This is a genomic window from Massilimicrobiota sp. mt181 (assembly GCF_055420065.1).
Genome location: NZ_JBVAYN010000005.1, coordinates 1 through 57,671 on the forward strand (window position 1 = coordinate 1; position 57,671 = coordinate 57,671).

Annotated in this window: 66 protein-coding genes and 1 tRNA gene (1 of these 67 running past the window's edge); 8 read left to right on the forward strand and 59 right to left on the reverse strand. The window is 32.1% G+C overall.

The window, feature by feature from the left end; genetic code table 11:
* The 14 genes from ACZYT4_RS04280 to ACZYT4_RS04345 form a co-directional block, all read right to left on the reverse strand.
* Positions 1–1,176, reverse strand: a 1,176-nt coding sequence (locus ACZYT4_RS04280; protein WP_463782725.1) for an acetate/propionate family kinase, incomplete at its 3' end; no start/stop codon positions are given.
* Between the two features lie 154 nt (positions 1,177–1,330).
* Positions 1,331–1,546 (reverse strand): alpha/beta-type small acid-soluble spore protein, encoded by a 216-nt coding sequence (locus ACZYT4_RS04285; protein WP_463782727.1) that lies wholly within the window; start codon positions 1,544–1,546, stop codon positions 1,331–1,333.
* A gap of 80 nt (positions 1,547–1,626) precedes the next feature.
* The gene (gene thiI / locus ACZYT4_RS04290) at positions 1,627–2,823 is read right to left on the reverse strand and encodes a tRNA uracil 4-sulfurtransferase ThiI (protein WP_463782729.1); all 1,197 of its coding nucleotides are present in this window, start codon (positions 2,821–2,823) and stop codon (positions 1,627–1,629) included.
* A 6-nt stretch (positions 2,824–2,829) separates the two neighbouring features.
* On the reverse strand, positions 2,830–3,969 hold the full coding sequence (locus tag ACZYT4_RS04295) for a cysteine desulfurase family protein (RefSeq protein ID WP_463782732.1): 1,140 nt from the start codon (positions 3,967–3,969) through the stop codon (positions 2,830–2,832).
* Between the two features lie 73 nt (positions 3,970–4,042).
* On the reverse strand, positions 4,043–5,782 hold the full coding sequence (locus ACZYT4_RS04300; RefSeq protein WP_463782735.1) for a septation ring formation regulator EzrA: 1,740 nt from the start codon (positions 5,780–5,782) through the stop codon (positions 4,043–4,045).
* Positions 5,783–5,945: 163 nt separating this feature from the next.
* Entirely contained in the window at positions 5,946–6,551 is a 606-nt protein-coding gene (rpsD, locus tag ACZYT4_RS04305) for a 30S ribosomal protein S4 (RefSeq protein WP_463782737.1), read from the reverse strand.
* A gap of 230 nt (positions 6,552–6,781) precedes the next feature.
* Positions 6,782–7,612, reverse strand: coding sequence for an IS1096 element passenger TnpR family protein (locus tag ACZYT4_RS04310; RefSeq protein ID WP_463782738.1), 831 nt, complete (start codon positions 7,610–7,612; stop codon positions 6,782–6,784).
* A 483-nt stretch (positions 7,613–8,095) separates the two neighbouring features.
* Positions 8,096–8,356, reverse strand: a complete 261-nt coding sequence (locus ACZYT4_RS04315) for a hypothetical protein (RefSeq protein ID WP_463782741.1) — start codon at positions 8,354–8,356, stop codon at positions 8,096–8,098.
* Positions 8,357–8,364: 8 nt separating this feature from the next.
* Positions 8,365–8,568: a hypothetical protein gene (locus ACZYT4_RS04320; RefSeq protein ID WP_463782745.1), complete on the reverse strand. Its 204-nt coding sequence runs from the start codon at positions 8,566–8,568 to the stop codon at positions 8,365–8,367.
* 53 nt (positions 8,569–8,621) lie between these two features.
* Positions 8,622–9,134, reverse strand: a complete 513-nt coding sequence (locus ACZYT4_RS04325) for a hypothetical protein (RefSeq protein ID WP_463782746.1) — start codon at positions 9,132–9,134, stop codon at positions 8,622–8,624.
* Between the two features lie 1,338 nt (positions 9,135–10,472).
* Entirely contained in the window at positions 10,473–10,910 is a 438-nt protein-coding gene (locus tag ACZYT4_RS04330) for a HEPN domain-containing protein (protein WP_463782748.1), read from the reverse strand.
* Entirely contained in the window at positions 10,900–11,217 is a 318-nt protein-coding gene (locus tag ACZYT4_RS04335) for a nucleotidyltransferase family protein (RefSeq protein ID WP_463782750.1), read from the reverse strand. Before ACZYT4_RS04335 ends, ACZYT4_RS04330 begins: the two co-directional genes overlap by 11 nt.
* Before the next feature lie 611 nt (positions 11,218–11,828).
* Positions 11,829–11,913, reverse strand: a tRNA-Leu gene (locus tag ACZYT4_RS04340).
* Between the two features lie 43 nt (positions 11,914–11,956).
* Entirely contained in the window at positions 11,957–12,502 is a 546-nt protein-coding gene (locus tag ACZYT4_RS04345) for a DNA-3-methyladenine glycosylase I (protein ID WP_463782753.1), read from the reverse strand.
* 82 nt (positions 12,503–12,584) lie between these two features.
* Between ACZYT4_RS04345 and ACZYT4_RS04350 the strand changes: the two genes are divergently transcribed.
* Positions 12,585–13,907: an RsmB/NOP family class I SAM-dependent RNA methyltransferase gene (locus ACZYT4_RS04350; protein ID WP_463782756.1), complete on the forward strand. Its 1,323-nt coding sequence runs from the start codon at positions 12,585–12,587 to the stop codon at positions 13,905–13,907.
* Entirely contained in the window at positions 13,904–14,347 is a 444-nt protein-coding gene (locus ACZYT4_RS04355) for an HD domain-containing protein (RefSeq protein WP_463782759.1), read from the forward strand. The genes ACZYT4_RS04350 and ACZYT4_RS04355 overlap by 4 nt, the downstream gene beginning before the upstream one ends.
* Positions 14,348–14,362: 15 nt before the next feature.
* Here ACZYT4_RS04355 and trxA read toward each other — a convergent pair whose 3' ends face one another.
* The 17 genes from trxA to ACZYT4_RS04440 form a co-directional block, all read right to left on the reverse strand.
* Positions 14,363–14,668, reverse strand: a complete 306-nt coding sequence (gene trxA / locus ACZYT4_RS04360; RefSeq protein ID WP_463782761.1) for a thioredoxin — start codon at positions 14,666–14,668, stop codon at positions 14,363–14,365.
* A 115-nt stretch (positions 14,669–14,783) separates the two neighbouring features.
* Positions 14,784–16,637: an ABC transporter ATP-binding protein gene (locus ACZYT4_RS04365; RefSeq protein ID WP_463782764.1), complete on the reverse strand. Its 1,854-nt coding sequence runs from the start codon at positions 16,635–16,637 to the stop codon at positions 14,784–14,786.
* Position 16,638: 1 nt separating this feature from the next.
* A complete protein-coding gene (locus ACZYT4_RS04370) occupies positions 16,639–18,372 on the reverse strand; it encodes an ABC transporter ATP-binding protein (protein WP_463782767.1) in 1,734 nt (577 codons plus the stop codon).
* A gap of 47 nt (positions 18,373–18,419) precedes the next feature.
* Complete coding sequence (locus tag ACZYT4_RS04375) at positions 18,420–18,863, reverse strand: MarR family winged helix-turn-helix transcriptional regulator (protein ID WP_463782769.1); 444 nt, start codon at positions 18,861–18,863, stop codon at positions 18,420–18,422.
* 141 nt (positions 18,864–19,004) lie between these two features.
* Complete coding sequence (locus ACZYT4_RS04380; protein WP_463782772.1) at positions 19,005–19,316, reverse strand: RnfABCDGE type electron transport complex subunit B; 312 nt, start codon at positions 19,314–19,316, stop codon at positions 19,005–19,007.
* Positions 19,306–19,491, reverse strand: a complete 186-nt coding sequence (locus tag ACZYT4_RS04385; RefSeq protein ID WP_463782774.1) for a hypothetical protein — start codon at positions 19,489–19,491, stop codon at positions 19,306–19,308. The genes ACZYT4_RS04380 and ACZYT4_RS04385 overlap by 11 nt, the downstream gene beginning before the upstream one ends.
* The gene (locus ACZYT4_RS04390) at positions 19,491–20,063 is read right to left on the reverse strand and encodes an electron transport complex protein RnfA (protein WP_463782777.1); all 573 of its coding nucleotides are present in this window, start codon (positions 20,061–20,063) and stop codon (positions 19,491–19,493) included. Before ACZYT4_RS04390 ends, ACZYT4_RS04385 begins: the two co-directional genes overlap by 1 nt.
* 3 nt (positions 20,064–20,066) lie before the next feature.
* Positions 20,067–20,717, reverse strand: a complete 651-nt coding sequence (gene rsxE / locus ACZYT4_RS04395) for an electron transport complex subunit RsxE (RefSeq protein ID WP_463782780.1) — start codon at positions 20,715–20,717, stop codon at positions 20,067–20,069.
* 13 nt (positions 20,718–20,730) lie between these two features.
* On the reverse strand, positions 20,731–21,255 hold the full coding sequence (locus ACZYT4_RS04400; protein WP_463782781.1) for an RnfABCDGE type electron transport complex subunit G: 525 nt from the start codon (positions 21,253–21,255) through the stop codon (positions 20,731–20,733).
* Positions 21,256–21,267: 12 nt separating this feature from the next.
* Positions 21,268–23,127 carry an RnfABCDGE type electron transport complex subunit D gene (locus tag ACZYT4_RS04405; RefSeq protein ID WP_463782783.1) on the reverse strand — a complete coding sequence of 620 codons (1,860 nt, stop codon included), beginning with the start codon at positions 23,125–23,127 and terminating at the stop codon, positions 21,268–21,270.
* 15 nt (positions 23,128–23,142) lie between these two features.
* Positions 23,143–24,450 carry an RnfABCDGE type electron transport complex subunit C gene (locus tag ACZYT4_RS04410; protein WP_463782786.1) on the reverse strand — a complete coding sequence of 436 codons (1,308 nt, stop codon included), beginning with the start codon at positions 24,448–24,450 and terminating at the stop codon, positions 23,143–23,145.
* A gap of 116 nt (positions 24,451–24,566) precedes the next feature.
* On the reverse strand, positions 24,567–25,871 hold the full coding sequence (rlmD, locus tag ACZYT4_RS04415) for a 23S rRNA (uracil(1939)-C(5))-methyltransferase RlmD (protein WP_463782788.1): 1,305 nt from the start codon (positions 25,869–25,871) through the stop codon (positions 24,567–24,569).
* The gene (locus ACZYT4_RS04420; RefSeq protein ID WP_463782790.1) at positions 25,831–26,649 is read right to left on the reverse strand and encodes a YihY/virulence factor BrkB family protein; all 819 of its coding nucleotides are present in this window, start codon (positions 26,647–26,649) and stop codon (positions 25,831–25,833) included. Before ACZYT4_RS04420 ends, rlmD begins: the two co-directional genes overlap by 41 nt.
* Before the next feature lie 32 nt (positions 26,650–26,681).
* A complete protein-coding gene (locus ACZYT4_RS04425) occupies positions 26,682–27,971 on the reverse strand; it encodes a hemolysin family protein (RefSeq protein WP_463782792.1) in 1,290 nt (429 codons plus the stop codon).
* Between the two features lie 117 nt (positions 27,972–28,088).
* A complete protein-coding gene (locus tag ACZYT4_RS04430; protein WP_463782794.1) occupies positions 28,089–28,244 on the reverse strand; it encodes a hypothetical protein in 156 nt (51 codons plus the stop codon).
* Positions 28,245–28,372: 128 nt separating this feature from the next.
* Positions 28,373–29,518: a lactaldehyde reductase gene (fucO, locus tag ACZYT4_RS04435; protein ID WP_463782796.1), complete on the reverse strand. Its 1,146-nt coding sequence runs from the start codon at positions 29,516–29,518 to the stop codon at positions 28,373–28,375.
* A gap of 185 nt (positions 29,519–29,703) precedes the next feature.
* Entirely contained in the window at positions 29,704–30,252 is a 549-nt protein-coding gene (locus ACZYT4_RS04440; RefSeq protein ID WP_463782798.1) for a TetR/AcrR family transcriptional regulator C-terminal domain-containing protein, read from the reverse strand.
* Between the two features lie 126 nt (positions 30,253–30,378).
* Here ACZYT4_RS04440 and ACZYT4_RS04445 point away from each other — a divergent pair, with 126 nt between their 5' ends.
* Entirely contained in the window at positions 30,379–30,807 is a 429-nt protein-coding gene (locus ACZYT4_RS04445) for a hypothetical protein (RefSeq protein WP_463782800.1), read from the forward strand.
* A 22-nt stretch (positions 30,808–30,829) separates the two neighbouring features.
* Here the strand turns inward: ACZYT4_RS04445 and alr are convergent, their stop codons facing one another.
* On the reverse strand, positions 30,830–31,906 hold the full coding sequence (alr, locus tag ACZYT4_RS04450) for an alanine racemase (RefSeq protein ID WP_463782802.1): 1,077 nt from the start codon (positions 31,904–31,906) through the stop codon (positions 30,830–30,832).
* Between the two features lie 72 nt (positions 31,907–31,978).
* Entirely contained in the window at positions 31,979–32,968 is a 990-nt protein-coding gene (locus ACZYT4_RS04455) for a LolA family protein (protein ID WP_463782805.1), read from the reverse strand.
* A gap of 94 nt (positions 32,969–33,062) precedes the next feature.
* On the opposite strand from ACZYT4_RS04455, the gene ACZYT4_RS04460 reads away from it, so the two are divergent.
* Complete coding sequence (locus ACZYT4_RS04460) at positions 33,063–33,257, forward strand: DUF378 domain-containing protein (protein ID WP_463782807.1); 195 nt, start codon at positions 33,063–33,065, stop codon at positions 33,255–33,257.
* Positions 33,258–33,281: 24 nt separating this feature from the next.
* On the opposite strand, the gene ACZYT4_RS04465 is transcribed toward ACZYT4_RS04460, so the two are convergent.
* The 4 genes from ACZYT4_RS04465 to ACZYT4_RS04480 are packed head-to-tail and all read right to left on the reverse strand — an operon-like array spanning position 33,282 to position 35,485.
* Complete coding sequence (locus ACZYT4_RS04465) at positions 33,282–33,899, reverse strand: HAD family hydrolase (protein ID WP_463782809.1); 618 nt, start codon at positions 33,897–33,899, stop codon at positions 33,282–33,284.
* Entirely contained in the window at positions 33,899–34,600 is a 702-nt protein-coding gene (gene deoD / locus ACZYT4_RS04470; RefSeq protein WP_463782810.1) for a purine-nucleoside phosphorylase, read from the reverse strand. The genes ACZYT4_RS04465 and deoD overlap by 1 nt, the downstream gene beginning before the upstream one ends.
* An 8-nt stretch (positions 34,601–34,608) precedes the next feature.
* Positions 34,609–35,040: a YbbN family protein gene (locus ACZYT4_RS04475; RefSeq protein ID WP_463782813.1), complete on the reverse strand. Its 432-nt coding sequence runs from the start codon at positions 35,038–35,040 to the stop codon at positions 34,609–34,611.
* 1 nt (position 35,041) lies between these two features.
* On the reverse strand, positions 35,042–35,485 hold the full coding sequence (locus ACZYT4_RS04480) for a hypothetical protein (protein WP_463782815.1): 444 nt from the start codon (positions 35,483–35,485) through the stop codon (positions 35,042–35,044).
* A gap of 130 nt (positions 35,486–35,615) precedes the next feature.
* Here ACZYT4_RS04480 and ACZYT4_RS04485 point away from each other — a divergent pair, with 130 nt between their 5' ends.
* The 3 genes from ACZYT4_RS04485 to ACZYT4_RS04495 are packed head-to-tail and all read left to right on the forward strand — an operon-like array spanning position 35,616 to position 37,355.
* Positions 35,616–35,981: a hypothetical protein gene (locus ACZYT4_RS04485; protein WP_463782819.1), complete on the forward strand. Its 366-nt coding sequence runs from the start codon at positions 35,616–35,618 to the stop codon at positions 35,979–35,981.
* 16 nt (positions 35,982–35,997) lie between these two features.
* Positions 35,998–36,447 carry an NfeD family protein gene (locus ACZYT4_RS04490; RefSeq protein WP_463782822.1) on the forward strand — a complete coding sequence of 150 codons (450 nt, stop codon included), beginning with the start codon at positions 35,998–36,000 and terminating at the stop codon, positions 36,445–36,447.
* Positions 36,441–37,355 carry an SPFH domain-containing protein gene (locus ACZYT4_RS04495; RefSeq protein WP_463782825.1) on the forward strand — a complete coding sequence of 305 codons (915 nt, stop codon included), beginning with the start codon at positions 36,441–36,443 and terminating at the stop codon, positions 37,353–37,355. Before ACZYT4_RS04490 ends, ACZYT4_RS04495 begins: the two co-directional genes overlap by 7 nt.
* Positions 37,356–37,389: 34 nt before the next feature.
* Here the strand turns inward: ACZYT4_RS04495 and ACZYT4_RS04500 are convergent, their stop codons facing one another.
* The 5 genes from ACZYT4_RS04500 to cdaA form a co-directional block, all read right to left on the reverse strand.
* On the reverse strand, positions 37,390–38,739 hold the full coding sequence (locus tag ACZYT4_RS04500; protein WP_463782829.1) for a HAMP domain-containing sensor histidine kinase: 1,350 nt from the start codon (positions 38,737–38,739) through the stop codon (positions 37,390–37,392).
* 1 nt (position 38,740) lies between these two features.
* Complete coding sequence (locus ACZYT4_RS04505) at positions 38,741–39,397, reverse strand: response regulator transcription factor (RefSeq protein WP_463782832.1); 657 nt, start codon at positions 39,395–39,397, stop codon at positions 38,741–38,743.
* A gap of 81 nt (positions 39,398–39,478) precedes the next feature.
* A complete protein-coding gene (gene glmM / locus ACZYT4_RS04510; RefSeq protein WP_463782835.1) occupies positions 39,479–40,828 on the reverse strand; it encodes a phosphoglucosamine mutase in 1,350 nt (449 codons plus the stop codon).
* Positions 40,829–40,832: 4 nt separating this feature from the next.
* Positions 40,833–42,227, reverse strand: a complete 1,395-nt coding sequence (locus ACZYT4_RS04515) for a CdaR family protein (RefSeq protein WP_463782838.1) — start codon at positions 42,225–42,227, stop codon at positions 40,833–40,835.
* Positions 42,217–42,999 carry a diadenylate cyclase CdaA gene (gene cdaA / locus ACZYT4_RS04520; protein WP_463783015.1) on the reverse strand — a complete coding sequence of 261 codons (783 nt, stop codon included), beginning with the start codon at positions 42,997–42,999 and terminating at the stop codon, positions 42,217–42,219. The genes ACZYT4_RS04515 and cdaA overlap by 11 nt, the downstream gene beginning before the upstream one ends.
* Positions 43,000–43,197: 198 nt before the next feature.
* Here cdaA and pduL point away from each other — a divergent pair, with 198 nt between their 5' ends.
* A complete protein-coding gene (pduL, locus tag ACZYT4_RS04525; RefSeq protein WP_463782840.1) occupies positions 43,198–43,764 on the forward strand; it encodes a phosphate propanoyltransferase in 567 nt (188 codons plus the stop codon).
* A gap of 114 nt (positions 43,765–43,878) precedes the next feature.
* Here the strand turns inward: pduL and ACZYT4_RS04530 are convergent, their stop codons facing one another.
* The 17 genes from ACZYT4_RS04530 to ACZYT4_RS04610 all read right to left on the reverse strand — a co-directional run.
* Complete coding sequence (locus ACZYT4_RS04530; RefSeq protein WP_463782843.1) at positions 43,879–44,157, reverse strand: HU family DNA-binding protein; 279 nt, start codon at positions 44,155–44,157, stop codon at positions 43,879–43,881.
* 107 nt (positions 44,158–44,264) lie between these two features.
* Positions 44,265–45,281, reverse strand: a complete 1,017-nt coding sequence (locus tag ACZYT4_RS04535; protein ID WP_463782844.1) for a threonine aldolase family protein — start codon at positions 45,279–45,281, stop codon at positions 44,265–44,267.
* Between the two features lie 11 nt (positions 45,282–45,292).
* Entirely contained in the window at positions 45,293–46,117 is an 825-nt protein-coding gene (locus ACZYT4_RS04540) for a MurR/RpiR family transcriptional regulator (RefSeq protein ID WP_463782848.1), read from the reverse strand.
* Entirely contained in the window at positions 46,098–46,673 is a 576-nt protein-coding gene (locus ACZYT4_RS04545; RefSeq protein WP_463782849.1) for a Fe-S-containing hydro-lyase, read from the reverse strand. Before ACZYT4_RS04545 ends, ACZYT4_RS04540 begins: the two co-directional genes overlap by 20 nt.
* Entirely contained in the window at positions 46,670–47,512 is an 843-nt protein-coding gene (locus ACZYT4_RS04550) for a fumarate hydratase (protein WP_463782851.1), read from the reverse strand. The genes ACZYT4_RS04545 and ACZYT4_RS04550 overlap by 4 nt, the downstream gene beginning before the upstream one ends.
* 65 nt (positions 47,513–47,577) lie before the next feature.
* Positions 47,578–48,402, reverse strand: coding sequence for a MurR/RpiR family transcriptional regulator (locus tag ACZYT4_RS04555; RefSeq protein ID WP_463782854.1), 825 nt, complete (start codon positions 48,400–48,402; stop codon positions 47,578–47,580).
* Positions 48,399–48,788 carry a hypothetical protein gene (locus ACZYT4_RS04560; protein WP_463782857.1) on the reverse strand — a complete coding sequence of 130 codons (390 nt, stop codon included), beginning with the start codon at positions 48,786–48,788 and terminating at the stop codon, positions 48,399–48,401. Before ACZYT4_RS04560 ends, ACZYT4_RS04555 begins: the two co-directional genes overlap by 4 nt.
* A 257-nt stretch (positions 48,789–49,045) precedes the next feature.
* Entirely contained in the window at positions 49,046–50,035 is a 990-nt protein-coding gene (locus tag ACZYT4_RS04565) for a dipeptidase (RefSeq protein ID WP_463782859.1), read from the reverse strand.
* A 13-nt stretch (positions 50,036–50,048) separates the two neighbouring features.
* Positions 50,049–50,291 carry a hypothetical protein gene (locus tag ACZYT4_RS04570; RefSeq protein ID WP_463782860.1) on the reverse strand — a complete coding sequence of 81 codons (243 nt, stop codon included), beginning with the start codon at positions 50,289–50,291 and terminating at the stop codon, positions 50,049–50,051.
* 4 nt (positions 50,292–50,295) lie between these two features.
* Entirely contained in the window at positions 50,296–51,075 is a 780-nt protein-coding gene (locus ACZYT4_RS04575) for an HAD family hydrolase (RefSeq protein ID WP_463782864.1), read from the reverse strand.
* Positions 51,076–51,145: 70 nt separating this feature from the next.
* Positions 51,146–51,667, reverse strand: coding sequence for an anaerobic ribonucleoside-triphosphate reductase activating protein (nrdG, locus tag ACZYT4_RS04580; RefSeq protein WP_463782867.1), 522 nt, complete (start codon positions 51,665–51,667; stop codon positions 51,146–51,148).
* On the reverse strand, positions 51,657–53,960 hold the full coding sequence (locus tag ACZYT4_RS04585; protein ID WP_463782868.1) for an anaerobic ribonucleoside triphosphate reductase: 2,304 nt from the start codon (positions 53,958–53,960) through the stop codon (positions 51,657–51,659). The genes nrdG and ACZYT4_RS04585 overlap by 11 nt, the downstream gene beginning before the upstream one ends.
* A gap of 108 nt (positions 53,961–54,068) precedes the next feature.
* Positions 54,069–54,344 carry an HPr family phosphocarrier protein gene (locus tag ACZYT4_RS04590; RefSeq protein WP_463782870.1) on the reverse strand — a complete coding sequence of 92 codons (276 nt, stop codon included), beginning with the start codon at positions 54,342–54,344 and terminating at the stop codon, positions 54,069–54,071.
* A 95-nt stretch (positions 54,345–54,439) separates the two neighbouring features.
* Positions 54,440–54,874 carry a GNAT family N-acetyltransferase gene (locus ACZYT4_RS04595; RefSeq protein ID WP_463782873.1) on the reverse strand — a complete coding sequence of 145 codons (435 nt, stop codon included), beginning with the start codon at positions 54,872–54,874 and terminating at the stop codon, positions 54,440–54,442.
* A gap of 21 nt (positions 54,875–54,895) precedes the next feature.
* Positions 54,896–55,117, reverse strand: a complete 222-nt coding sequence (locus ACZYT4_RS04600; protein ID WP_463782876.1) for a GyrI-like domain-containing protein — start codon at positions 55,115–55,117, stop codon at positions 54,896–54,898.
* Positions 55,118–55,122: 5 nt separating this feature from the next.
* Positions 55,123–55,527, reverse strand: coding sequence for a GyrI-like domain-containing protein (locus tag ACZYT4_RS04605; protein WP_463782878.1), 405 nt, complete (start codon positions 55,525–55,527; stop codon positions 55,123–55,125).
* Positions 55,528–56,113: 586 nt separating this feature from the next.
* Positions 56,114–57,671, reverse strand: the 3' portion of a protein-coding gene (locus tag ACZYT4_RS04610) for an ABC transporter ATP-binding protein (protein ID WP_463782880.1). 200 nt of this gene lie beyond the right edge of the window; 1,558 of the gene's 1,758 nt are visible here — the last part of the coding sequence; the start codon falls outside the window, past its right edge; its stop codon occupies positions 56,114–56,116.

The window sequence follows — 57,671 nt, forward strand, 5'->3', positions numbered from 1 at the left end:
AGTATCTCTGGCAATCATGACTTCTTCATTTGTAGGAATAACCATGACTTTAATTTGTGAAAATTGGTGTGAAATGACTCTGTTTTCATCACTTCTCACAGCATTTAATTTTTCATCCAAGAAAACACCAAATGCTCTTGAAACATCATCAATAATCAGACGTCTTAAATAAGCTGCATTTTCACCAACTCCAGCTGTAAACGCAATGGCATCACATCCACCTAATTCTGCATAATAAGCACCAATGTATTTAGAAACAATTCTTGCATATAATAAACTTGTTAATAAAGCTCTATCATCGCCTTCTTTAAACAAAGCATTTTCAATATCACGTGAATCAGAAGAAATACCTGAAATACCAAGCATACCTGATTTTTTATTATAAATTTCCAAAACTTCATCAGGGGTTTTATTCAGTTTTTTACATAAATAAGGCATAATTGATGGATCAACGTCGCCACATCTTGTTCCCATCATGACTCCAGCAAGAGGTGTAAATCCCATAGATGTATCAATACATTTACCATTTAAAACAGCTGAAACACTGGCACCATTTCCCAAATGACATACGATAATACGTGATTCTTTAGGATTCCCTAACATTTCATTAACCTGTTCAGAAACATATTTATGACTTGTTCCATGAGCACCATAACGTCTTACTTTGAAATCAGTATAATATTCTAATGGAAGTGGATATAAATATCTTTCTTTATCTAAAGTCTGATGGAAAGCTGTATCAAATGTGAATACATGTTTGACATCAGGTAAAACAGCTTGAAAAGCACGATAACCAATTAAGTGTGCTGGATTATGTAAAGGTGCTAATTCGCAAAGTTCTTCCACCTTAGCCACAACATCATCATCAACAATGGCGCTATCACTGAAATATTCACCACCATGAACAATACGATGTCCAACAGCATCAATTTCTTTTAATTCTTTAACAACTCCTTCATCAACTAATGCTTTTAATAACATTTCTACCGCAACCTGATGATCAGGAATTGGACATGTTGTTGTTTTCTTTTCTCCATTATATTTAATCGTAAAAATACCATCATCCATTCCAATTCTTTCTACAATCCCAGATGTAATGACTGTTTCATCAGGCATTTCGAATAATTGAAATTTTAATGATGAACTTCCTGCGTTTACCGCCATAATTTTTGTCATATTTTTCATTCCTCCTACAATACATAACATATATTTATTTTACATAAATTAAGTCATAAACACAACAAAAATATGAAAGCGAATACACATTTTCTTCAACGACAAAAAAACCCTACTCATAAATTTCATTATGACTAGGATTTTTTATTATAGCTTAACGATTTTGAGATTGTCTACCTGCCATTTGGTTTTGTCCCATTTCAACTAATCTCTTAGTGATTTCACCACCAACAGATCCGTTTGCACGAGATGTTGCATCAGGTCCAAGATTGACACCAAATTCATTAGCGATTTCGTATTTCATCTGATCAATTGCATTTTGAGCACCAGGAACAACTAATCTATTCTTGCTTGAATTTTTTGAGTTCATTGCTTTCACCTCCTGACACAATTAGTTTGTGTCAGGGTGACAAAATTATTCATTTATTTTCATTTTTTTATTATTTTTCATTAAAATAAATCATCTACTTCTTTATAATGGTCATCAATCACTATTGTTTCACATTGTTCAACACAATCATTAACCATTTTTGAATAATCCCATGTTTCTTCTAAAGCTTCTGCTTTATAACTTTTTGGTTTTGTAGCTGGCTGTTTTGGTGTAAAAATCGTACAGCAATCTTCATGAGGACGAATAGAAATATCATAAGTTCCAATTTTTTGAGCAATATCAATAATTTCCAGTTTATCCATACAAGCTACTGGTCTAATGACAGGCATACGAATAACTTCATTGATTACTGACATACTTTCTAATGTTTGTGAAGCCACCTGACCAATACTTTCTCCATTCACTAAAGCCAAACAGTGATTCTTTTGCGCAATTCCTTCTGCAATTCTATACATCATTCTTCGCATAATTGTCATTGCATAGCTTTCATCACAATGATCATATACGGCTAACTGCAAATCAGTAAAAGGGATAATATGTACTGTAATTTTTCCATGCGTATAATGTCTTAAGACATCAACCAAATCTAATACTTTTTCTCTAGCCAATTCATTTGTATAAGGAGGTGAAGCATAGTGAATACATTCAATATCTACACCTCGTTTTAATGTTAAATATCCGGCAACTGGAGAATCAATCCCTCCAGATAACATCAACAAGGCTTTTCCCCCAATGCCAACAGGATATCCACCAGCACCTTTGATTGTATTATCCATCACATAAGTACATTCTTTTCTTAATTCTACCTGTACTAAGATTTCAGGATGATGAACATCAACCTTTAATTCTTTTGATGTATGATGAAAAATATATCCAGCAATGGCCGTATTAATATCATGTGAATGAAGAGGAAAATCTTTATCATTACGTTTTGTCTGAATCTTAAAAGTGTGTCCTTCATTTGTTTCGACAACATGGAGACAGACTTCTTTGATTTTTTCTAAATCACTTTCCACTTTATAACAGAGTGAAAAAGAATGAATCCCAAAGACTGTCTGTAATTTTTGACAAACAGCCTCTGGATTTTCTCCATTTAATAAAATATATAAACGATCAAAAGACATTTCGTATCTTAAATGAGAAAATTCTTTTAATATTTCTTTTGTATTTTGTGTTAATTTTCTAATAAATAATTTTCTGTTTTTTCCTTTGGTTGTCAATTCTCCGAATCTGACTAAAATATGATTACATTCCATTGATAATTACCTCTGTTTCTTAATTGTTTGTAAAACCTGTTTTAAATAAAATAAAAATTCATCAATTTCATCTTTTGTCGTATGATGAGAAAAGCTAATACGGATAGCACTTTTGGCAATGTTTTCATCAATCCCCATAGCCTGCAATGTTCTAGAAATATCATTTTTATGCGATGAACAAGTGCTTTTTGTAGAGACATAGCATTCATTCATTTCTAAAGCATGCAAAAGAACTTCTGGTTTATATCCTACACATGAAAAATTCAAGATATAAGGAGAAACGTGTTGTGCTGGTGTATTGATCACAACATCTGTCATCTGAGACAACTGTTCTCTCACATATTGATTTAATGAAGTGACATAGCGATATTTCTGATCTAGATTTTCTAATGCTAATCGAAGTGTTTTGGCAAACATTGTATGCGTTGCTGTGTTTGATGTTCCACCACGTAACTGATGTTCCTGTTGTCCACCATTGATGAGTGGTATGATTGAAGTTGATGATTTTTTATATAACACACCACTTCCCTTTAATCCATAAATCTTATGTGCTGAAAAACTTGCTAAATCAACATGTGATAAGTCAACAGGAATCTTCCCTAGTGCCTGAACCATATCCACATGTAATTTCACTTTTGGATTTGTTCTTTGAATGATCTGATAAACTTCTTCAATAGGAAAAACCATTCCCACTTCATTATTAACATACATAAGTGTTATGAAAATGGTATCTGGTCTAATTGTTTTTTCTAATTGTTGAAGATCAAGCTGACCATTTTCATCCACTGAAATAAAATCTACGTCAAAACCAAAAACATCTCTTAATTGTACACATGATTGATAAACACTTGAATGTTCAACAGCTGTTGTAATAATATGTTTCCCTCTGTTTTGATATTGAAAAGCACACCCTTTAATCGCTGTGCTATTAGATTCACTGGCACCACTTGTAAAAATAATCTCTTCTGGTAAAACATGTAATAATTGAGCTGTTAATTCTCTTGATTTTTCCATCAAAGCACTTGTTTTTAGCCCTAAAGAATATAATGAATCCGCGTTCGCAAAATAATCATTTAAAAGAGATTGATACATACGATTAACTTCCTGATTTAATGGTGTTGTTGATACATAATCTAAATAAATCATATCTTTCCTCCACAATTCATTATATGTATATATAACATTTTTATTAAGAAAAAGCCACTAAAAAAGTCCAAAATTAGGACTTTCCACTCGTTTTTTGAATTAAATTTTCATATGAACCTGGTTGAATTTTTTCAATAATATCAACAGCTGTTGATAAAGCTTTTGTATATTCACCATTTCTAAATAAAACTTCTGCCTTCGTTAATTCTGTATTCACTTCTAAAAAACTAGAACGATAACGATTACCAAAGACAATAGCTTCTTCAACCATTTCAGCAGTGACAATCAAATTATGGACATTATCATATAACTTATATATGACATCTCTTGCGCCATCCACGCGTTTAGATAATTCTGTCAACTCTACAGGTCTATGCATACGATAAGACTGAATTTGAGCAGCTTTATCATATGAATCCTGAATATAATCTTTATAAGATTCATTAATCATAGGCAAATGCTTATTCTTGATTTCTGATTTAATTTCTAATAAGACAATATTAATATTCTCAAGTTCATCAATAGCACGTTGTTCCTGTAAATACAAATGATCACGGAAAGCAAAAAATGAATTTAAATCATCCTGATGCATAAGAGCTGCTTTTTTAAGATTTTCCGCTTTATCAATCATTTGTAAATATGAGAAGTTTCCAGCCTTCATTTCTTCTTCTAAATCATATGATTCTCTTAATATCTGATCAAAATCTTTATACTTCTCTTCAATATCTACATAATCCTCATTAATCAAATAAAGATTTTCAATACGATTTTGATCAATTAAAGCCTGCTTATATTGATCATAGATTTGTGTAATTGTTGTATAGGCATCATCCCATTTTGTTTTAAAATCTGTATATGATTGTTTTTCTACTTCTAAATCCTTAATCAAAGCATCAATATCATCAACCAATGTTTTTAAAGTATCCGCAACATTTTCTAACTGAAGATGTTGAATATGCTGCGTTGTTTCCTGTAAAACATCTTTGATATTTTGATATCGTGAAGAGACATTCAACTGTTCTAAAGAGAAGTCCCCATTTGACATTTCCTGAATCAAAGTGTCTAAAAGTTGACACTTTTTAGGGATATATTGTCTCACAATGGCAATATAATCAGGTAATTCCTCTAATCGTCCATTCAGCCAATCTACTTTCTTTTCAATATCCTGAGTCAATTTTTTGGCATCTTCAAACTGCTGATTATTCATCATACCTTCAAGTTTAACAAATGCATCATCAAGATTATCAAAAATATTAACTATTCCCTTCACAAAATCTTCAATTTTAAAACGTACTGTTTCATAACGATCAATTAATTGACGATATTTTTCTTTCACACGAATAATTTCAATTCTTTGAACATTTTCTATTTCTGTAATCTCTTCAATTTTTTCTAATAATGCCTGAGAATCTTTTTCATATATTTCTAACATATCTTCAAGCATTTTCATTTTTGAAGAAATCTTTCTTAATTTCCCATAAAACAGCTGTTCATCCACTTCATTAACCAAAACAGCTAATTCATTTTTCTGATAATCAGAAATACGTTCAAATTCCTGTGCATATTCTTCATATTTTTCTGCAACTTCAGGCATATTTTTAGATATACTGTGAACTCTCCCTAAACGATATTGAAGTGGTAATGATTTCACACCATTCATACGATTTTCAACATCAACAATTAATTTTCTATATTTTCTTAATCTCATCCCTCTTAAAAATAAAAGTAGTACAATGACGACAACAATACCAATAACGATAAAGATGAGATTTTGTATACCAATCTGTTCAATAAACCCCATTATTTCATTCATATCAAAAAAGTCCTTTCTTTCCTTATCCTCTATTTTATCATAAATAGAAAGGTATTTCATCATCTTTTTCCAAATTCCCACACTTGAAACCTTATGCAAAAAACAATAAAAGGTATTCAATAACTGTAATCCAGCTATCAAATACCTTAATTGATACCGTATTTTATCCTTTACGGTTATAGTATTCTACGATAAGTGATTCATTGATTTCTTGATTTAATTCTGATCTTTCAGGTAATCTGATTAATTTTCCTTCCATTTTATCAGCATCAACTTCAACAAATCCTGGTACATGAGTTTGAGATGCTAAAGCATTTTTAATAATTTCTAATGAACGAGAACGTTCTTTAACAGAAACAACATCTCCAACTTTAACTTGACAAGAAGCAATATCAGTTTTCACACCATTTAATAAGATATGTCCATGGTTAACTAATTGTCTTGCTTGTCTTCTTGTTGTTGCAAAACCTAATCTATAAACAACATTATCTAATCTTGATTCTAGTAAACAGAAGAAATTGTAACCAGTAACTCCTTCCATTTTTCCAGCTCTTTTGAATGTGTTATGGAATTGTTTTTCATTCACTCCATACATATGTCTTACTTTTTGTTTTTCAGCTAATTGTAATCCATATTCAGTTAATTTTTTTCTTTTTTGACCATGTTGACCAGGTGCATATGGTCTTCTTGATAATTCTCTACCAGTTTCTAATGTAGAAAAACCTAAACGTCTAGATTTTTTCCATTGTGGTCCAGTATAACGTGACATTTTCTTTCCTCCTATTGTTTTATTTGGCATAAAACAATAACATCATAGATCAGTTAGGTTGTGTTTGCACTAAGTATTTCTCTTTGCAGCAAGATACTTTACATCCCTATGTCACAAACGCATGGGCTAACACTCTATGTGCTGCTATCATTTATTGCACTAGTACATTATAGCAATTTCTTTGATATTGTCAAATGTTTTTCTATTTATTTTATAAAATAGTCATTCTTTCAATATGATTCATCAAAATTCTCATAAACATTTTGTAGAAAGTCATACTCCTCAAATAAAAGCTCATTGACAGTATCCTTATCAAATTCATCAAAGATAAAATCATCTTCGTCTAAACCGATATCATCGATTGCTTCAATAAAAGCCTCGTGATCATGATAATATAAATCAAGCATTTGATGCTCATCTTCCCAGATTCCATAACCTTCACCTGAAGTAATATAGACATCCTCTTTGCTTTGTATATCTTGATGTGATTCAATATCTAAAATCTCTATATCAAAATAATAATCATCACCAAAATCATACCATAAAGTTAATTGACTTCCTTTTTGTAAATCAAGATTTGTCAAAGTCATATCTGCCGCATAGCCATCGATCATTTCTTCTTCACATCTATCACAACCAAATTTACCCTGGTTCGTGACAAAAGTAAATAAATGATGTCCTTCAGCTCGAAAAGCAGCCAAAATATAATAAGCCAAATCAGCCAAAGTCATTCCACAAGGCACATTCATACGACGGTAAATGTATTCTTCTAATCCTCTCACTGATATATGTACAGTCATACTCTTTTTCATATCTGGAATATATTGAATCATATGTTCTAAATTATCATTCAACAGTCCTTCAAATAATTCATCATGAAAATCTACCTGATTCAAACACATTGTTAATGATAACATAATACCTTTTTTTATAAAATCCTCTGTATCGTTATGTGCAACTTTCTCTAACTTATGTATTGTTGCTTCTAATTCCATAGAATGTTCTGACATCATATCTTCATATATACCATCAACACATTCTAAAACATGTTCTATCAACATTTTTCTACACCTCCTATCCTCATTTTACAATATCTACATAAAAATCATAGAAAATTGTTATTTTAAATCATTATTTTTCGATTTTTTTGTTCTTTTTTATATTTTATTCTGTCAATAATCATCATTATCTCTCTAATAATGTCGAAATTTCATGAAAACAACATGAAATATTTTTTTGTTATCATTTTATGTTCATACACTTTCCATATTTATTACTCATATCTTTTCGAAATCAAAATCATTTTTTGAGACAAAAAAATAGTAAATATATAATCACTATCTTTTATGAATGACAAACTTATAAAGCTTGTATCTTTTAAAATGGTGTCACTACTATGTGATAACTCGAACCGCTAAATATCATGATCAAAGATTTTCTTTCTAGATAATGCGAACAAAATTACAAAAGCTGTTTCAATGAACGATAATCACTATTCCTTTTTAATGGAATTAAATTATACAACCTTTTATTACCCTTTACCCCTAACCAAATAAAGAAGGTAGATTCTTCAATCCCACCTTAAAATATAGTATTCTTTTATATATTATTTTTTTCAAAATATACACTCCAACTCCAATCATTCCTGCCAAAAGATATATACCTGTCAATAACAATAAAAGATTAAACTCAATAACTGTATCTCCAAGAATGATCAATATAAAATTAACGAATAATAAATGGATAATCGCAAACAATATAACACTTAAAAAGAACACACATACAATCCATAACAATTTCTTCATTTTTTTGCTCATAACCTCCTTTTAAGAAAAAAAATAACAATGCCTCCCTTTTTACTAGGATAACTTGTATATAGCGTTTCTGCGCTAAAAGTGATGCCAGCTGAAGCACCTTTTGAAATTGAAATTCCAAAACTTGCTGCCACAGCAAAAGACTTGTGACCGTACATATATCGAGTATTAAAATATTTTAATTTTCCACTAACAATACCCATGCTTGTAAAACTACCACTATATAAATACGCATAATATTTATCGCCTTTTACCTTTAAAGGAAAATCCCAGCCATATGATCCATAACTCCTTGATCACCTTTCTTAGTTGCTGATTTGGTCCATGTTTTTACGTTTGTTGCAGATTTCCATTCTTTATATTTCAAAGAAGAACTAACTGTTGTTACTTTTTTAAAATTATGATTGTTATCAGCTTCATAAGTCATAGCAAAACAATCTCTGCCCCATTCTTGTGGTGAACCGTTCCATGTAAAATTCACTGTCGCTTTAACTGTAGATAAACCTGATTTAGAGTCATAGCTCAATTGGTTCTTCTTAACATTAAATTTAACAGTAGTGACAGCTTTTACACTTTTAGCTTCTAAATCATCATATGTTTTAATGGCTTCAATTTGTGAATCTGTATAATTAAATCTATGTAATTCATCTACTGATAATTTTTTTAATTCATATATATTCTTTTTAAAATTTTCGATTCTTTTATTGCTATCTTGTAACTGTTCTGAAGAAGTTGCTGATCTAGTTATAATTATTTTAGATTTTAACATATCATTTTCTGATTTTAAATCAACATACTCATTAATAATATTTGTTTCTTCTGCATTAACAGAAACCTATGACATATATAACGTACCAATTAATAATGTAAATGCAAATGTTAATAATTTTTTCTTATTTTTATATTTTCTTTTCCCTCCATAGATAGCAAATTATCATGAAAATATGAAATTAATGTGGAAAAAAATATGAAATTATTGTGAACGTTTGTTAAATAAAAAAAAAGAAAATCATATTTTCTATTTCAATTGTTAATAGTTTCCCTTTCATAATCTATATTTTCCTTTCCTAATTTTTAAATTCCAATGGTTTTATGATTATTTTCAATTTGGTACAAATTTCTCCTTTTTTTTGATGACCTGTAATAAGAAGAGTTTCTTTCTTATCAGACCCATCAACAAAGAATAACTTAATATTTAAAATCTACTTCATTGCGTACCTCCTAATATGATTATGTAAAGCTGACTCAACGGTAAATTGCTGTTTTTAATTAAGTTCAAGTCAATCTATTTCTTCTTCATTTTCATCTACCATTTTATCCTCATATGTTCTTAGGATTTGAACATAAAGTTCCTTGTCATTTTCTACCACTTTGAACTTTTCAAAAAATTTGGAATTTAATAGATGAAAGTTTTTCTTTTTCCTGGCATTCTTCCATATAGAGATATGTTTCATCTAATGCAATGCTTTGAACAAAAGACATCACCTCAAGCTTAATCCCATATCGAAGCATAGCAGTGCTTTTTTTCAAATCTTTTCCGTATTCCTTTTCAAGAAAAGCCAATTGATTATAGACATTATTCAACATCGCTATTTTAATTGTTTCATCCAGAAATAGTTCAATACTCTGTCCTAATATTTTTTCATAATGCTTTGAAGGTACATGTGTTGGCCGATGTGTTTCAGAATTACATACGTATATGTCATTTCTTCTATCGCTTTACATGTCTTCTTTAAATTCATTTTCTGAAAATCTTCAAATTGTGTCTTCATATATTTCCTCTTAATAGTATCACGGCAAATTGCCATTATTCTAATCTATAATCCTCTTGTTCAGATAAATCCAAGAACTCTTTTGTATTTGAATCATATGTATAAAGAGTAATCATATCTCTATGGGCTTTTCTTAAAATTTCGCGTTCCTGTTCATTATAATTTCCTTTTGCATGGCCGCCCATTTGCTGCTATATTTAGGATCATTAGTATCGAAGCAATGCATGTTCATTTTTCACTTTATTCACCCTTTTCATAAAGTTCATACTAATATTAAGCAAAAAAAGAAAAGACGGCAAATTGCCGTCAATATATTATATCAATACGATTGTGTATCACATTTCCAATCCTTCGTTATTTTCTATATCATTTTCCATATGATGATTTATCATCCTATCTATAATATCCAAATATGATTTTGTTTCCGTTAATGAACGCTCTATTTTTCTTTTTTCAAGTCTATAATTCAGAATATAACGTGTTCGAGCTTCCCACAATGAAAACATCTCACTATGATCATCAATATACTCATTAAGATACAGATCAACATTATTGATATTTGCCAATCTTATCAACTGGTCAATATCGTGGGTTTTTGGGTAGTTGACTCCATTCATTTCAAGCATATACTTGATGGATAGTTCCAGTGCCTGCTGGATATGATACCCAACATAATTAAGATAAGCTTCATCATTTATGGCAATGGTTGAGTAAATACTTTCTGCAACCTTCAAATTCTGTTTTGCCTTATCAAAAAGAGTTTCATTGTTCATATATAACCACTCCTTTCTTTTGTATTTCTTTCTTAAGACGTTCATCAGCAGTGAAATTAGTCCATAAGTCAAATACAAAATCAAAATACCTATTGATTACCTTTTTATCCTTCTTCAATTCTACATATAGGTCAATGTCAGAATCATTATGACAGTTTGAAGTAATGCTTGAACCAAATAATGTTATAGACTTTATATTATCATCCTGTTTTAGATAATCAAGCATTTCTTTTACTTTCCTTTGTTGTGTTGGATATACTTTCTCGCAGAATGGAAATGGATTTTGAATACAAATTTTATATTTCAACTTAGATCACCACCTTATATTATAAGTATACCATATATGAAGAAATATTTTCCAGTAAATTAATGACAGCAAATTGCCGTCCTAATCTAGTCAATATTCATCTAATTGTTCTTCCTGTACATCATCGTTCATCAAATCAACTGATGGAATATTTACTAGAATCCTGTCAAATCCAGACCTATCTAGAACAAATTCACTTATTTTTTCTGCATCCATTATCGCTTTGAATAATATTTGTGGATTTCCTTCAACAACCTGTATCCAATCCTAAATATATGCCTTGTGTCTATTAACATTATACGATGTTATATAAGCGGATGCTATTTCTGCACGTAGTTCCTCATTCGCATATTCAACGCTTCCTTTTTTGACCTTCAAGATTTCTGTTCGTACGTTCGAAAGAATCGCTACACCACTTCCTTCACCCATGACATCACTGTCAATAGATTGTGGTTCACTACACTTGACGATAAATACCTGTGGTTGAATTATCTCCAACTGAATTCATGCCATGATCGACACAAAAAAATATACCGAACAAAATTCTATATTTGTTCGGTATATTCATGTTTTGAAAAATATTTTTAAAATAAGTCCATGTTAAACTAAATTGGTGCCTGAGGTCGGACTCGAACCGACATGACATAGGTCGCAGCATTTTGAGTGCTGTGCGTATACCAGTTTCGCCACTCAGGCAAATCAAATTGCTTATTTATTATATTATAGTTCTCTATAAAAATCAATAAAAATCGCAATTAATTTCATGATCGTTGTAAATTCCTATAGCTTGCAGATAACTATAGATAATTGTTGGACCAACAAATCGAAAACCATGCTTCTTTAAATCCTTAGATATTCTTGTTGATAACTCATCATAAGAAGGAATATCACTTGATGAATGATAATGGTGCTGAATTGGTTGAAAAACAACATATGACCAAATAAAAGAATCAAAACTTCCAAATTGTTTTTGAATATTTAAAAATGCTTGAGCATTGGTAATAATAGCTTTCATTTTCAAACGGTTTTTAATCAGTCCATCTGTATTCATGAGCTCATCAAATTTTTTTGAATCATATAAAGCAATGAGATGGTAATCAAAATGATCAAGGGCCTGTTCATAAGCTTTTTCTTTCTTTAAAATGATATCCCAGCTCAAACCTGCCTGTAATCCTTCTAAGATCAACATCTTATATAATTGCGTTTCATCATGTTCAGGAATCCCCCAAACATGGTCATGGTATTCTATTAATCGCTCGTTATAAGCCCATTGACATCTTTTCATAACATCACCTTTTTTTATTCTATCATATTTTTTATTATTTACACACTGTTTTTTCATTTGTATAATGAAGGAGGTGAAAAAAATGAATCAATTATTTAAAGACGAAATGAAAAAATTATTAAAAGATGAATATAACGATTTTATGAATGCTTTAAAAAAGCCACCTATCAAAGCTTTTTACATGAATCCTTTAAAAAAGGATGCTCTTCAATATTTGAATAAAGATTATATACAGCCTCATCCTATTATTAAAGATGGTTATTATTTTGATTATCAGAACTATCCTTTAGGGAAATCTCCGTTTTTTTCTTGTGGACTCTATTATATTCAGGAACCAAGCGCCATGCTTGTCAATCATTTTTTAGATATTAAAGAGGATGATTATATTTTGGATATGTGTGGTGCTCCAGGAGGAAAAAGTTGTGCAGCTGCTAGTCGTTTAGGTCCTCAAGGCTTGATGATAACTAATGATATCAATACATTGCGTGCTAAGATTCTTTCTGAAAACATAGAAAGATTTGGCTTAAAAAATACGATTGTAACCAATAGTGACCCCATACAGTTGATAAATATTCTTCCTGAATTCTTTGATAAAATCATTCTAGATGCACCATGTAGTGGTGAAGGAATGTTTAGAAAAGATGAACAAGCTATTCAAAGCTGGTCTTTACAAAAAATCCAGGAATGTGCTCATATTCAAAGACAACTCATTGATTGTGCAATGAAATTATTAAAACCAGGTGGAATCCTTATGTATTCAACATGCACTTACAATACACAAGAAAATGAAGATCAAGTTCGTTATATACTGAATCATTATGATTGCAGATTAATTCCTTTAAAAAGAAGTCATGGTATGGCAAATGGCATTCAGCTTGATGGAGTGATACGTCTTTATCCTCATCGTTATCAAGGCGAAGGGCAATTTATTGCCTGCATTCAAAAAAATGGTCAGCCTTCTTTTCAAAAATACAAGCCAATGAAAGCTCAAATAGCTAAATCCAATCAGAAATTAGTGAATGATTTCTATCATACCTATTTAAACATTCCAGCCCCAGATTATCTTTATGATAATCATAATCATATTTATGCACTCATGCCACAATTTCCAGAACTGAAAGGTATGCGCGTCTTAAGAAATGGACTTTATTTAGGTGAATGCAAAAAAAATAGATTTGAACCTAGCCTTGCTTTAGCATTGACCCTCAAACAAAATGAAGTCAAACAGTTTTATCGTTTTCATGAAAATGATTTAGCTATTTCTAAATATTTACATGGCGAAGCCATTGAAGGAACAAATCAAAAAGGATATGGTATTATTTTTGTGGAAGATTATCCACTGTCATTTTATAAAGAAAGTCAGGGTATGGCGAAGAATTTATATCCAAAGGGGTTAAGAAGATGAATCGTTATGAAATCTTAAAGGAATACTTTTTGACACATATTGAAGAAAATTGCCACGGTTCTTACAAACAAAGAGCTTTGTTGCATAGCATACAGGTAAGTACTCTTTGTCAAAGTATTGCACTGCAAAAACATCTGAATATTAAACTGGCTGGCATTATCGGTTTATACCATGATTATATCCAATTCATTCATCATTCTTCTTTTCAACATGGACCTAGATGTAGTGAATGGATCATCTCCCTTTTAGATGATTTTTCTACTGAAGAAAAAAATATCATCCAACAGGCTATTGCTGTTCATAGTGAAAAAGATAAAGTTCATGATGAATATAGCGAAATTTTAAAAGATGCTGATGTTTTGGCACAATATCTAAACGAACCTGATATTGTTTTCAAAGATACAAGTATGAATAGAATAAAAAAATATCTCCCAGAATAAATCGGGAGATATTTTTTATAACATTGCTTCTAATGCTTCATAAGGAATAAAACCTAATTGACGATTAACAGCCTGTCCATTTTTAAAAGTAATTAATGTTGGGATAGATTGAACACCAAATTGCATAGCCAAAGAAGGTTCCTGATCGACATCAACCTTAACAACCTTAATTTCAGGATGTTCCTGTGCCAATTTATCAATACTAGGAGCCAACATTTTGCATGGTCCACACCAATTTGCAAAAAAATCTACAAAAACAACATCATTTTGAGCAATAACATTTTCAAATTCTTGACTATTTACATGTAATACTTCTGCCATATGCAGCACCTCCTTTATCATATTATAGCTTTTTCTTCTATTGATATACTGAAGTTTATCATAGTCTTTGACTTTTGACAACTGATGTGCTTAAAAAGAAAAAGGTCCAAAGACCTTAATCCATTTCAATAGCACCAGTATACAATTGATAATATTTTCCTTTTTGTTTCATTAATGTTTCATGGTTACCTCTTTCAATGATATGACCATGTTCAAGAACCATAATACAATCACTGTTTTTAATTGTTGATAATCTATGTGCAATGACTAATGTTGTTCTTCCTTCCATTAATCCATCCATACCTTTTTGAACAAGTGTTTCTGTTCTTGTATCAATTGATGAAGTAGCTTCATCTAAGATTAATGCTGGAGGATTTGCAACAGCAGCACGCGCAATGGCAATCAACTGACGTTGTCCTTGTGATAAATTCGCTCCATCACCAGTTAACATTGTCTGATATCCATCAGGTAAATGTTTAATGAAAGCATCGGCGTTGGCTAATTTTGCTGCTTCGATACATTCCTCATCAGTTGCATCCAAGCGACCATAACGAATATTATCCATAACAGTTCCTGTAAATAAATGTGTATCCTGTAAAACAACACCTAATGAACGACGTAAATCATCTTTTTTGATTAACTTGATATCAATACCATCATAAGTAATTGTCCCACTTTGAATATCATAGAAACGATTAATCAAGTTAGTAATTGTTGTTTTCCCTGCACCAGTTGCTCCAACGAAAGCAATCTTTTCACCAGGGTTCGCAAAAACATTAATATCATGTAAAACCATATGATCATCGAAATAACCAAAGTTGACATTTTCTAATTTTAAGTCACCCTTCATTTCAACCAATTCAACTTCACCATTTGCTCTTGGGTGACGCCATGCCCAATGTCCTGTACGTTTATCAGTTTCCACCATTTTTCCATCAACGAATTCTACACGACATAATGTCACAATACCATCGTCTACTTCTTTTTCCTGATCCAATAATTCAAAAATACGTTTTGCACCAGCTTGTGCCATAGCGATAGAATTGATTTGCATAGAAACCTGTCCAATTGGGTTGTTAAAGCTTCTATTCAATGTCATAAATGCAACAAGTGTACCAATTGTTAATGAAGAATCAAAACCAGATAATGCTAACACAGCACCAATCACAGCACATAAAATATATGACATATTTCCTACCTGGATAGTGACTGGCATTAAAACATTGGCAAATTTATTGGCCTGATATGAACTTTGACGTAATTCTTCGTTAATATTTCTAAAACCTTCAATCGCTTTTTCTTCATGATTGAAAACTTTAACGACTTTTTGTCCAGAAATCATTTCTTCAATATATCCATTGACTTTACCTAATGTTTCTTGTTGTCTAATGAAATATTTTGATGAACGACTTCCTATAGAACGAGAAATAAACAAAATAATGCAAACCATAACAACACACACAATTGTTAAAGTGACATTTAATAATAACATTGAGATGAATACAGTTAAAATGGTAATCGCACTTGAAGTAAACTGTGGGATAGATTGACTAATTAACTGTCTTAAAGTATCAATATCGTTTGTATAAACAGACATGATATCCCCATGAGTTGTTCTATCAAAATAACGAATTGGTAATGATTCCATATGTTCAAACATTTCTACACGTAAATCACGTAAGAAACCTTGTGTAACAGTAACCATAATACGGTTATAGGCATAAGCAAAAACAATCCCTGCCAAAAAGAAACAAGCCATAACAGAAAGAGCAGAAAACAATCCAGAAAAATCAGGTGATGGTTGTCCAATTAAAGGCATAATATAATCATCAATTAAGCTTTGTTGAAACACCTGTCCCTGCACACTACAAATGGCCTGCCCAACAATACAAATTAAAACAATCACGATAGCCAAACCATAACGTTTAAAGACTTTCTTTAAAAGACGTATTAAAACATGTTGTTTCATATTATGCTTCCTCCTTTCCTTTTGTCTGTGTTTCATAAATTGTACGATAAATTTCACTTGTTTTTAATAGATTTTCATGTGTATCAAAATCATCAATAACACCATCATTCAAGACAATAATACGATCTGCATTTTGCACACTTGATACACGTTGTGAAATAATAATTTTTGTTGTATCTGGAATACGTTCTTCAAATGATTTTTGAATACTTGCATCTGTAGCTGTATCAACAGCACTTGTTGAGTCATCCAAAATTAATATTTTTGGTTTCTTTAGTAATGCTCTGGCAATACATAAACGCTGTTTTTGTCCCCCAGAAACGTTTGTACCACCTTGTTCAATATAAGTGTTATATTTATCAGGAAAATCTTGAATAAAGTCATCAGCACAAGCCAAACGACATGCTTCCTGACATTCTTCTAAAGTTGCGTTTTCATTTCCCCATCTTAAATTTTGAAGGATTGTTCCACTGAACAAGACATTGTTTTGTAAAACAACAGCAACTTCATTTCTTAAAACTTCCAAATCATATTTTCTGACATCTTCGCCACCAACAATAACACTTCCTCTATCTACATCATAGAGACGACTAATTAAGCTCACAAGTGTACTCTTAGCGCTACCTGTACCACCGATAATTCCGATTGTTTCACCAGAATGAATATGAATATCAATATCTCTTAAAACTGGTTCACCACTACCATGCTTATATGAGAATGTTACATGATCAAATGTAACAGAACCACTTTTAACTGTCTTAAGAGCATTTTCAGGAGAAACTAAATCAGATTTTTCATTTAAAACTTCAGCAATACGACGTGCAGAAGCAAATGACATTGTAATCATAACAAAAGCCATAGATAACATCATCAATGACATCAGAATATTCATAATATAACTAAATAATGTTGTCAATTCTCCTGTTGTTAAACTTCCTGCTACAACAGTCTTTGCTCCTAACCATGATAACAGTAAAATACATCCATACACAGCTGTCATCATAGCTGGATTGTTTAAAGCTAATACAGATTCAGCCTTAACAAATAAACGATAGATATTTTGTGCCGCTTTTTTAAATTTTTCATTTTCATATTTTTCTCTGACAAATGATTTAACAACACGAATGGCAACAACATTCTCTTGAACACTTTCATTTAAATCATCATATTTAGGAAAAACTTGATTAAAATAACGTGTTGCTGTGACCATAATAAATCCTAAAACAATAATCAAGAATCCCATAGCTCCTACGAAAATCAAACTTAATTCACGATTAATCATAAATGCCATTGTTAAAGCACAAATTAAGTTCATAGGTGCACGAATACACATACGAATAATCATTTGATAAGCCATTTGAACATTTGTCACATCTGTTGTCAAACGTGTGACAAGCCCAGCAGTACTATATTTATCTATATTAGAGAATGAAAATGACTGGATATTTGTATACATTCCATCTCTTAGATTGGCTGCAAATCCTGTTGAAGCTTTAGCAGCATATTTACCAGCTAAAAAACCAGTTGATAAAGTTCCGATTGCAATAATAAACATGATAAATCCATATTTATATACTTCGTTAATGTTTCTAGCTTCAATTCCTAAATCAATAATTCTTGCCATTAATAAAGGAATCAAAATTTCTAAAATAACCTCGACGATAACAAAAAACATTGTTAAAAAAGAATCTTTTTTATACTGTTTAATTTGTTTCATCAATGTTTTAACAACCATCTAACCACTCCTCTTCTATTTATTACGTAACCAATGCAATGTCTTTTTTATTCATCTTTTGATAAATTCTGAATCATCTTATCCGCAATATTTAAGAATTCTTGAATCTCTTCAGGCGACAAACCATCAGTTAGATCATCATGAATGAGCATCATTGTCTGATTAATCCACTCATGAATGTCTAAACTTTTTTGAGTTAAAACAATCTTTTTTAAACGTCCATCATAATCCACCGGAACTCGTTCAATCAATCCCCTTTTATTCATCAGGGTCAGCATTTCAGAAGTTGTTGAACGATTAATAGAAAATTCTTCCTCAATATCCTTTTGAAAAGTATCCTTGTCTTCACTATCTCTTAATTGAACAAAACCAATGATCCAAGTTTGCATCATTGTTGCCCTATCATGTTGGGGTCCCAAATGTTTATCCATTTTCCTTTTCATTAAATTACTTAATGTTTTAATACGATATCCAATAGGATCTCTAAACATTCCACCACCTCCATTGTTCGGTTACGAACCGTATTATAATACACATTTTTATGAATGTAAAGAGATAATGTACATATATAAAAAAGAATGCTTTTTGACTTTGAGACAAAACTCAAAACAAATAAGCATTCTTACTGATTCTTAAATAGAAACCTTCACAGTTTGTCCATCTGGACCAGGTGTTTCATTTAAATAATTGGCAATTTTTTCTCTTGTTTCCTGATTGCTGACAACACAAGCTGAAACCTTGTTAGCTTTTCCTTCAACCAAAGCATTAGCAAAGCCAGAGCAGCCTGGATATCCACAACCACCACAATTGGCACCAGGTAGCATTTCTGTGACATCACCGACACGATTATCTTCTTCTACACGAAGATATTGATTGGCTATACCTAAAACGCATCCTAGTACAGCTCCAATCACCAGCAATGCTAAAATAGCACTAATCTGCATCTTTTACTTCCTCCTTATGATGAGCACTATGATGTGAGCAAGCAATATTATTGCATCCTACACATTCACTCATATCTTCACACCCTTCTGGTTTAGGTGTGTTTTTATTCAATAAATAAGTACCTATAAAGATAGCTATTAAAATAACTAACCAGACAATCGCCCAAATTGACATTATACAAGACCTGCGATTCCGGCAATAGCACATGCCATAATACCAGCAGTAATTAAAGCAATTGGTGTTCCTTTAAAACTTTCAGGAACAGAAGCAATATCCAATCTTTCACGAATTGTCGCAAAAACATAGATAACAATAGTGAATCCAATTGGTACTGCAAGACCAGCTACCATAGCTTCAATCAATGTATATCCAGCACTGATATTATCTAATGCCACTCCTAAAACGGCACAGTTTGTTGTAATCAATGGTAAATAAACACCCATTGATTTATAGATTTCAGGACTTGTTTTCTTTAAGAACATTTCAACGAACTGTACTAAAGAAGCAATAACCAAGATAAATGTAATTAAATCCAAATAAGTAATTTCTAATGGAGTTAAAACATAATAGTATAAGAGATATGTGATAATTGATGCTAAAAAGATAACAAATGTAACAGCATAACCCATATTCAAAGCATTTTTAGGCTTCTTAGAAACACCTAATAATGGACAAATAGCATAAAACTTACTCAATACAACGTTATTAACAAACGTCAATCCCACAAATAAACTTACTAATTCCATAAACTATTTGACCTCCGCTTTCTTTGCTTTATTTGCTTTTCTCACTTTTAAGAACTGAATGAATGCAAGGATTGTTCCTAAAGTTAAGAAAGCTCCAGCAGGTTGTGTAAATAAACTGATTGCATAATCACTAAAGAAACTTACCTGGAAAATCACTTGGCTGGCATCAAATGGATTATATAATGATAAACCACCTGTTCCAATCAATTCTCTAAAGAATGAAATAATAACAACAGCCAAAGTATATCCAAGACCCATTCCTAAAGCATCTAAAATAGAATCTAAAACACCATTTTTAGAAGCAAAGCTTTCAGCTCTTCCTAAAATAATACAGTTTACAACAATCAAAGGAATAAAAACTCCTAATGATTCGTATAACTCTGGTGTATAAGCATTCATAATCATTTGAACACATTTAACAAGCGTTGCAATAATCACAATGAAAACAGGAATTCTGATTTCATTAGGAATGATTTTTCTTAATAAAGAAATAATAAAGTTACTCATCAACAAAACACAGATAACAGCCATTCCCATACCTATCGCATTTGTTAATGAAGTTGTAATTGCTAGGGATGAACATAGACCTAACAATAAAACAAAGATTGGGTTTTCAGCAAACAAACCTTTTTTAAAGATATCGAATTTTTTCATCTATGTCCCCTCCTTATTTAAAATTTTCATTATAGTGTTGTGTTGCCTGTTCAATTCCTTCAATAACAGCACTAGAAGAATAAGTTGCTCCAGAAATTGTATCAATAGAATCACCAATATTTTTACCAACAACACTATTAATGAATGATTCTCCAGTAATTTGATCACCAATACCTTTTGTTTCAGTACTGCAATCAATAATCTCTAATCCTTTATATGTTCCATCTTTATCTAAAGCAATTAATGTCTTAACTTCTCCTCCGTATCCTTGAGCAGATGTTTCATAAATATAACCTTCAGCACTTCCACCTTTATCAGCTTCATAAACAGCATCTAGTGCATCATAATCACTTAATGAGACATCTAAAGCTTTAAATTCTTCACCATTTGGATATATTTTTTCCAAGTTTTCCTTAACACTGGCAATCTTTTGTTCTTGAATAATTGGATCTGTCATGCCATTAACAAATGATAAAGCTCCACCAGCTAAACCAGCAACAATCGCAAGGAAAACAGTTAATTGTAAAATCTTTTTCATCTTATTTCCCTCCTACTTTGTTTGATCAATAGCTTCTTGAATAGCATTGACAATTCCTTTTGTTGTGAGTGTAGCTCCAGTTGAAGTATCGATTCCTGAAACATCATCCCAACTTATTTCACCATTCAAAACATCATCATAGAACGCTTGGGCTTTTTCATTTAAGTTTCCACCTGTTCCAGCTTCGATTAAATCTTTTCCAAAGCCTGCAGTTTCTCCAGCATATTCAACAACTTCTACATCTGTCACTGTTTCAGTAGCTTTATTGACAGAAACTTTAATTGTCATTGGATTTGCTTCTCCACCAAATCCATTAGCAGTTAAAGTATAAGTATAAGTATCACCATCAACAACTGGTGCCTTTTGAGCCTGTTCAATAGCTCCTTTAATTGCATTGACAATACCATTTGAAGTCATTGTTGCTCCTGTTGAAGTATCAATACCATCAACATCACTTGTAGAAAGACTACCATTTAAAACTTGATCATGGAAAGCTTGAGCTTTTTCATTTAAGTTTCCACCTGATCCAGATTCAATTAAATCTTTTCCAAAGCCTGCAGTTTCTCCTGCGTATTCAAGAACTTTGACAGATGTAATCGTATCTCCATCAATCTTGACAGCAACTTTCATTGGATTGGCTTCTCCACCAAATCCACTCACCTGCATAACATATCCATCATCTGTTGTTTCAAGATATGTCCATTGAACTTGATTAGCTTCTTCTTCAGCTTTCTTCTTTTCTTCCTCTTCTTTTTGTTTTTGTGCTTCAATAGCTTCCTGTTCAGCTGCTGCAACATCATTTTTGATACCTGTGCTGATACCAAAGACACATGCAATAGCAACCACTAAACTAATAGCAATAGAAGCCCATTGTTTTCCAACATTTTGATCTGTTCTCCCTAAAACAAATGAATCAATTAATGGTGTTAACATATTCATCATTAAGATAGAGAATAAAACACCTTCAGGATAATTTGCTTTTAATCGAATAATCATCGTTAAGAATCCTAAACAAATACCATAAAGAATCTTACCAAGCGGACTTGATGGTGATGTGACTGGATCTGTTGCCATAAAGACAGCACCAAACATAGCTCCACCTAAACAGAAATGAATCATTGGATAAGTAATAGGATCAAGACCATTCACTAAAGCAAAAACTTCACTTAAAACAAGAATTGTACCCATATAAGCAACAGGAATTCTTGCATCAAACACACGTCTTGCTGCTAAAACAATACCTAAGATTAAAATCAGAACAATGCAAGTTTCCCCAAGAGCACCTGCATGATTTCCTAAAAATAAATCAGATAATGTATAAGTAAAGGTATCTCCACCTAACCATGAAGTTCCAGCTAGCATTGTAATTGGCGTTGCTTTTGTTGCCACATCAATACCATTAACAGTATCTGAAATATTTGCAACAAGCTGACCTCCAAATGCCAAATGAACAACAACACGTCCTACCAAAGCAGGATTGAAAATGTTTTGTCCAAATCCACCATAAACTAATTTTCCAAAGAAAATAGAAATAAACGAACCAATAGCTGTCACATATAAAGGTGTACCAGCTGGTAATGTTAATGTAAAAATAATAGCAGTTACCCATCCAAAACTGTTTTTCAAATAATCAAAAACTTTTTCTTTATGAATAAGCGCCCAAACAACTTCTGTTGCTAAAGCAACAACTAATGAAACAACATACATCAATGCAACATGAATGACTGGATCATTAGTCATATAGTTATAGTAATAGTAATATAATGAATAAGCGACAAGCACCAATAAAGCAATAGTCAAGTCTCTCATAATGCGATGTGTAGAGAGCTTTTGTCTATAATTTGGTGATGTTCTTTGTAAAGTAATCTTCATCAATATTCACCCTCCCTACGCATTCTTTCTTCTTTTTGCTAACTGATAGCGACGTTTCGCTTTGGCTACCATATCTGTCACTTCAATCTTACTTGGACAAATATAAGTACACATACCACATTCTACACATCGATCAGTATCTAATTTTTCAATAAGTTCAACATTTGCAGCTTTTTCAGCTTGCATAATACGAACTGGTTGTAAATGCATTGGACAATGCAATGTACATTCACCACATTTTAAACATGGTAATGGTTTAATGTTTTCTTTTTTCATAACTGTGATGGCATTGTTATGAGAATAAATAACAAATGTATCATTCATAACTGATTTTCCCATCATTGGTCCACCACCAACTAAGAATCCATCACAATCTTCATCGATGTATCCACCAATTTTTTCCACGATATAATTGACTGGTGTTCCTATCGCAACGTCAACATTTTGTGGATTTTTTAAACCGTTTCCTGAGAAAGTAACGACACGACGAGTAATTGCTTCACCTTGACGAATTCCTTTAGATACAGCTATTGCTGTAGAAGAATTGTTCACGATCACTCCGATTTCTGCTGGTAAGCGATCATATTCTTTTTTAAAGACAGTACGAATTAAGACTCTTTCCCATCCCATTGGATAACGATCAGGCACTTCACGTGGTTCAATGTTATCATAGTTTTTAGCTTCTTCTACTAATAATTCCATTAAATCAGGCTTATGCTCTTTAATCGCAATAATAGCATTTTTAGCTCCTGCTGCTTGAATCAAGTAATGAACTCCATCAAAAAGAGCTTTAACATCTCTTTTCATAGCTACGTGATCACTTGTCAAGAACGGTTCACATTCAACGCCATTAATTAAAATTGTTTCAATATTTTGAACATTTTCATATTTCACATATGTTGGAAATCCTGAACCGCCTAATCCAACAATTCCTAATTCTTTAATGGCCTTAATAATATCTTCCTGACTCATATGATCAGGATCACTCACTTCATAAGCTTTAACTCTTTCATCCTTATGATCATTTTCTATCACAATATGATCCTGTAAACGCTTTGAAGCATGCATACGTTTTTCTATTCCCTTCACTGTTCCTGAAACTGGAGAATAAATCGGAACATACATACTCTTACGAGTTGCTAATTTTGTTCCAATACAGACATGATCTCCTTCTTTTACATGAACATCAAAGTCTGTTGCGACTCCTAGAACTAAGGGAACATAAATAACGTCTGGTGTTTCAATAGTCAAAATAGGCTTATCTTTTGTCAAGCCCTTTTGTCCATCTAATTTTACTTTTCCTTTTCCAGATAAAATTGACATTATATCCCTCCATATCATTAACATACTTATATATTATAGCATTGTTTTTATATTTTGGAAATATTATTCATAAACAGTTATCAAATTCTATAGAAAAAAAGTTCCATAAAAGGAACTTATTTTCTAACCAAGCTGACAATTGTATCAAATTTAGCTGAATATGGATATGTATCGATTGGAATAATACGTTCAATTTGATAATATTTATCCAATTCTTCAAGATCTTTAGCTAAAGAAGATGGATGGTCACTCACATATACAATGTGTTTCACCTTAGATAAAATAAAACTTTGTTTAAATGCATCACTTAATTGTGAACTTCTGACAATGACCTCATCAAAACGCTGTTTCTTACATTGATTGATAGTGGCTTCATTTACATTCTGACAAATCCACTGTATATGATTTTTTCCTAAAAACTTAGCATTATCCTTAGCATCTTTAATGTGATAATTCTTTTCATCCACTGCAACAATATTTTGTTTCAATGAAAGTTCCAGTAAACCAATACCACAATTTAATGACAAGATTTGAGAATCTGGTGATAACATTGATGCAATCATTTCCATTTTCTTTTGTTCCATTTGTGGGAAAACTGGAAATTCAGATTTTACAGAATAAAGATATTGTTGATCAAAACAAGAAAAAGGTAGAATAGATTGACCATAAACCTTTTTATATCCCTGCATTTCAAATTGCTGATAACGTGTTGTATTGATTGTATACCAGATACTTTTCACAGCAGGAATGCGACTGATTTCCTCTACCACTTCATTTTTGATACCATCTTGCCCTGTCACAAACAAGATCTGAATTTGTCCATCAATATTTCGCATACGCATAAAACGTAAACCTTTTTTGACTTTATCATTATAATCTCTGACATGATGAGCATTTAAAATGTCTTCAACTTTTTGAATACATTCATTAATCAATGTATCTTGCATAGGACATTGATTCATCAATGTTAAATATTTGGTTTCACGTTGAAAGATTCCTGCATAAATCTTTCCTTTCAAATAAGTTATTGGTAAGGAAACAACCTGACGATAATGATCTGTTACAGGAGCAGCTACTGTCTTTTCAATTGGCAAATGCTCAACATCAAATTGTGTATACTTTTTTAAAGCATCCTTCAAAACATGACGTTTATATACTAACTGTTGACGATATTGTAATGTTGTTAAAGCGCACCCCTGACAATTTGCTGATTCCTTACATAAAGATAACTGACGATCTGCTGACTTTTTGACATAAGAAAGGACTTTTGCTTTCATAAACTGACGCGTTTCCTGCAAAATTTCAATATCAACAACTTCTCCAGGCAAAGCATTTGGAATAAAACATATTTTTTTATGAATATATCCAATGCCTTCTCCATTAATTCCCAATTTCTTTATTTCTACTCTTTCTTTTCTCATTAGAAATCCTCCTGAAATATAAAATATTTGTAATATACATACCTACATAGAAAAACTCAGCAGTCCAATTAAAGACAAATAAAACAATGACAATTGAAGCTAAAGGTCCATATACAGATTGATAATCAGCAAACTGAAAATAAATATTTAATGCATAATATAAAATTAATAATAACACACTTGCAACCAAAGCTCCTTGAAAAGCATCACTATAATGTATTTTCATTCTTGGCACAATCATATAAATACCAGTTAAACAAAAACATATTAAAAAATATAAAAGAATATGTCGAATAGCTGCATAAGAATATAAAAAATTAAAAATATAAGCAAGTGGGCCAATAGCTGTAATACCGATAACACCAATAAATAGCAATAAGAGATATATGGTAATCTTAATCGTATATAAATAAAAACCTATAATACTCTCATCGGCATCAGGCTGATACATACGTTTACTGATTTCATAAATATTTCCAATTCCTCTTGAAACTGTATAAATAGAGACCAGAATCGTTACCAACGCAACTGTATTAAAAGAACGTGACTGCAGAATCTCAATTAACATCTGTGCATATTCCTTAACAACAAACTGTTCAATAATATTTTGTAAAATGGTCATATCGATATTAAAAAGCGATGTTCCAATCGCAATTAAGGTAAATGCTGGGACTAACAACAACAAAAGATAAAACGCTAAAGCCGCAGCTGCATATGTCGGTATCGCAGTGCGGTAATCATCATAAATAATCGTACAACGTTCATAAAATTCTTTCATAGATTGCCTCCACCAACAAGAAAGGAAAAACACTAATTTTGTTTTTCCTCTCCTTTCTGTTCATTATCTTCTGGTACTTTTTTTAATCTTAATAAAACAATTCTATTTTTATCAATTTCTTCAATTGTAAAAATGACACGATCAATAATAATTTTCTGATGAACTTCTGGGCTACCATTACATTGTCCTAAAACCAAACCACCGATAGATTCAAAATCTTCTGAATCAAATGATGTCTCACATGCATCATTCACTTCATCAATATTTAAACTTCCGTCAATTAAATATTCTCCATTGCCCAAATCAATAACAGATTGTTCAATTTCATCATATTCATCATCAATTTCTCCAACAATTTCTTCAACTATATCCTCTAGAGTCACAATTCCACTCATCACACCATATTCATCTAACACAACAGCTAATGATACATGCTCTTTACGCATAGCTTCAAAAACATCAGAGATTTGATTAAACTCATAGACAAAATAAGTATCTCTCATGACTTTTTTGACATCAAAATCATCTCGATTGACATCAACCAAAAATAAATCCTTGATATAAAGCACACCTATAATTTCATCAAACGAATCATTATGAACAGGCAATCGAGAGAATTGACAATCTCTAAAAGTTGTAATGATTTCATCATAAGTTGTATCATCTGAAATACTTTCTACATGGATTCTTGGTGTCATGATTTCCTTGATTTCAGTATCCCCAAATTCAAAAACATTATGAATCATTTCTTTTTCTTCATCCTCAAGAACTCCTTCTTCATGAGAAACAGTCACAATTGTCTTTAAATCTTCTTCAGTCATTGTTGGCCCTTTTGTAGCATTTCCACCAAAGAGGCGCACAAAAAAACCAGATACAATATTTAAAATAGCTACAACGGGTGTAAATACGATAGTAATAAACTTAATAAAACGACAAACACCAAAAGCAATAGATTCTGCATTTTGCGTTGCTAGAGACTTAGGTGTAATTTCCCCAAAAATCAAAATAATTAATGTAACTAAACCTGTTGCTATGGCAACACCTGTTCCCTCATTTCCAAAAATGCTGATAACAAAAGATGTTGTCAAAGATGAAGCAGCAATATTCACCAAGTTATTTCCAACTAAAACAGAACTTAATAAACGATTTTGCTCTTTCAATAAAGAAAGAATAAGAATCGCTTTTTTATTATTTTCTTCAGCTAATGTTTTAACTCTGATTTTATTAATTGACATAAAAGCTGTCTCACTCATGGAAAACAATGCCGATAAAGAAATCAGTATAATAAAGATAAAAATCATAGCTATCTGACTCGAGTCCATTTTAAAACATATCTCCTTCTAATCACATAAATTTCCTAAATATTACTATAAAACCATAGAATTGTCAAACGACCTAGTCGCTATCAAAAGCTCTTCACAAACATTATCTTCCATCCATTAATCTTTTTTCTGCTCATTTTTCATTGTCATCATACGCATGAATTCTCGATGCTGTTTTCTTTTTTGAGCCAAAAAAAGTATTGGAAAAACAATACTGCTGGCAGCCATTATTCCTAAAAAAGACATTATGAGTGTCTGATTAATCATTTCCATTGATCTCACTCTCCATCTTTATTATAATTGAGCCCAAGAAAATTTACAATGTCATTTTATTGTCTATAGGATGATATTTTAAAAATAACAATAAAAAAGTGCATCCCTATATAGATGCACTTAGGCTATTATAATAATGATTTGTATAATGCCTTGATTTCTTCTACACTTGTATCACGAGGATTACCTGGACAGCATGCGTCTGCTAAAGCAGATTCACTTAAGAAATCCAAATCTTCCTCTTTCACAATTTCCTTTAAATCAGCTGGAATACCAACATCTTGAGATAATTGTTTAACTGCATCAACAGCAGCTTGACGATATTCTTCTTGACTCATACCTGTTGTATCTACTCCCATAGCTTCTGCAATATCTTTATATTTTTCACCAGTATATGGAGCATTATATTCCATAACTGTTGGTAAAATAATCGCATTAGCAACACCATGAGGTGTATCATATAAAGCTCCTAATGGGTGAGCCATTGAGTGAACCAATCCTAAACCAACGTTAGAGAATCCCATTCCAGCAACATATTGACCTAAAGCCATTCCTTCTCTACCTTCTGGTGTATTTTTAACTGCTCCTCTTAAATTCTTAGAAATGATTTCAATTGCTTTTAAATGGAACATATCACTTAATTCCCAAGCACCTTTTGTAATATATCCTTCAATTGCATGAGTCAATGCATCCATACCAGTAGCAGCAGTTAAGCTTGCTGGCATTGTTGACATCATATCTGGATCAACAAAAGCAACAACTGGAATATCATGAACATCTACACATACCATTTTACGATCTTTTTGTGCATCTGTAATGACATAATTAATTGTAACTTCAGCAGCAGTTCCTGCAGTTGTTGGTACTGCAAAGATTGGTGTACATGGATTTTTAGTATCAGCAACACCTTCAAGACTTCTTACATCAGCAAATTCTGGGTTACGATCAATGATACCAACTGCTTTTGCTGTATCCATTGATGATCCTCCACCAATTGCAATAATATAATCAGCTTGTGCATCATGTAACGCTTTAACACCATGTTGAACATTTTCAATTGTTGGATTTGGTTTAATATCTGAATAAATTTCATAAGCCAATCCTGCTTCATCTAATAAATCTGTAACTTTTTTAGTCACATCAAATTGAAGTAAATCAGGATCAGAACAAACTAATGCTTTTTGAAATCCACGTGCTTTGGCTTCATTAGGAATTTCCTGAATTGCTCCTTTTCCATGATAACTTGTTTCATTTAATACAAATCTGTTTGCCATCTTTATCTATCTCCTTTTCTAACTGTCTTTATTTTATCATTCATGTGAAAATAAAAACAAGTGACAAATAAAAGCGTTTGTCACATTTTGATTCCTTGTCAACCATTGATTGAAATCATAACCTTTTCAACAAAAAAAGTAGTCTTTCAACTACTGTTATCATCATATTAACTTATTTGATAATTCTAAGACAAATCAGAAAGTAATCTTTCTAATTTTAAAGGCAAAGCTTCAATTAATAAATCAGCAATTTCTTCAGGTGTCTTCTGCATACCAGAAACAGCCCATTCTACTGTCATAGTAATAGAGCCATGACAATACATTTCTAATAAAAACATAATATCGGGTGGGATTTCTCCAATTTTTTTATGAATGATATTCTGATAAAACTCTAAAATACACTGATAATCATAATTTTCGACATTATTATAATCTTTAGATTGAAAAGCCTGCATAAAAAAGATTTTATCATTCAACAAAAAAGTAAATTTTTTGATTAGCCCTTCTCTCAGGGTTGAAGAATTACCAATCTGTCGAAATGATTTATCAGCCAGCTTTTCAAAATACCAATTAACTAAATCATATTTATCTTTAAAATAACGATAAAAAGTCTGTCTGGTCATACCACTATGCTTTACAATATCTGTAACGGTTATTTTATCTAAAGACTGTGTCATCATTAAATCTTTAATACTTTGTGCAAATATATAACGAGTTGAATCGTGTTCATTCATGATTACTCACCTCATTACCATTATAAAAGAAACATTGTGTATAAACAAGCCCAAACATTCACACAATCTTCTTATTGTCATCCGTCATGAAATTTGTTAGAATAGTGGCATTAGGAGGCTTAAAACATGAATTTTATAAAGAAGTTTGCAAAAGAAATTAGTGTCTTTGGTTTGGTTCTTGTCATCTTCTTAGGATTATTTATATATCGTCAGGCAACATTCAAAGATTATAAAACTGTTTCTCAAAATGAATTAACACAAATGGTCAAAGATAAGAAAGATTTTGTTGTGGTATTAGGAGATTCTACAGATTCAACAGTTGCCAGCTATCAAGATATTATGACAACTTATACAACCAAAAATCGTTCTACACCTTTTTATTACTTAGATACTTCAGAAATCGATGATATTGATAGTTATGTAGAAGAAACCTTTGATACAAACGTTACATATCCTGTCACTTTTATTATCAAAGATGGCAAAGTGACTGCCAAAAAAGAAGGATATAACCAATATTATTCTTTATATGATTTTATTCATGAAAATTTTGAATAAAAAAATCCCAAAACGGGATTTTTTATTTTACATAAATTCTTTCAACACGTTCACTGACAAGACAAACAATTTCATAAGGAATTGTTGACAATTCCTTTGCCATCTGAGCCAATGAAATATGTTCACCAAAAATTTCCACTAAATCATGCAAGTGAACATCTTCATCTACCTTCACCATCATTTGGTCCATACAGACTCTTCCAACAATAGGATAATATTTTCCTTGAATATAAACTTTTCTTCCTTGATTAGCCCTAATAATACCATCAGCATAACCAATTGGTAAAGTCGCAATATATTCATCTTCCAAAGCTGTATACGTGAGTCCATAACCAATACGTTCTCCTTTTTTCACTTTCTTGATCATGACAACACGTGTATATAAAGACATCGCTTGTTTCAGTGCATCACATTCCTCGCCGGCAGGATCAACTCCATACATAGCAATACCAATACGTGCCAAATTTGAACGTGTATCATGATGATACATCATAGCAGCTGAATTTTGACAATGAATATATTTAAAAGTATGATCTCCTATTATTTCATAAAACATGTTTATTTGTTTTTCATAAGCATCCTTCTGATTTTCATCATCAGCTGTCGCAAAATGAGTAAAAACACCATCAACCTGAAAAATAGAGCTCTTACATGCTTGTAAGATATCTTCAAACTCTTCTTTTGATTTCAAACCAATACGATTCATTCCTGTATCAATTTTGATGTGCACTTTGACTGGTCGATCATGATGATATAATTTGATAATTTCTTCCATATATTCTCTTGAAAAAAGAGATAAAGTGATATCATAGCGAATAACCAGATCCAAATCTTCAATAGGGATTCCCCCTAACACCAGAATATCCTGTTCAATGCCAATATTTCTTAAATCAATGGCTTCCTTTAAAGTTGCGACACCAAACATTGAAATATGCGGATTATCTTTAAGCATATTGGCAACTTCCTGGTAACCATGACCATAAGCATTCGCTTTAATGATGGCCATCAATGGTTTACGTACTTTTTGATATAGTGTTTCAACATTATCTTTTAAATAATCTAAATGTATACAGGCATAAGTATCACGATAATGTGTCACATTTCCACCCCTTTTCAATGTTTTAGTATAATCTATCATATCTCTTTTTTCAAGAAAAAATAGGGTTTTCCCCTATTTCACCTGAGATGACTGCATACTTGATAAAACAGCCAGTTTTTCCTGCTGTGTTAAATCATTAGAATATAATGAACAAACAACACCAGAAGAAATATATGTCATCTGCTGATCCTTTTCAAATGCCACACCATCTATCATATCAATCATTTGAGCATCGATGTTTTCAATTTCTAAATCTTCATTTTCTTTAGATGTTTTTTCAACAATTGTAAATGACTTATCTCCCGTAAATTTTAAAATATGATTAATTTCATCATCGATTTCTGATACTTTTTCATTTTCTAATACAGAACCCATAAGTGATACAGGATATAATGGTAAGGATGCAGAAACACTATCCGTATAAGCACTCTTTGTTGCTTCAGCGATATTTTTTTGTGAGAAATCATCTTTTTTCATGGATGCATTCAATTCAAAAGATGTCACTTCCACTTTAATCACTTCGGTACCATCCTGATCAAAGACACTCACATAAACGGGTTTTAAATCCTTATCAAACTTGACTTCCTGACTCTTGACACGTTCATCATTTTCATAAGTCATCTCTCCTTGAACCAAATATCCATCTTTCGTTTTTTCTGGTTTGTTTTCACTTAAAAAAGTAATTAAAGATTGATAGATGTATGGTTTTGGTGAATTGTTAGGCCAATCACTTTGAAATTGGAAAGCTTGATTTAGTGATGGAGTCAATACAAAAACACCTTCGTCATTTCTCACTATGACCTGTGATTGATTTAAAGATTTATCATAAAGTTCAACTTTATAAAAATCCTGATCATCTATACGTGCAAATGTAGATGTCACCTGATATGATTTTAATTCATCATTTTCCAGCATTTCCATATTGCTGACTAATTGATAGCTTTGACATTGGCTGGCTTCTTCAATCAAATCGTCTAACGATGATGAATTCAACATCCATATACTCACACCAAAAACAATGACAACAATAACTGCAGCAATGGCAATAATTTTTTTATTCATGATGTTTCCTCCTCATCACATCTTATGATTTGTCATTTTTTTTATGAATAAAGAAAAAGACTTTGGTTATAATATCATTAGGAGGAGACAAATAATGAATATGATACAGAAAATTGCTTTAGTTTTTACCATTATTGGTGCAATCAACTGGGGACTCATTGGCCTCTTTAATTTCAATCTCGTAGAAGCCATTTTTGGCGATGCCCTCTTAAGCGCAATCATTTATATGATTGTAGGAATTGCCGGTGTTATCAATATCATGTTACTTTTTACTGATTTAGACACATAAAATAAAAGCCACACATTGTGGCTTTTATTCATGAAAATCACTGATTTCTCCTGTTTTTAAAGCGATTCTCTTTCGATTTTTAACGAGAGATAACATAGGTAAATCCGAAACTGAATCTGAATAAGCAACAGAGTGATCAAAATCAATTTCTATATTCTGTGATTTTAAATACGCTAAAATACGTGGAACTTTTTCCTGACCTTTGCAATTTTTACCAACAATCACACTACTAGGGTGATTGTTTTTGTCTGCTGTTTTCGTTCCTAGCAAACAATTAATCGGTAAATCATGAAATTGCATATAAGCCTCACAAGAAGCAGTACAAACAATAATGATATAGCCTTCTTCTCGTTCTTTTTCCATTTGTTTAATCATATGTGGATAATAAGAAGGGACGACTTCCTGTTGATAAAACTCTTTCAGCTGTCCATAATCCATACTATCCAAAGGAAATAATAATGCTGATTTTGCTTTTTCAAAACTTCCCAGATGTAAAAGATATAAGCCATAATAAAAGGTAACCTTAAAAAAATATAAAAAATGTCCAGGATGTTTTTTTAAATCATGTTTTAATAATCTGACAATTGTATCACCCGTAGCAATAGTATTGTCAAAATCATAAAGAGCAACTTTTTTTAACATTACGCAATCTCCAATGCGATTTCCATCATAGCTGTAAATGTCTGTTCTCTTTCTTGAGCTGTCGTTTCTTCCTGAGTCACTAAAGAATCAGAAACAGTCAATAATGTCAAAGCTTTCTTTCCCAAATATGCTGCTGTTGCAAATAAAGCATATGATTCCATCTCGACTCCAAGGCATCCCATAGAAGCCCATTTCTTTCCAGAATCCTGATCAGCATGATAAAAAATATCAGAAGCAACGACATTCCCTACATGATAGCGAACATTTTTCATTTTGGCCTGTTCAACAGCTTTTTCTAACAAATCATAAGAACTGATTGCAGAATATGTACCAGGCAATTCATATTGATGCGCAAAATTGCTATCAGTACATGAACCTTGAACAATAATAATATCTCTTAAATGTACATTTTCCTGTAATGCACCACAAGATCCAATACGAATAATCGCTTCGACTCCATATTCATTAAAGAGTTCATGGGAATATATTCCAATAGAAGGCTGTCCCATTCCTGAACCCATAATAGAAACTTTCTTTCCGTGATATAATCCAGTATATCCAAACATATTTCTCACTGTATTAAATTGATGAACATCTTCTAAATAATGTTCAGCCAAAAATTTTGCACGCAATGGATCTCCTGGCATTAAAACTGTTTTTGCAATTTCTCCTTTTTGAGCTTGATTATGTGGTGTTGACATAACTTACATCATCCTCCTTCGTGAAATGTCTGACCATCTTTAAAAAAGTATATTTCTTGATTATCAACTGATAATTCTTCACCAGCTATCGCCTGATGAATCATTTCCAGCATTTGCTGATCTTCACCCATCTGATAACCAACCAATGCAAAATAACCATCTAAAACAATAAAAGGCACACTTCCAGACTGATCATTGACTTCATAACCTTCTAATAGACTACAAGTTTTGGCATAGGCCTCTATTGAACTTTCTTCATCTATATCCAGTGTTGTGATTTTCATCTGTGAGCCATATTGTTCTTCCAATTCAGGAATCACAACTTGTATAAATGAACGACAATGCGGACATGTTTGAGCATAATAAACATATAGATAATACTGTGGTTTTGTTTGACAACCACTTAATAATAAAAGAAAAACTAAAAATAATTTTTTCATTTTATTGTTCCTGATACTCAAAACGCAGTCCACTTAATTCATCACTCAACGCTTCATTGTTGACAGCTTTTTCAATATCTTGCACCAAATATTCTTCATCACCTGAGGTATATCCCACTTTCGCAAAATATCCCTCTAGGGCATACATAGGCCCCATGCCATATAAGGACTGATCAAATGCTTCCAAATCATCAATCACATCTTCATAGACAGATTGTGTCTTTTCATCATCCAAGTCATATTGAACGATTGTTAAATCATCTCCAAATGTTTCCTGGAGATAAGGAATGGCATGATCCTGAAAAGATTGGCATTCTGAACAAGTTTCAATATAAAAGTAAAGAAGCTTGACTGGCTGACTCAAAGAAATTTTTTGAATCTTTTCTGTCGGCTGACAGGCTGATAACAATATCATTGATAAAATAAGTAATATTTTCTTTTTCATTCTTTTCTCCTTTTATTAGTATTATAAACTATCTTGATTTGATTGTATACCAACTCATTTAAATTCTTTTTTAATTTTATTGCAAAAAAATAATATAAATAATATAATGGTATTAAGGAGGAGGATATAAATGAGCTTTGAATGGTCAACAAATGATATAGCCACAATGACTGTTACAATTTACGAAGCCAATTTAACATTAAATAAAGCAGCCTGTGTTCATTTTGAAGACGTGAATTATGTTCTTTTAGGGATTGATAGAGAAAATAAACAAATTGGAATCAAACCTGTTACAAAGCAGGAAATTGATGAAAATATTTATCCAAAAAGTCAATTACATCGTATTTCACTTGGAAAAAGCTATGGAAGAATTTCCAATAAATCATTTGTCCAAGACCTCACTGCAGAATTTGGTTTAGATTTTTCAAAACAGCAATGTTATAAATACAAAGCCGTATATGATATTGTACACTCCATAATGATTGTTCAACTATAAGGGAGGAGGAATTTTGATGTCAATAACTCTTGTATGGACTCTTGTTCTTGTGATTTCAGTTATTGTAGAAGCTATAACAATTGATTTAGTAAGTATCTGGTTTGCAGTTGGTGCGCTTATTGCATTAATTGGAGAATTTCTTGGACTCAGTCAAACTTTGCAAATTATTGTTTTTGTCATTGTTTCCCTTGTATGTATTTTTATTTCAAGACCCCTGGCCAAAAAATATTTAAGAGGAAATATAGTCAAAACAAATCTTGATCGTATTATTGGTAAACATTGCTTAGTCACAGAAACAATTACAGCTGATCATAAAGGTGAAGTCAAAGTTATGGGGAATCTATGGGCTGCTACCAGTCTTAATAATGAAAAAATTCAGATTGGTGAATATGCTGAAGTTGTTTCCATTGAAGGTTCTCATGTCATTGTTAAAAAATTAGATAAAGGAGATGATATTTCATGTTAGATGGAATTATTAATTATTTTTGGATTATTATTCTCGTTGTACTTATTATTGTGATTGTCGCAAAAACAATTCGTATTATTCCTCAATCATATGCTTATGTTGTCGAAAGAATCGGAGCTTATAACCGAACTTGTACAGTTGGATTGCATATCATGATTCCTTTGTTGGATAGAATTGCTAATAAAGTATCTTTAAAAGAACAAGTTTTGGATTTTGCACCACAACCTGTTATTACAAAAGATAATGTCACTATGCAAATTGATACTGTCGTTTATTTTCAAATTACTGACCCAAAATTATTTACTTATGGGGTTGTCAGACCACTTAATGCAATTGAAACATTAACAGCTACAACATTGCGTAATATCATTGGTGATTTGGAGTTAGATGAAACATTAACATCAAGAGATATCATTAATTCTCGTATGCGTTCTATTCTTGATGAAGCGACAGATCCTTGGGGAATCAAAATTCATCGTGTAGAAGTGAAAAATATCATCCCACCTCGTGATATTCAAGAAGCTATGGAAAAACAAATGCGTGCCGAACGTGAAAGACGTGAAGCAATCTTACAGGCTGAAGGTAAAAAGACAGCTGCTATCTTAACTGCTGAAGGCAAAAAAGAATCTATGATTCTTGAAGCAACTGCTGAAAAAGAAGCACAGATTGCAAGAGCTGAGGGTGAAGCTGAAGCCTTAAGATTAGTTTATGAAGCACAAGCCAAAGGTATCGAATATATTAATAATTCTCAACCACAACAACAATACATGACTTTGGAAGGATTCAAAGCTTTAGAAAGTCTAGGCAAAGGAGAAGCAACAAAGATCATTATTCCTTCAGATCTACAAGGCATTGCCAGTGCTGTAACTTCTATTGCTGAAATCGTTAAAGATCCAAAAAAACAATAAAAATAATAAAGCATATCTGAATAAATGATATGCTTTATTTTTTCTTTTGAAAGATAAAACTAACACCTATATCATGATTCTTCGCAGTCACAGAATATTGAAACATAGAAGCAATCTTACTCACAATGGATAATCCCAAACCAAACTGTCCTTTGACACCTTTAACATATGGATCAAATAAATAAGGTAAAGTGGCTTCATCAATATTTTCACCATCATTATATATTTCCAGATATCCATCTTTCAAAGTAATTTGAATCAGTCCTTTTGCATAACGAGAAGCATTTTCAATAATATTTTCTATAGCCACGCGCCAATGCTCTTCATCACCATCAAATTGAACATCTTCTAACTCTGTTTTTAAATGTATATCAGGCTTCATTAAATCCATCTGTAAAACAATTTTTTCAATGAGCTCCTTAATAGCAAAAGACCCTATTTCATTACCTTCACCCTGTAAATAATCCAAACGATTTAAATATAAAAATGATTTGACTTTATGTTCTAAACGATCTGCATTTTCTAAAATAACATCAATTGAGCTATCTTTATCACCATAAGGATACACATCATCTTTAATACTCTGGGCATATGTTTGAATTAAAGCTATTGGTGTTTTCAAATCATGAGAAATATTATGAATCATTTCTTCTTTAATGCTTTCTTGTTTATCTAAGTCTTCTTTCATCTCAACCAATGCCTTAGAAACAATTCCTATTTCATCTTCACGATTAATAATCAAATCACTATCTTTTCTCTCTTTAATATTGTCAATATAATTTTTAATCTTCTTTAAAGGACTGATCAATGTCAAAACCCATAAAATCATAACCAATGCAAAAATAATAAAGAATCCATATTGAATATAAATGATCTGATTTCTTAAAGATGCAATCAATGATGCTGAATAGTCACTATCAACTAACGATATCAGATACTTGGATGTATTATTCATTCTTTTAATAATATAATAATATGTATCCGACTGATATTCACCTTTATTCTTAATAACATCCTGATCTGTTTGAATAATACGATACAAATCATCTCTAAAAAGATAAGAATAAAAATCATAAACAGTTTGTACTTTTCCAATATTGTATTCAGTAAAAGTGTTATTTGAAGTATCATAAATAATATGATAAACTTCTTTTTCCTGTCGATATGGCATTGTATTGTTATAAATAATAGAGTATTGTGAAATCGTTAAGGTCTCATACATCTGTTTGTCAACAATTGAAGTCAAATTATAATCAACAATTGGCATCAAAACAGCCACCAGCAACAATCCAACAAAACACAAGACAACAATTAACTGTTGAACCAATGAAAGTTTTTTAAAAAAAGATAAATAAGATGTTAACTTCCTTATTATTTTTTTCATATTAATCTAATCGATAACCAAATCCGTAAATAGTTTTAATATTTAAATCTGGCATTTTCTTTCTTAAACGACGCAAAGTATCATCAACAACACGATCGCTTCCAAAATAATTTTCATCCCATACTTTTGATAACACCTGATCACGTGAAATTGCTAATCCCTTATTTTTGATAAAATATAACAAGAGTTCATATTCTTTCGTTGTTAATTCAATCTCTTCATTTTGAAATAAGACTTTTCTCTTTTCTTCATCAATCGCATATCCATCAATATTAATAAGCGCAGGATCATCTTTATAGACACGTTTTAAAACATTATGAATCCTTAAAATCAACTCTTTAATATTAAATGGCTTTGTAATATATTCATCACAGCCTTTTTCTAAACCAATAATACGATCAAATTCCTGATCTCTGGCACTCATAAAGACAATAGGCATATCTGGTTTACAAGCTTTAATTTCATTTAAAAGATCAAAACCACTATTTTTATCCAGCATAATATCTACAATCCATAAATGAACATCATCATCTTTATGTAAAAAGGCTTCCTCATATGTGTAGAAAGAATAAACAATATATCCTTCTTTTTCTAAGTAAGTTCTGACAAGGTCATTCAAATTTTTTTCATCATCTATAATATTTATACGGTATTTCACTTTCCTCACCTCTTTCATTCATTATATACAAAATATTGCCATATAAAATGGCAATATTTTGTGATACTATGTGAAATTATATTATTTTTCTACAGCATATCCTTTGTCTTTAATAACATTGACAACCTTTAAAACATATTCATGACAGATTTCATCACTTTGAGCTTCAACCATAACTCTCACAACTGGTTCAGTTCCACTTTCACGCACTAAAATTCTTCCTTCATCACCTAGAGCTTCTTTAACTTCTTCGATAGCTTTTTGAACATCAGGATCATTTTGAGCTAAAGTTTTATCAGTAACACGGACATTAATTAATAACTGTGGATAAATTTCTACTTGTTCTGTTAACTGGGCAAGTGTTTTTTTGTTTTCTACCATTGTTTCCATAATTTTTAATGATGTTAAAATTCCATCCCCAGTCGTTGCATGCTTAGAAAAGATAATATGACCAGATTGTTCTCCACCAATACAATGACCATTTTTAACCATGTTTTCATAAACATATTTGTCACCTACAGCTGTTTTTTCATATCGAATACCCACTTTATCCAATGATTTATATAAACCAAAGTTACTCATGATTGTTGTGACAATGGTATTATTAAGAAGTTCTCCTTTTTGTTTCATTTCTAATCCACAAAGATATAATATCAAATCTCCATTGACAACGCGTCCAAACTCGTCTACTGCAATACAACGATCAGCATCTCCATCATAAGCAAAACCAACATCCAAACCATTTTCTACAACATATTTCTGTAAAACTTCAATATGTGTAGACCCACAATTGGTATTAATATTAAGACCATCTGGTTGATTGTTGATGACATATGTTTGAGCTCCTAAAGCATCAAAAACACTTTTAGCGATAGCACTTGAAGAACCATTCGCACAGTCAAGACCAACCTTAATATCTTTAAAAGCACGTGTTGGAATACTCATCAAATAACCAATATAACGATTTCTTCCCATTGAATAATCAATTGTTCTTCCAATCTTATCTTTAGTAGCCAATGGAATAGGATCAGTTAAACCATCAATATATTGTTCAATTAAATTTTCTATTGTTGCTTCCAACTTATGTCCTTTGCCATTAATAATTTTAATTCCATTATCATAGTAAGGATTATGTGAAGCTGAAATCATGATTCCACAATCAAATTCTTCACTTCTGACAACATAAGAAACAGAAGGTGTTGTTGTGACATGTAATAAATAAGCATCAGCTCCACTCGCAGTTAATCCAGCAACAAGCGCATATTCAAACATATAAGAACTTCTTCTTGTATCTTTCCCAATAACAATTCTTGCTCGATGTGAACGAGAATAATACCATCCTAAATATCTCCCAACTTCAAATGCGTGTTCTACGGTTAAATCTACATTTGCTTCTCCTCTAAATCCGTCTGTTCCAAAATATTTTCCCATTATTCTAATTCCTTTCTATATTTATTGTAACTTTTGAAGATGATAACAATTTCATTGTTAATGTCTCATCATCTCCAGCAATTTTAACATTCACTTGATGTGTTCCAACATCCAAACCATCGATATCAATTGTAGCCTGAATATTATCAACATTTAAAGCATTGATCTTATCCTCTGCTCCGGCAACTGAAACAGATGCATACTGCCCCTGTCCAGCAAACGAAATTTTATAATTGTGAGAATTATTCAACACCTTAATTGGAATGTTATCAATTTTCTTTGTAATGACTTTTTCAACCTCAACAGTAACATTGACCTTATCCTGTGAAAACTTATTAATACCATTTACTTTTTTCAATGAAACATCATTGAAAGTCGTACTTGATTTCAAATCACTAATATCTACATCAACATCTACTTGTGTGATATCTGCTAAATCTTCTTCTAATCCAAAAATAGCAACTTCACTTTGCGATAAGATATAATTTGAAACCTGATATCCTGTTGGCAAATCTCCAATAAAATTCACATGAACAGGGACTGTCTTACTATAAGAAGACACCTGACAATTAACATGAACGTTTTCAGGACTGATTTCTACATTTAATTCATTTCCATCACTATCATAGGCTTTAATTTGTGCATTCTGTTCAAAATCTTCAGTCTGATTTGCAACATCAATGCAAGCCTCTACAGTTTCAACTCTTGATAATGTTGCCTCACTGGCACGCAATTCTACACTATCCAAATCCATACTTTCAACACTTACAGAATATTTACTATCTAGCTGATCTTCATTAATAAAGCGATACCCTAAATCAAATGTTTGTGAGACCTTTTTCGCAAGTGTGACCTTAATAGAACTTGGAATAGAAACAACTTCTAATGACTCAGGAAAATTTCTTGTCTGTAAATTCAAAACATATTCTCCAGCATGAAGATCCTGTAAATCTAAATAAACCTGATAATCATTAGAAAAATTCGTTCTATAAATATCCAATGACGGTCCAACCAAAACAACGGACACACTTTCTGGAATTCCCGATGCTTCTAGTGATTCATCCAGATTTTCTACATGAACCGGAACATATTCCAAAGTCGCCCCAGAAGTTGGACTTGTCATAATATCTCTACCTGAGACGCTATAAAATAAAACAGCCGCCATCATAAAAGATAAAATCATAATTGAAACTTTACTGGAAAGAATTTTATCTAAAATCTGATTCATATAATTGTAAAAGCGTGCACCCGTATCAAATGCTTTGACTTTTTTTTCATTAATATTGTCTTTATTGACAATTTCTTTTGTATTTTTTTCTTTTTCCTTTTCAACAACTTTTAAGAAAAAATCAGTTGTCGAATCTTTTAACGGTTTGTTATTCTTATCTCTAGGACTCATGAGCCTGACCCCCTTCATCACTAGATTTATACCATTGTAATTCATTGACAAGTGAAGCTCTTAATTCCTTTAAAGGAATCTTTCTTAATTCTCCATTAGAAGCAAAAGAAATCGTTCCTGTTTCTTCACTGACAACAACTGTTAAAGAGTCAGTAATTTCACTAATCCCAATAGCCGCTCTATGACGTGCTCCGTATTTCGGACTTAATTCCTTATTAGTAGGAGGATAGAAAGCTGCTGCACAGGCAACACGATCACCTTGAATAATGGTTGCGCCATCATGCAAAGGTGTTCCTTCCCAAAAAATCGTCAAAAAAAGTTCACTTCTAATATCGGCGTTAATCTTAGTACCAGTGTTAATATAATCAATCATAGATTGCGTTCTTTCAAAAGTAATAAGAGCACCTGTCTGTTCTTTCGCAAGTGTCGAAATAGCATCTACCAATTCATCCATGAGTCTTTCTTTTTCATCATTACTTATTTCTTTTTTAATGTTTTTCTTTGTTTGCCCCATTTTTTCTAATAGAGTTCTAATTTCAGGCTGAAATATAATAATGATGGCTAAGACACCCCAATTGATAATACTATCCACCATATAATTTAAAGTTGTTAATCCTAATAAACTCGTTAAAAGTTTAACTATCAAAATAAAAAGGACACCTTTAAATAATTGCATTGTTTTCATATTTGTTTTAAACATCGAAATCAAATAATACAAAATAAACCATACTGCAATTAAATCTATAGCTGACCTTAAAAAATTAATAACCATACTAAGACTCAATCTATATCACCTACATTTCTTCTTTATTATATCAGTTTTCTAACAAAAGTAAAACGTTAGCTTTTTCTTTTCATGAAAATCAAAGACTTCTTTTTTTATCCATATGTTTTTTATCAAAAAGAAATAAATCCCTTTGCAAATAACCAAAAAAGTTGTAAGATATGTATTGTTATAGGAGGATATGTTATGGGAAAAACAATTTTAGTCGAAACTTCTGCAAGACATGTACATTTGTCACAAGCAGATTTAGAAACTTTATTTGGTAAAGGATATGTTTTAACAAACAAAAAAGATTTATCTCAGCCAGGACAATTTGCGTGTCAGGAAAAAGTGACTGTCATTGGTCCAAAAGGCGAATCAAAAATGTCAATCTTAGGACCAACTCGTGCTCAAACACAAGTAGAAGTTTCTTTGACAGATGCTAGATCATTAGGAATTAAAGCTTTAATCAGAGAATCAGGAGATATCGAAGGAACTGCAGGATGTAAATTAGTTGGGCCTGCTGGAGAAGTGGAAATCCCTTGTGGTGTGATTGCCGCAAAACGTCATATTCATATGACACCTGCTGATGCTGAAGAATTTGGAGTTAAAGATAAAGACGTTGTCAGTGTGGAAGTGAAATCTGCTGATCGTTCTCTTGTTTTTGGAGATGTTGTTTGTCGTGTCAGTGATAGCTATGCTTTAGCAATGCATATTGATACAGATGAATCTAATGCTGCTGGTGCTCCTTGCGAAGGTGTTATTATTAAATAAACAATAAAAACTATAAAGATTGAGTGAAGAAGATCTTTATAGTTTTTTTATGTTTGAAATCTTTGTTTTGGCACAAAAAAACTGTAACAATTTTGTGTTACAGTCTTTAAATGATTACTTATTATTAACAACATTTTTTAAAGCAGTGCTTGCTTTAAATGCAGGGACTTTACTAGCAGCAATTTCCATTGTTTCACCAGTTCTTGGATTACGTCCTGTTCTTGCTTCTCTTGTACGAACTTCAAAAGTTCCAAATCCTTTTAATGAAATTTTATCTCCTGCTTTTAAAACATCAGTTAAAGTATCTAAAAAAGCGTTAATTGCAGCTTCTGATTGCTTTTTTGATAATCCAGATGCAGAAGATACCTTTTCTAATAATTCATTTTTATTCATACTATAATCTCCATTTCTATGTATATTAGGGTCTTCCCTATGGGTTATTATAATACATATTGTCAGGCTTGTACAGTCTCATTCCTATTTTCATTCTATCTTTTCTTTTATAATTCTTGAATGACTTGTATCAATGCAGAAACAGCATCTTGAGAGGTTGCCCATGATGTCACAATACGTATACGTTGACCACCAGGAATTTTACCCATAGGTGTCACTAAAAATTCTTTATTAATACGTTCAAAAGCTTCTTGAGGAAGATCAACAAAAATCTGATTTGTTGAAGAGGGTTCATAAATGGGTATTCCTTTTTTAATGAAAGCTTCTCGAATAGCTTGTGCCATACGATTTTCATATTCTCCAATTTCTTCATAAAGATTTCCTTTAAGAAGTTCATAAAATTGAATCCCTAAAAGACGCCCCTTAGCAAGCATGGCTCCTTTATTTTTCATATGATAACGAAATTGTGGTTTTAAATCATCATGTAAAATCACCAGAGCTTCACCAAATAAAGCTCCCATTTTGGTTCCACCTATATAAAATGCATCAACATTTTGAGCAATCTCTTGAAGACTCGGTGCATCTGGCAAAACCAATGCGCTTCCCAATCTCGCTCCATCTAAAAATAAATACAAATGATATTTTCTTGTGACTTCATAAAGAGCTTTTAATTCATCTCGTGTATAATAAGTTCCCAGTTCTGTTGTCTGAGAAATATAAACCATACGTGGCTGTACCATATGTTCATCTGTATGATGCTGACAGATATCCTCAATCATTTGACATGTCACTTTACCATGGACATGAGGCTTCACTAAAATTTTATGTCCAGCGCCTTCTACTGCACCTGTTTCATGCACATGAATATGTCCTTCATCACAGGCAATGACCGCCTGATAATGTTTTAAGGCATATGAAATCATCAACATATTGGTCTGAGTACCCCCTACTAAGAAATGGACATCAGCATTTTTATTCCCAATACGCTCTTTGATAACATCTTTCGCTTTTTGACAATATTCATCTTCTCCATACCCTACAGTCTGAACCATATTAGTATTGACAAGTGCTTCTAAAACTTGAGGATGGGCTCCTTCACTATAATCATTTAAAAAACTATACATATATTCTCCTCCTATTCACGATATAATAAACCATATCTGACATAGATCAAATTTAATAAACTGAGAAAATTCATTGTTCCCTGCAATGAAGATTCACTATATTGACTCTCTGTTCCTTCAATGCGATATATCCAATCCACACTTTCATGCTGATAGGTTTGACTCATCGTTAAAATGAGAATCTTAGGATGATGTTCTTTAATCTTATCAATCAAAGCATTTATCAACTGCTCTCTTGCACGAACAGTAATAATAATGACTAAACTTTCTTCATCAATCATATCTAAACGTTGAATTTCATCTCCACGTTCAACAAATGCATAAACAAATTTACGATGTTTTAACATTTTCATTTGAAAGTCATTAGATATAATTTTATTAAATTGATATCCAATCATATGAACCTTTTTGGCTTGATAAATCATTTTGCAAATACGATCAACATCTTCCATCTGGACAGATGTCTGAACCATTCCAAGAGATTCAATAGCTTCCTGGTACATTTTATTTTTTAAATATTCAGGATTTTCTGTAATCTTTTTTGATTCCTCTGGTAAAAAATGAATTTCATTTCTAGCAATTTCTAAAGCAATCGCTATTTCTTCTTTAAAATTCACAAAACTTTTACAATTCATATCTTTACAAAAACGAGAAATCGTTGCTGGAGAGGTATAACACAAATCAGCCAAATCATTAATGCTAATTCCTGGAATCTGATCAATATGAGTGAGAATTGTATGGGCAATAGAATAATACATATCTTGGGGTGATGAAACATTCACATAGGACATCAATGTATATAAAATATCTACTTCATTATAATCCTGAATGGTCATTATGATGCTCCTTTAAATACTGTGCTCTTCCTCTTTCATATAAATCGTGTCCCTGAGAATCTATAATCACAGTCAGTGGTAAATCTTTCACAACCAGACGACGAATAGCTTCTGGCCCCAAATCATCAAAAGCAATCACTTCACATGATTGAATACATTGTGAAATATATGCTCCAGCACCACCAACAGCACCAAAATAAACAGCCTGATAATCCTGAATAGCTTTTTTAACACTGTCTTGACGATAACCTTTGCCAATCATTCCTTTTAAACCTAATGACATAAGTTTTGGAGCATAAGCATCCATACGTCCTGCAGTCGTTGGTCCCCCACTACCAAATATAGTACCCGGTTTTGCAGGAGTAGGTCCGACATAATAAATAATCTGGTCTTTTACATCAAAGGGCAACGTCTTTCCATTTTCAATCAATTCTATCAAGCGTTTATGGGCTGCGTCTCTCGCCGTATAAATCACTCCTGATAACAGAACCTGATCACCTGCATTTAAAGATTCAACATCTTGTGATATCAATGGTGTTGTCAGATGTTTTATCATAAAATAACCTCCTTATGTCTCGCTACATGGCAACAGATGCTTACAGCAACTGGCATCCCTGCTATATGTGTAGGAGCAGTTTCAATATTTAATGATAAAGCTGTTGTCTTGCCTCCATAACCTGCTGGTCCTATCCCCAATTGGTTAATCTTATCCAACAACTCAACCTCTAATGCCTGATAACGTTGATCGGGATGGTGTGTTCCTATTTCTCTTAACATTGCTTTTTTAGCAAGCCATGTCACATAATCAAAAGAGCCTCCAATACCTACACCAATAACCATGGGTGGACAAGCATTTGGTCCTGCATCATTGACAACTTTTAAAACAAACTCTTTAATTCCTTCTACACCATCACTTGGCTTTAACATTTTCAGCTGACTCATGTTTTCACTACCAAATCCTTTTGGTGCAACTGTTATCTTTAACTGATCACCTGCAACAATTTCATAACGAATAAACGCAGGTGTATTATCCATTGTATTTTTTCTATCAAAAACCGGATCATCAACAATACTTTTTCTTAAATATCCCTGCTGATATCCTTGTCTAACTCCTTCATTGATTGCTTCTTGAAGGGATCCTTGTACATGAACATCCTGACCCATTTCCACAAAAACACAAGCCATACCCGTATCTTGACAAATTGGCATCGTTGATGTGCGTGCGATATCAGCATTTTTTCTTAAAATACCAAGTGTTTCTTTGGCTAATTCCCCATCTTCATTTTGATAGGCATCAAAAATAGCTTTTTGCACATCTTGAGGCAGTTCATAATTTGCTTCCATGCACAATGATTTGACAGCTTCAATAATTTGTTCCTGTTTGATCTCTCTCATATTTTTCACCCTCTTTATGTGTTTCATTATATATAATTTTTCATGCTATCACAAGAAAAAAAGGACTAAAGAAGATGTCCCTGTAATTCTTGAAGTGATGGATAATATAAGCAATAGTATCTTAATGACATCAGCTCAACTGCTGTCAAAAGACTATGCTTACCTGTTTTACGATTTTCTGAACGTCCTAAAATCAGTTTATGATCAATTGGAATTTTTAAATCTAATTGTGGATGACATGTTATAAGAACAACCTTACATCTAGACTTCTTTAAATATTGGAATATCTTAGAATTACTATTAGCAAAATAACCATTCACCGTCATAATAATCGCCACACTATCTTCATTAAGCTCCTTAGCACATTCTAACTGACGCGAAGAATCCATATAAGCCATTGTAAATTTCTCCAGCATCAACAAATCCGTTTGAAAATGCAAGGCAGCACTTTGTGAAAACTGTGTTCCAAAGAATGCCACTGACTCACTATCATGAATGAGTTTTAAAATAGCATCAACTTCTTTCCAATCTAAAAATTGAGGCAAATCAGAAATATATCGAATGACCTGCTGAATATATTGCTGTGTTGCCTGTTCAGGATGGTCTCTCATCATTTCTAGTGGAATATTAATCAAATTATTAAACTTTTTATCATGAGAATGAAATGTATAGCATTCATGTTTTAAATGCGCAAAATTTTCATATCCCAATGCTCTGCAAAAGCGTGAAATCGTAGCTGGAGAAACAAAACACTCAGCAGCCAACTCACTAATTCTCATATTAGCAATACGATAGAAATTATTTGCCATAAACCATGCAATTTGATAATTGGTATCATTTTCCTGTGCAGTATCTAAAAATATGATTAATCTATAAAACAAATTTTTCACTCTACATCCCCCTGTAAAATATATTTTCCAGATAAATTGGCACTTAAATAACCTTCCTCTTCATTGGCTTCTACAAGAATAGAGTCATTGTCTAAAGTAAAAACAAGCTGACAATTTTCTTGATGAGATAAATAACAAGTTGCTTTTTGATGTGATGCATCTACATAACTGGCATAATCTCCAATACCTGACTGATTGAGTTCAAATTGAAAATGAAATCCTTTCTGATTGTCATCTTCATAAACATATAACAACATATCCTGATACTGATATATCTTTCCATTTGTAAATTCTTCTTTTGAATATGATAATGTTTGTGATGATGCAGATAAATGGCATCCCACCAACAAAAGTCCAATCATAAGTAATAGACAAATCTTTTTCATAAAGAGTAAAACCTCCCTATTTCGACTTTATTTGATTATAACATAAAATCATCTATGAAATATAGTGAAATTTATCACCCATCAACCTTATCACATATTTTTTGACAATTTCTTTGAATTTTGAACACATTAACATGTTATATTATAAAGCGTAGTCAGAAATAATTTGTTTTCCCTTCAAATTTGACTACTTCATGATATCCTTTCCCAAACTGATATCAAAAAAAGCAGATGAGGACTCCCACCTCTCTGCTTTTTTATTTTAATACATTTTGATAAACTCTTAATACATTTTTATAAAAAATCTTTTCCACTTCTTCCTGAGATAAACCAGCTGCATACAAAGCTTTTTCGAGCTTTGGCAAATAAGATGCATTCTGAAGTTCCAGATATGGTGGAATTCCATCAAAATCACTACCCAAGCCGATACAATCTATACCAGCCAAATTTTTGATATAAAGAATATGTTTGACAATATCATCAATCTTAGAAAGAGATTGATCGCCATGATTTTCACTAAGAAAATCAGCAGCATAATTCATTCCCATGACACCACCACGTTCTGCTAATTTTAATATCATCTCATCAGTTAAATTACGTGCATGGGGACAAACACTTCTAGCATTAGAATGTGAAGCAACAAATGGCTTTGTTGTGATTTTATAAACATCTTCAAAACCAGCATCAGAAAGATGTGAAACATCAATAATGATACCTAAGCGTTCACATTCCTGAACATAAGCTTTTCCAAATTCAGTTAAACCATTTTCACTATCACATATATGATAACCATGTTGCGCATCATCCATTGAAAAATTAGGATATCCTATTCCATTAGGAAAATTCCAAGTCAATGTAATCATACGTACACCTAAATCATAATAATGTTGTAAATTTTGAAGGTCATTTTGTATAACAGCACCTTCTTCCAATGTCAACATAGCACTCATACGTTGATGTTTGGCATTATCAATGATATCCTGATAATTTTGAATCACACCAATCATATCAGAATATTGATTCATTTCATGATAAAAAGTATCAATCAGATCATGAGCATATTGCATAGGATGATCAGCCTTATGCAAAGGTGTAAACATTGCAAAATTCTGTAATAAATAATCCCCCTGTTTCATAGTATCCAAACTCAAATGTAAATCATTGTGTTTAAGAGAAATATCTTGACCTGATTGTCTTTTTAAATATATTTCTGAAATTGTATCACAATGCATATCAACAACTTTCATAAATTGTTCCTCCTTATGAAAAATAAATCTCTGTTGTTTTATATAATTTTGTAAGTGATTGTGTTTCTTTAAGCCAATCCATAGCTTCATCTATCTCTTCCTGTGTTAATTCTACAATTCCAAAAGTTGCCAGCTGACAGACATCATAAAGACTTTGCCATAAATCATCAAAATCATGTGTTTCCTTGTCTGCTTGCTCGCTATCAAGATAAGCCCCCATGGCGTGGGCTTTTTTTGTTGCCTCTTCTTTTGTCATTTTTTCACTTCCCTTCTTGAATGAGTCCTAAATGAAGACAGGCATGATATATCCCATCATCTTCTATTGGTTTTGTGACATAAGTTGCCATTTGTTTGAGTTGTTCATTTCCTTGACCCATAGCTACACTGATTGTCGCCTCTTTAAACATATCGACATCATTCAATGAATCTCCAAAAGCAATATATTCATGAAGACCTAATAAATGCATCAATTGTTGAATTCCTGTCGCTTTAGATAAACCTGCAATTGTGACATCAGCATATGTAGATTCTCCTGGTAAGACATGAACGCCTTTGACTTTTAAAAATGGAGCATAATCATATCCCATAGGTCCATAAACAATCATGGCTTCAACAGGTTGCCCATGATAATGACCAACTGGTGGAATCTGATTATGAAAATATTTTTGCGTCTGTAAAACATACTCATCAGGCTCTTTGGTTATGATACGCTGTTTTGATTTTAAAGTGACTGCATAATCATATTGTTTGGCAATTGCAATCACTTCTTCAACAGCTTGAGGATCCATGAAAGCATGAGATATTTCTTTCTTTTGGGCATCTAAGACCAATTGTCCATTATTACATACAAATCCATCCCATTGAAACATATCCATGATTCCTGTTTTTTTTAAAGAATCTAATCCTCTACCAGATGAAATAATCATATGATAGCCATTTTGCTTTAACATGCGTAATGCTTTTTGTGTAGATAAAGACACTTGATGATGAACATTATCTCGTAATGTTCCATCAACATCAAAACATAATAAAGGTTTCATCATTTTCCTCCTTGTCTTTTTTATTATACAAAAAAACATCTCTATTTGGTATAAGAAAAAAGGAATTTGCTTAATCTACAAATTCCCCATAATCGTTAACCTTCTGTTCACAGACTTTGTGACAGCGTAAACTTTTTTGAATATCAATGATTCTCTGATTAGAAGAGCCTTTATAAATGAGGCGAAGACTTTTTAAAGATAAATCAAAACGTCCATCTACTAATGTATCACATAATGATAAAAGCTCTTTAGCTTCATCTCCTAATTGAAGAATTTCTTCATAAGTATATCCACTATAAATCATCAAATGCAATGATTTATGCTTTTGTAATTGATGAATCAGTGCAATCAATGGACGCGCCTGTAAAAAGGGCTCTCCACCGGAAAATGTCACACCATCCAAAAGAGGATTGCGTAAGATTTCATCAACAATTGTTTCAATATCTTCTTCATAACCACCATCTAAATCCCAACTTTGTGGATTATGACATCCTACACAATGATGCAGACAGCCCTGAGTAAAAACAGTATAACGCAAACCCGGACCATCAACTATGGAATCATTCACAACACCATATAATCTAATCTTCATTGAGTCCATGTTTCACACGATCTTTTTCTTCTGCTCTTTTCGCATCATTGAAACGATCTAGCGTGCCTACCAGATAACCTGTGATACGACGAATTCTTTCAAAACCTTCGTGTTGTGTTTCACTGCGCCCACACTTTGGACATACATCATCAATAATGCCATTATAGCCACAGACAGGATCACGATCTACCGGGTGATTGATAGCCCCATATCCCATGTTTGCATCATGCATTGCTCTCACAATTTTTTCAAATGCCATCAAATTCTTTGTTGGATCTCCATCCATTTCAATATAACTGATATGGCCTCCATTCGTTAATTCATGATAAGGGCCTTCAATTTTAATTTTATCAAAAGCACTGATTGGATAATAAACGGGTACATGAAAACTGTTTGTATAATATTCTCGATCAGTTACACCTTCTATTTTTCCGTAAAGCTCTCTATCCAATTTCACAAAACGTCCAGATAAACCTTCAGCTGGTGTTGCTATTAAGGAGAAATTCAATTGATATTTTTGTGATGCTTCATCTACTCTACGACGCATATGTGCCACAATCTGTAATCCTAAAATCTGAGCTTTTTCACTTTCACCATGATGATAGCCTATTAAAGACTTAAGGGTTTCAGCTAACCCAATAAAACCAATGGTTAGGGTCCCATGTTTTAAAACTTCTCTCACTTCATCATTGGGACTTAGTTTTTCGGAATCCATCCATACACCTTGACCCATTAAAAATGGATAATTCATGACTCTTCTTTTACATTGAATTTCAAATCTTTCTAACAATTGATCGATGCATAAATCAATAAGCTGATCTAATTTTTCAAAAAACTCATCTATATCTCCTTTAGATTTGATTGCTAAACGAGGTAAATTAATAGAAGTAAAGCTCAAATTGCCACGTCTAGGAGACACTTCTCGAGTAGGATCATAAACATTTCCCATCACTCTTGTTCGACATCCCATATAAGCAATTTCCGTTTCTGGCGTTCCTTTATAGTACTGCTTATTAAACGTAGAATCAACAAAAGAAAAATTAGGAAATAAACGTTTTGCAGAAACACGACAAGCCAACTTAAAAAGATCATAATTAGGTTCTCCTTTTTGATAGTTAATTCCTTCCTTAACTCTAAAAATCTGGATAGGGAATATAGGTGTCTCTCCACCACCTAATCCAGCTTCTGTTGCTAAAAGAACATTCTTCATGGCCATTCGTCCTTCAATACTCGTATCCATTCCATAATTAATAGAACTAAAAGGAACTTGTGCTCCGGCACGAGAATTCATTGTATTTAAATTATGAATCAACGCTTCCATGGCCTGATATGTTTCCTTATCTGTATCCTGATAGGCTTGCTCTTTTGCAAAATTCTGTACACGTTTTATGATTTCATCAGATACATGATATTTAACCAAAATATTTTTTTCCTTTAAAAAATAAGTTTCATCACTCAATGATGGTTTTTCTTCAAGAGATTGTAATTCTTTCATAACATCATCAACCGCAACATCACTCAATAAAGTTAAGGCTTCTTTGACACTTTTCGAATACCATTTACGATAGGATTTCCTAATGCCTTCTGCCATTCCATAATCAAAATTGACAATGGCCTGTCCGCCATGTTGATCGTTTTGGTTAGATTGAATCGCAATACATGTTAAAGCAGAATATGTTGTAATACTATTTGGTTCACGTAAAACCCCATGTCCTGTTGAAAAACCACCTTTAAATAAATCAATAATATCTATTTGTGTACAAGTTGTTGTTAGGGTTAAAAAATCCATATCATGAATATGAATATCTCCTGAACGATGTGCCGCACTATGTAAAGGATTTAAAACAAACATCTCATTAAATTGCTTGGCTGCTTCAGCCCCATATTTTAACATTGTCCCCATTGGTGCATCGGCATTGACATTTGCGTTTTCTCTTTTCAAATCACTATCCTTCGCATCCTGAAAAGTAATTTCTTCTAAGGTTTTCATTAAACGTGACTTACGATCTCTCGAGCGGGTACGTTCTGCACGATATAAGATATATGCTTTGGCAATACGCACATAACCTTTTTCTATTAAAGTTTCTTCAACTGTATCCTGTACCAACTCGACTGTTGGCAATTCAGTATGACGATCTTCCAATTTCTGTTCTACAACATGTGCCAAACGAATCGCTGCATCTAAATCATATTTGGCTTCTGTCGCCTGAAAAGCCTTGTAGATAGCTCCAGCAATTTTATTAACATCAAAGCGGTCCATACGCCCATCTCTTTTTCTAATATATTGAATCATGAATCAAGCCTCCTTTTTTTAAGTATCTCACATCTTTTCATCTTTCTCAAATCATTTGAATGATTCCTCTAATAAAAAAGGTATTCCAGATTGAATACCTTTATATCATTATTCAATTGTTGAAATTCCCAACTCATTAATTTTATCTTTAATCACTTTTATTGCTTTTTCTTCATCTTCACCATCAGTAACGATTTCTATTTGTGCTTTTGTTGGAATTCCTAAAGATAAAACTCCCATCATACTTTTTAAATTGACACTTTTATTTCCATAATTTAATGTTACATGACAAATAAACTGTTTAACTGTATTCACCAATTCAGTTGTTGGAGTTGCATAGAGTCCAACTGGATCTGTAACAGTAAATTTTAAACTTTGAGCCATATCTCATTCCTCCTTTACTTATATTTATTATAACATAAAGATATGAGATATTAGAAAAAATATGACCCATCAATTAAAAATTATTTTCTTATTCTTTAAAAGTATTTTTTAAAATTGATTTGTTCTTTTTCGTGAATATAACCGTTTTGACGATAGAATTCATGAGCATCTTTTCTCATTACCCCAGAAACAAGTCTCACACCTATAGCTCCATCCTCACGTGCCCATTTCTCTACCTCTGCTAAAAGTAAGGAACCTATACCTTGACGTTTATATAACGATGATACAGCTATCCCCATTATATTTTTCATATGTCCAAAATAAAGCGTATCATAGTTATTAGCATGAACATATCCAATAACCTTGCCATTTTCTTCAGCAACATAAATACGATCATTTGATGACTGACATAAATCTGCTATTTTCTGAGCTGTTAGTTTTATAGAATAGTCATAGCCCATTTCATCTTTATTCAATCGATAAATATCTCCAGCATCATCGACGCAACATTGTCTGATAAAACAACTCATATCCTCGATCCTTCCTTTCTATTATTTTTTCTTGATTGGATGTCTAATCACTGTTTTGAGTTTTTCTACTTTTGTCTTTCTTGGATCACTCAAATAAATCTCATGATGAAAACGATGCTCATTAATATCTAATACATAACCCATATTCTCCATATATTCATGCATCAGTGATACGGTTTGAGGTTCATAATCATAACTGCCAATATGCATACATTGTACACATAATCCTTCATCATATGTCAAAAATTCTACTCTTGAAAAATCTTGCTTCTTTTTTGCGTTGCCGTATGAATGGTCCAATCAAAATCTTCCTTTTTTACAAAATCTGGTAAGCGAATCAAAGAAATAAAACAAAGATCATCTTTTCTCTGATAATCCATTCCTTTAACCCCTTCCTGCCACCAGAAACCTTCTAATGGTGGAACAACATATTGAAAAAAGCCATCGATCTGATACGAACTTTTATAACTCATTTTTAATGTATAGGCAATATTATACAAAAGACCTATTGTTTGTTGATAATCACCATTTTCATCATTGGGATTACCTTTCCCTCTGAGGGCAATATAGTTCATTTGCGGTATGGTGATAATACTTGGCTTGTTTTTAGGCATATAAAATTCCTTATATTCCTTTTTATAATCAAAAGTCATTCGCTTTTCTCCCTCCCATAGTCTGTTTTCTTATTTTTAATATATCATATTTATATATTTTATGAAATTGGAATTGAAATTCCTCTTATTCCACTTCACGTTAATATACGTTTACTGCCAAATTGTTTATAATCATGTTAGGATCTTAAGGATATGGACTTAAGTTGGAAAATCCATTGTAAAATGCTGAAAAAATATGACACAAAAAGAGCTAGCCAATATTGATAGGTATGACTGATAAATCTGTATCGAAATGGAAAAGAGATCAATTTATCAAACAATTCATTAATGATTCGTTTATATCAATATTTAGATATAAAGATCTAGGAATTGCTGTTAGATGAATTTAATGAATGAATTATTGATTTAATGAAAGATCAAGTCATTGATCAAGATGATTTTATGACATATCAATTTATTTTAAAGTCAGTGAGTTTCTTTATCATCATTCTTTATTTCCTTAATAGAGACACAAATGAATTCATAATATTTCACATATTTGATTTATTTTGAAAACCCTCATACAGTTCATAACTGATATGAGGGTTTTTATGATTTCACTTATCAACTTTTATAAGAGGATATCTCATGAAACTTCATTATTATCAATCTGCCACTTAGAACTCTCATTTTGTAAATCCACCATGTGACGATAAAGACCATCTTGAGCATATAAAGTTGCTGGAGAGCCTTCTTCCTTGACCTTTCCATCTTCCAAAACAATAATCTTATCAGCAGATTGTACTGTTCGCATACGATGAGCAATAACCAGAACAGTTTTGTTGACCAAAAGTCTTGATAATGCTTCTTGAACTTTTGTCTCATTTTCAACATCAAGACTTGCTGTGGCTTCATCTAGTAAAATGATGGGAGCATCTTTCAAAAGAGCTCTGGCTATTGAAATTCTTTGTCTTTCTCCTCCAGATAATTTTGTTCCATTTTCACCTATAAATGTATCATAACCATCTGGAAGCTTCTGCACAAATTCATCACAATTTGCTGCTTTGGCAGCTGCATATACCTCATCATCCGTGGCACCTCTTTTTCCGAGACGAATATTTTCTTTGATACTATCATCAAATAAGACAACATCTTGAAAAACCATTGAATAATCACTCAATAAAACTTCTGGATCAACAGTTTGAATATCTATTCCCCCTACTTTTATTGCTCCTTTTTTGACATCCCAAAGACGTGCTGCCAATTTGGCACAAGTACTTTTACCAGAGCCAGAAGGTCCAACTAAAGCTGTTACCTCACCTTCCTTAGCAATAAAACTGACATCTTTTAAAACATCGTGATTATCATAGGCAAAGGAAACATGTTGAAATTCAATATCATGTCCTTGAGGCTCAAAAGAGTCGTGTCCTGAAGCAACAGGCATATCATAGATTTCCATCATACGATTAGCTGAAACCTGTGAGACAAACATCTCAGCAATCAAGGCTAAGCTTTGATCAAATGGTGCATAAATTCTTGTAATGACCAGCAAAAACATAAATAATACCATAAAATCAACTTGACCATGAACTATCAGATTGGCACCAACCAAGATTGTCGTCGCGACACCCAAACGCATAATAACACTCGCAGCATTGACAAATATACCGGCTACGAGTTCGCCATTTATCATAACACTTTCATGTTCATCAATCTTTTGATAAAGTCCCTGAAGATAAGTTTCTTCCTGATTTGTCGCTCTAATTTCTCTTACATTTTCTAATGTTTCCTGAATTCCATCAGAAACTTTGACAGCTGCCTGTTTCAATTTTTCAGATGCTTTTGCTGTCCACTTTCTTGAGCCAAATAAAAGAATAAAAGCAACCGGAACACCCCAAAGACAGGCAATAGCTAAACGCCAATCATATATAAATAAGAAAACTGCAATCAATGCTGTTGAAACATAAGATCCATGTAAATAACCTAGAACATGTGACCAGACATGTTCCATACGATTCACATCTCCCATGATTGTCTCAGTTAAATCAGCAATATCTTTTTTATTGAAATATCCTAGTGGCAATTGACGAAGTTTTTCTGCCAAGGAAATTCTTGTTGCTTTGACCTCACCATATACAAGTCCATAAGTAGCTGTATATTGTTGAAAATGTGTGACAAATGATAAAAGCACAAATGCAACCAAT

Bases quoted from the DNA above. Each gene is read 5' to 3' on its own strand.
- ACZYT4_RS04285 (WP_463782727.1), bottom strand. From the start codon at position 1,546: ATGAACTCAAAAAATTCAAGCAAGAATAGATTAGTTGTTCCTGGTGCT.
- thiI (WP_463782729.1), bottom strand. From the start codon at position 2,823: ATGGAATGTAATCATATTTTAGTCAGATTCGGAGAATTGACAACCAAA.
- ACZYT4_RS04295 (WP_463782732.1), bottom strand. From the start codon at position 3,969: ATGATTTATTTAGATTATGTATCAACAACACCATTAAATCAGGAAGTT.
- ACZYT4_RS04300 (WP_463782735.1), bottom strand. From the start codon at position 5,782: ATGAATGAAATAATGGGGTTTATTGAACAGATTGGTATACAAAATCTC.
- rpsD (WP_463782737.1), bottom strand. From the start codon at position 6,551: ATGTCACGTTATACTGGACCACAATGGAAAAAATCTAGACGTTTAGGT.
- ACZYT4_RS04310 (WP_463782738.1), bottom strand. From the start codon at position 7,612: ATGTTGATAGAACATGTTTTAGAATGTGTTGATGGTATATATGAAGAT.
- ACZYT4_RS04315 (WP_463782741.1), bottom strand. From the start codon at position 8,356: ATGAAGAAATTGTTATGGATTGTATGTGTGTTCTTTTTAAGTGTTATA.
- ACZYT4_RS04320 (WP_463782745.1), bottom strand. From the start codon at position 8,568: ATGGGTATTGTTAGTGGAAAATTAAAATATTTTAATACTCGATATATG.
- ACZYT4_RS04325 (WP_463782746.1), bottom strand. From the start codon at position 9,134: ATGTTAAAATCTAAAATAATTATAACTAGATCAGCAACTTCTTCAGAA.
- ACZYT4_RS04330 (WP_463782748.1), bottom strand. From the start codon at position 10,910: ATGAACAATGAAACTCTTTTTGATAAGGCAAAACAGAATTTGAAGGTT.
- ACZYT4_RS04345 (WP_463782753.1), bottom strand. From the start codon at position 12,502: ATGAAAAGATGTCAATGGGCTTATAACGAGCGATTAATAGAATACCAT.
- ACZYT4_RS04350 (WP_463782756.1), top strand. From the start codon at position 12,585: ATGAATCAATTATTTAAAGACGAAATGAAAAAATTATTAAAAGATGAA.
- ACZYT4_RS04355 (WP_463782759.1), top strand. From the start codon at position 13,904: ATGAATCGTTATGAAATCTTAAAGGAATACTTTTTGACACATATTGAA.
- trxA (WP_463782761.1), bottom strand. From the start codon at position 14,668: ATGGCAGAAGTATTACATGTAAATAGTCAAGAATTTGAAAATGTTATT.
- ACZYT4_RS04365 (WP_463782764.1), bottom strand. From the start codon at position 16,637: ATGAAACAACATGTTTTAATACGTCTTTTAAAGAAAGTCTTTAAACGT.
- ACZYT4_RS04370 (WP_463782767.1), bottom strand. From the start codon at position 18,372: ATGGTTGTTAAAACATTGATGAAACAAATTAAACAGTATAAAAAAGAT.
- ACZYT4_RS04375 (WP_463782769.1), bottom strand. From the start codon at position 18,863: ATGTTTAGAGATCCTATTGGATATCGTATTAAAACATTAAGTAATTTA.
- ACZYT4_RS04380 (WP_463782772.1), bottom strand. From the start codon at position 19,316: ATGCAGATTAGTGCTATTTTAGCATTGCTGGTGATTGGAGCTGTACTA.
- ACZYT4_RS04385 (WP_463782774.1), bottom strand. From the start codon at position 19,491: ATGTCAATTTGGGCGATTGTCTGGTTAGTTATTTTAATAGCTATCTTT.
- ACZYT4_RS04390 (WP_463782777.1), bottom strand. From the start codon at position 20,063: ATGGAATTAGTAAGTTTATTTGTGGGATTGACGTTTGTTAATAACGTT.
- rsxE (WP_463782780.1), bottom strand. From the start codon at position 20,717: ATGAAAAAATTCGATATCTTTAAAAAAGGTTTGTTTGCTGAAAACCCA.
- ACZYT4_RS04400 (WP_463782781.1), bottom strand. From the start codon at position 21,255: ATGAAAAAGATTTTACAATTAACTGTTTTCCTTGCGATTGTTGCTGGT.
- ACZYT4_RS04405 (WP_463782783.1), bottom strand. From the start codon at position 23,127: ATGAAGATTACTTTACAAAGAACATCACCAAATTATAGACAAAAGCTC.
- ACZYT4_RS04410 (WP_463782786.1), bottom strand. From the start codon at position 24,450: ATGTCAATTTTATCTGGAAAAGGAAAAGTAAAATTAGATGGACAAAAG.
- rlmD (WP_463782788.1), bottom strand. From the start codon at position 25,871: ATGAGAAAAGAAAGAGTAGAAATAAAGAAATTGGGAATTAATGGAGAA.
- ACZYT4_RS04420 (WP_463782790.1), bottom strand. From the start codon at position 26,649: ATGAAAGAATTTTATGAACGTTGTACGATTATTTATGATGATTACCGC.
- ACZYT4_RS04425 (WP_463782792.1), bottom strand. From the start codon at position 27,971: ATGGACTCGAGTCAGATAGCTATGATTTTTATCTTTATTATACTGATT.
- ACZYT4_RS04430 (WP_463782794.1), bottom strand. From the start codon at position 28,244: ATGGAAATGATTAATCAGACACTCATAATGTCTTTTTTAGGAATAATG.
- fucO (WP_463782796.1), bottom strand. From the start codon at position 29,518: ATGGCAAACAGATTTGTATTAAATGAAACAAGTTATCATGGAAAAGGA.
- ACZYT4_RS04440 (WP_463782798.1), bottom strand. From the start codon at position 30,252: ATGAATGAACACGATTCAACTCGTTATATATTTGCACAAAGTATTAAA.
- ACZYT4_RS04445 (WP_463782800.1), top strand. From the start codon at position 30,379: ATGAATTTTATAAAGAAGTTTGCAAAAGAAATTAGTGTCTTTGGTTTG.
- ACZYT4_RS04455 (WP_463782805.1), bottom strand. From the start codon at position 32,968: ATGAATAAAAAAATTATTGCCATTGCTGCAGTTATTGTTGTCATTGTT.
- ACZYT4_RS04460 (WP_463782807.1), top strand. From the start codon at position 33,063: ATGAATATGATACAGAAAATTGCTTTAGTTTTTACCATTATTGGTGCA.
- ACZYT4_RS04465 (WP_463782809.1), bottom strand. From the start codon at position 33,899: ATGTTAAAAAAAGTTGCTCTTTATGATTTTGACAATACTATTGCTACG.
- deoD (WP_463782810.1), bottom strand. From the start codon at position 34,600: ATGTCAACACCACATAATCAAGCTCAAAAAGGAGAAATTGCAAAAACA.
- ACZYT4_RS04475 (WP_463782813.1), bottom strand. From the start codon at position 35,040: ATGAAAAAATTATTTTTAGTTTTTCTTTTATTATTAAGTGGTTGTCAA.
- ACZYT4_RS04480 (WP_463782815.1), bottom strand. From the start codon at position 35,485: ATGAAAAAGAAAATATTACTTATTTTATCAATGATATTGTTATCAGCC.
- ACZYT4_RS04485 (WP_463782819.1), top strand. From the start codon at position 35,616: ATGAGCTTTGAATGGTCAACAAATGATATAGCCACAATGACTGTTACA.
- ACZYT4_RS04490 (WP_463782822.1), top strand. From the start codon at position 35,998: ATGTCAATAACTCTTGTATGGACTCTTGTTCTTGTGATTTCAGTTATT.
- ACZYT4_RS04495 (WP_463782825.1), top strand. From the start codon at position 36,441: ATGTTAGATGGAATTATTAATTATTTTTGGATTATTATTCTCGTTGTA.
- ACZYT4_RS04500 (WP_463782829.1), bottom strand. From the start codon at position 38,739: ATGAAAAAAATAATAAGGAAGTTAACATCTTATTTATCTTTTTTTAAA.
- glmM (WP_463782835.1), bottom strand. From the start codon at position 40,828: ATGGGAAAATATTTTGGAACAGACGGATTTAGAGGAGAAGCAAATGTA.
- ACZYT4_RS04515 (WP_463782838.1), bottom strand. From the start codon at position 42,227: ATGAGTCCTAGAGATAAGAATAACAAACCGTTAAAAGATTCGACAACT.
- cdaA (WP_463783015.1), bottom strand. From the start codon at position 42,999: ATGGTTATTAATTTTTTAAGGTCAGCTATAGATTTAATTGCAGTATGG.
- pduL (WP_463782840.1), top strand. From the start codon at position 43,198: ATGGGAAAAACAATTTTAGTCGAAACTTCTGCAAGACATGTACATTTG.
- ACZYT4_RS04530 (WP_463782843.1), bottom strand. From the start codon at position 44,157: ATGAATAAAAATGAATTATTAGAAAAGGTATCTTCTGCATCTGGATTA.
- ACZYT4_RS04535 (WP_463782844.1), bottom strand. From the start codon at position 45,281: ATGTATAGTTTTTTAAATGATTATAGTGAAGGAGCCCATCCTCAAGTT.
- ACZYT4_RS04540 (WP_463782848.1), bottom strand. From the start codon at position 46,117: ATGACCATTCAGGATTATAATGAAGTAGATATTTTATATACATTGATG.
- ACZYT4_RS04545 (WP_463782849.1), bottom strand. From the start codon at position 46,673: ATGATAAAACATCTGACAACACCATTGATATCACAAGATGTTGAATCT.
- ACZYT4_RS04550 (WP_463782851.1), bottom strand. From the start codon at position 47,512: ATGAGAGAGATCAAACAGGAACAAATTATTGAAGCTGTCAAATCATTG.
- ACZYT4_RS04560 (WP_463782857.1), bottom strand. From the start codon at position 48,788: ATGAAAAAGATTTGTCTATTACTTATGATTGGACTTTTGTTGGTGGGA.
- ACZYT4_RS04565 (WP_463782859.1), bottom strand. From the start codon at position 50,035: ATGAAAGTTGTTGATATGCATTGTGATACAATTTCAGAAATATATTTA.
- ACZYT4_RS04570 (WP_463782860.1), bottom strand. From the start codon at position 50,291: ATGACAAAAGAAGAGGCAACAAAAAAAGCCCACGCCATGGGGGCTTAT.
- ACZYT4_RS04575 (WP_463782864.1), bottom strand. From the start codon at position 51,075: ATGAAACCTTTATTATGTTTTGATGTTGATGGAACATTACGAGATAAT.
- nrdG (WP_463782867.1), bottom strand. From the start codon at position 51,667: ATGAAGATTAGATTATATGGTGTTGTGAATGATTCCATAGTTGATGGT.
- ACZYT4_RS04585 (WP_463782868.1), bottom strand. From the start codon at position 53,960: ATGATTCAATATATTAGAAAAAGAGATGGGCGTATGGACCGCTTTGAT.
- ACZYT4_RS04590 (WP_463782870.1), bottom strand. From the start codon at position 54,344: ATGGCTCAAAGTTTAAAATTTACTGTTACAGATCCAGTTGGACTCTAT.
- ACZYT4_RS04595 (WP_463782873.1), bottom strand. From the start codon at position 54,874: ATGAGTTGTTTTATCAGACAATGTTGCGTCGATGATGCTGGAGATATT.
- ACZYT4_RS04605 (WP_463782878.1), bottom strand. From the start codon at position 55,527: ATGACTTTTGATTATAAAAAGGAATATAAGGAATTTTATATGCCTAAA.